At 52.0% G+C, this 53,437-nt stretch carries 68 protein-coding genes and 1 pseudogene; 51 read left to right on the plus strand and 18 right to left on the minus strand.

What is annotated here, in order from left to right:
* Positions 1-56: 56 nt before the first annotated feature.
* The 8 genes and pseudogenes from R7M72_RS22100 to R7M72_RS22140 all read right to left on the minus strand — a co-directional run.
* Positions 57-629 (minus strand): annotated as a pseudogene (locus R7M72_RS22100) (helix-turn-helix domain-containing protein); the annotation flags it as partial.
* 181 nt (positions 630-810) lie between these two features.
* Positions 811-1,800, minus strand: coding sequence for a DUF3330 domain-containing protein (locus tag R7M72_RS22110; protein ID WP_001276635.1), 990 nt, complete (start codon positions 1,798-1,800; stop codon positions 811-813).
* Positions 1,797-2,033: a broad-spectrum mercury transporter MerE gene (merE, locus tag R7M72_RS22115; protein ID WP_001087810.1), complete on the minus strand. Its 237-nt coding sequence runs from the start codon at positions 2,031-2,033 to the stop codon at positions 1,797-1,799. Before merE ends, R7M72_RS22110 begins: the two co-directional genes overlap by 4 nt.
* Entirely contained in the window at positions 2,030-2,395 is a 366-nt protein-coding gene (merD, locus tag R7M72_RS22120) for a mercury resistance co-regulator MerD (RefSeq protein ID WP_000995361.1), read from the minus strand. The genes merE and merD overlap by 4 nt, the downstream gene beginning before the upstream one ends.
* A gap of 111 nt (positions 2,396-2,506) precedes the next feature.
* Positions 2,507-3,145, minus strand: coding sequence for an organomercurial lyase MerB (merB, locus tag R7M72_RS22125; RefSeq protein ID WP_000761850.1), 639 nt, complete (start codon positions 3,143-3,145; stop codon positions 2,507-2,509).
* Between the two features lie 14 nt (positions 3,146-3,159).
* The gene (gene merA / locus R7M72_RS22130) at positions 3,160-4,845 is read right to left on the minus strand and encodes a mercury(II) reductase (protein ID WP_000149288.1); all 1,686 of its coding nucleotides are present in this window, start codon (positions 4,843-4,845) and stop codon (positions 3,160-3,162) included.
* A 71-nt stretch (positions 4,846-4,916) separates the two neighbouring features.
* Positions 4,917-5,192, minus strand: a complete 276-nt coding sequence (gene merP / locus R7M72_RS22135; RefSeq protein ID WP_000732290.1) for a mercury resistance system periplasmic binding protein MerP — start codon at positions 5,190-5,192, stop codon at positions 4,917-4,919.
* Between the two features lie 15 nt (positions 5,193-5,207).
* Positions 5,208-5,558: a mercuric transport protein MerT gene (locus tag R7M72_RS22140; protein WP_001294666.1), complete on the minus strand. Its 351-nt coding sequence runs from the start codon at positions 5,556-5,558 to the stop codon at positions 5,208-5,210.
* A 71-nt stretch (positions 5,559-5,629) separates the two neighbouring features.
* Between R7M72_RS22140 and R7M72_RS22145 the strand changes: the two genes are divergently transcribed.
* From R7M72_RS22145 to R7M72_RS26350, 9 genes are all read left to right on the plus strand, one after another.
* Positions 5,630-6,064, plus strand: a complete 435-nt coding sequence (locus R7M72_RS22145; protein WP_000414383.1) for a mercury resistance transcriptional regulator MerR — start codon at positions 5,630-5,632, stop codon at positions 6,062-6,064.
* A gap of 99 nt (positions 6,065-6,163) precedes the next feature.
* Complete coding sequence (locus tag R7M72_RS22150; RefSeq protein ID WP_000427623.1) at positions 6,164-7,168, plus strand: IS110-like element IS4321 family transposase; 1,005 nt, start codon at positions 6,164-6,166, stop codon at positions 7,166-7,168.
* A 642-nt stretch (positions 7,169-7,810) separates the two neighbouring features.
* Positions 7,811-8,185: a hypothetical protein gene (locus R7M72_RS22165; RefSeq protein WP_000868820.1), complete on the plus strand. Its 375-nt coding sequence runs from the start codon at positions 7,811-7,813 to the stop codon at positions 8,183-8,185.
* A 113-nt stretch (positions 8,186-8,298) separates the two neighbouring features.
* A complete protein-coding gene (locus R7M72_RS22170; protein ID WP_000988731.1) occupies positions 8,299-9,024 on the plus strand; it encodes a hypothetical protein in 726 nt (241 codons plus the stop codon).
* A 240-nt stretch (positions 9,025-9,264) separates the two neighbouring features.
* Positions 9,265-10,134 (plus strand): DUF6531 domain-containing protein, encoded by an 870-nt coding sequence (locus tag R7M72_RS26340; RefSeq protein ID WP_411913722.1) that lies wholly within the window; start codon positions 9,265-9,267, stop codon positions 10,132-10,134.
* Positions 10,059-13,409, plus strand: coding sequence for an RHS repeat-associated core domain-containing protein (locus R7M72_RS22175; protein WP_411913723.1), 3,351 nt, complete (start codon positions 10,059-10,061; stop codon positions 13,407-13,409). Before R7M72_RS26340 ends, R7M72_RS22175 begins: the two co-directional genes overlap by 76 nt.
* Entirely contained in the window at positions 13,399-13,821 is a 423-nt protein-coding gene (locus tag R7M72_RS22180) for a hypothetical protein (RefSeq protein ID WP_001165345.1), read from the plus strand. Before R7M72_RS22175 ends, R7M72_RS22180 begins: the two co-directional genes overlap by 11 nt.
* Positions 13,822-13,991: 170 nt before the next feature.
* Positions 13,992-14,141, plus strand: coding sequence for a hypothetical protein (locus R7M72_RS26345; RefSeq protein WP_001326395.1), 150 nt, complete (start codon positions 13,992-13,994; stop codon positions 14,139-14,141).
* A gap of 87 nt (positions 14,142-14,228) precedes the next feature.
* Entirely contained in the window at positions 14,229-14,444 is a 216-nt protein-coding gene (locus R7M72_RS26350) for a hypothetical protein (RefSeq protein ID WP_000254804.1), read from the plus strand.
* A 15-nt stretch (positions 14,445-14,459) separates the two neighbouring features.
* On the opposite strand, the gene R7M72_RS22190 is transcribed toward R7M72_RS26350, so the two are convergent.
* Positions 14,460-15,122, minus strand: coding sequence for a hypothetical protein (locus tag R7M72_RS22190; protein WP_015063586.1), 663 nt, complete (start codon positions 15,120-15,122; stop codon positions 14,460-14,462).
* Positions 15,123-15,323: 201 nt separating this feature from the next.
* Between R7M72_RS22190 and R7M72_RS22195 the strand changes: the two genes are divergently transcribed.
* The 12 genes from R7M72_RS22195 to R7M72_RS22250 all read left to right on the plus strand — a co-directional run bounded on the left by R7M72_RS22195 (position 15,324) and on the right by R7M72_RS22250 (position 29,230).
* Positions 15,324-15,605: a hypothetical protein gene (locus R7M72_RS22195; protein ID WP_000575657.1), complete on the plus strand. Its 282-nt coding sequence runs from the start codon at positions 15,324-15,326 to the stop codon at positions 15,603-15,605.
* Between the two features lie 298 nt (positions 15,606-15,903).
* The gene (locus tag R7M72_RS22200; RefSeq protein ID WP_000949433.1) at positions 15,904-16,440 is read left to right on the plus strand and encodes a hypothetical protein; all 537 of its coding nucleotides are present in this window, start codon (positions 15,904-15,906) and stop codon (positions 16,438-16,440) included.
* A 2-nt stretch (positions 16,441-16,442) separates the two neighbouring features.
* The gene (locus R7M72_RS22205) at positions 16,443-17,453 is read left to right on the plus strand and encodes a tyrosine-type recombinase/integrase (RefSeq protein ID WP_000543934.1); all 1,011 of its coding nucleotides are present in this window, start codon (positions 16,443-16,445) and stop codon (positions 17,451-17,453) included.
* A gap of 4 nt (positions 17,454-17,457) precedes the next feature.
* On the plus strand, positions 17,458-18,327 hold the full coding sequence (locus R7M72_RS22210; protein ID WP_000997323.1) for a 3'-5' exonuclease: 870 nt from the start codon (positions 17,458-17,460) through the stop codon (positions 18,325-18,327).
* Positions 18,324-18,815: a hypothetical protein gene (locus tag R7M72_RS22215; RefSeq protein WP_318056330.1), complete on the plus strand. Its 492-nt coding sequence runs from the start codon at positions 18,324-18,326 to the stop codon at positions 18,813-18,815. Before R7M72_RS22210 ends, R7M72_RS22215 begins: the two co-directional genes overlap by 4 nt.
* A 326-nt stretch (positions 18,816-19,141) precedes the next feature.
* A complete protein-coding gene (locus tag R7M72_RS22220; protein ID WP_001097010.1) occupies positions 19,142-20,017 on the plus strand; it encodes a DNA replication terminus site-binding protein in 876 nt (291 codons plus the stop codon).
* A 161-nt stretch (positions 20,018-20,178) separates the two neighbouring features.
* Entirely contained in the window at positions 20,179-21,219 is a 1,041-nt protein-coding gene (locus R7M72_RS22225; RefSeq protein WP_000101568.1) for a DNA-binding protein, read from the plus strand.
* A complete protein-coding gene (locus R7M72_RS22230) occupies positions 21,219-21,497 on the plus strand; it encodes a hypothetical protein (RefSeq protein ID WP_000101263.1) in 279 nt (92 codons plus the stop codon). Before R7M72_RS22225 ends, R7M72_RS22230 begins: the two co-directional genes overlap by 1 nt.
* An 8-nt stretch (positions 21,498-21,505) precedes the next feature.
* On the plus strand, positions 21,506-23,017 hold the full coding sequence (locus R7M72_RS22235) for a UvrD-helicase domain-containing protein (protein ID WP_000811656.1): 1,512 nt from the start codon (positions 21,506-21,508) through the stop codon (positions 23,015-23,017).
* A gap of 134 nt (positions 23,018-23,151) precedes the next feature.
* Entirely contained in the window at positions 23,152-24,168 is a 1,017-nt protein-coding gene (gene traF, locus R7M72_RS22240) for a conjugal transfer protein TraF (protein ID WP_000749520.1), read from the plus strand.
* A 1-nt stretch (position 24,169) separates the two neighbouring features.
* The gene (locus tag R7M72_RS22245; RefSeq protein WP_000256129.1) at positions 24,170-25,603 is read left to right on the plus strand and encodes a conjugal transfer protein TraH; all 1,434 of its coding nucleotides are present in this window, start codon (positions 24,170-24,172) and stop codon (positions 25,601-25,603) included.
* Positions 25,604-25,615: 12 nt separating this feature from the next.
* Entirely contained in the window at positions 25,616-29,230 is a 3,615-nt protein-coding gene (locus tag R7M72_RS22250) for a conjugal transfer protein TraG N-terminal domain-containing protein (protein ID WP_000534551.1), read from the plus strand.
* 37 nt (positions 29,231-29,267) lie between these two features.
* Here the strand turns inward: R7M72_RS22250 and R7M72_RS22255 are convergent, their stop codons facing one another.
* A complete protein-coding gene (locus tag R7M72_RS22255) occupies positions 29,268-29,630 on the minus strand; it encodes a hypothetical protein (protein WP_000683483.1) in 363 nt (120 codons plus the stop codon).
* Positions 29,631-30,345: 715 nt separating this feature from the next.
* Here R7M72_RS22255 and R7M72_RS22260 point away from each other — a divergent pair.
* From R7M72_RS22260 to R7M72_RS22275, 4 genes are read left to right on the plus strand one after another with little or no spacing between them, the layout of a single operon-like run.
* Positions 30,346-30,618 carry a transcriptional regulator gene (locus R7M72_RS22260; protein WP_000356489.1) on the plus strand — a complete coding sequence of 91 codons (273 nt, stop codon included), beginning with the start codon at positions 30,346-30,348 and terminating at the stop codon, positions 30,616-30,618.
* Positions 30,618-31,151 carry a transglycosylase SLT domain-containing protein gene (locus tag R7M72_RS22265; RefSeq protein ID WP_000790610.1) on the plus strand — a complete coding sequence of 178 codons (534 nt, stop codon included), beginning with the start codon at positions 30,618-30,620 and terminating at the stop codon, positions 31,149-31,151. Before R7M72_RS22260 ends, R7M72_RS22265 begins: the two co-directional genes overlap by 1 nt.
* Positions 31,105-31,770, plus strand: a complete 666-nt coding sequence (locus R7M72_RS22270; RefSeq protein ID WP_002210562.1) for a hypothetical protein — start codon at positions 31,105-31,107, stop codon at positions 31,768-31,770. The genes R7M72_RS22265 and R7M72_RS22270 overlap by 47 nt, the downstream gene beginning before the upstream one ends.
* Positions 31,767-32,318, plus strand: a complete 552-nt coding sequence (locus tag R7M72_RS22275; protein WP_001020646.1) for a FlhC family transcriptional regulator — start codon at positions 31,767-31,769, stop codon at positions 32,316-32,318. Before R7M72_RS22270 ends, R7M72_RS22275 begins: the two co-directional genes overlap by 4 nt.
* 59 nt (positions 32,319-32,377) lie before the next feature.
* Here R7M72_RS22275 and R7M72_RS22280 read toward each other — a convergent pair whose 3' ends face one another.
* Genes R7M72_RS22280 through R7M72_RS22290 form a run of 3 tightly spaced genes read right to left on the minus strand, consistent with a single transcriptional unit; the run spans position 32,378 to position 34,092 of the window.
* Positions 32,378-32,797 carry an H-NS family nucleoid-associated regulatory protein gene (locus R7M72_RS22280; RefSeq protein WP_000651490.1) on the minus strand — a complete coding sequence of 140 codons (420 nt, stop codon included), beginning with the start codon at positions 32,795-32,797 and terminating at the stop codon, positions 32,378-32,380.
* Between the two features lies 1 nt (position 32,798).
* The gene (locus R7M72_RS22285) at positions 32,799-33,092 is read right to left on the minus strand and encodes a hypothetical protein (protein WP_000919078.1); all 294 of its coding nucleotides are present in this window, start codon (positions 33,090-33,092) and stop codon (positions 32,799-32,801) included.
* A gap of 16 nt (positions 33,093-33,108) precedes the next feature.
* On the minus strand, positions 33,109-34,092 hold the full coding sequence (locus R7M72_RS22290) for a ParM/StbA family protein (RefSeq protein ID WP_000077458.1): 984 nt from the start codon (positions 34,090-34,092) through the stop codon (positions 33,109-33,111).
* Between the two features lie 498 nt (positions 34,093-34,590).
* Here R7M72_RS22290 and mobI point away from each other — a divergent pair, with 498 nt between their 5' ends.
* The 3 genes from mobI to R7M72_RS22305 are packed head-to-tail and all read left to right on the plus strand — an operon-like array spanning position 34,591 to position 36,507.
* Positions 34,591-35,130, plus strand: coding sequence for a conjugative transfer protein MobI(A/C) (gene mobI, locus R7M72_RS22295; protein ID WP_001447712.1), 540 nt, complete (start codon positions 34,591-34,593; stop codon positions 35,128-35,130).
* A gap of 4 nt (positions 35,131-35,134) precedes the next feature.
* Positions 35,135-35,422: a hypothetical protein gene (locus tag R7M72_RS22300; protein WP_000127321.1), complete on the plus strand. Its 288-nt coding sequence runs from the start codon at positions 35,135-35,137 to the stop codon at positions 35,420-35,422.
* Between the two features lie 20 nt (positions 35,423-35,442).
* Positions 35,443-36,507: a RepB family plasmid replication initiator protein gene (locus R7M72_RS22305; protein ID WP_000044787.1), complete on the plus strand. Its 1,065-nt coding sequence runs from the start codon at positions 35,443-35,445 to the stop codon at positions 36,505-36,507.
* A gap of 1,036 nt (positions 36,508-37,543) precedes the next feature.
* On the opposite strand, the gene R7M72_RS22310 is transcribed toward R7M72_RS22305, so the two are convergent.
* Together R7M72_RS22310 and R7M72_RS22315 are read right to left on the minus strand one after the other, a co-directional pair.
* Positions 37,544-37,978: a hypothetical protein gene (locus tag R7M72_RS22310; protein WP_000883925.1), complete on the minus strand. Its 435-nt coding sequence runs from the start codon at positions 37,976-37,978 to the stop codon at positions 37,544-37,546.
* Positions 37,979-37,995: 17 nt separating this feature from the next.
* Positions 37,996-39,111 carry a phosphoadenosine phosphosulfate reductase family protein gene (locus tag R7M72_RS22315; RefSeq protein WP_000946102.1) on the minus strand — a complete coding sequence of 372 codons (1,116 nt, stop codon included), beginning with the start codon at positions 39,109-39,111 and terminating at the stop codon, positions 37,996-37,998.
* A 268-nt stretch (positions 39,112-39,379) separates the two neighbouring features.
* On the opposite strand from R7M72_RS22315, the gene R7M72_RS22320 reads away from it, so the two are divergent.
* The 17 genes from R7M72_RS22320 to R7M72_RS22400 all read left to right on the plus strand — a co-directional run bounded on the left by R7M72_RS22320 (position 39,380) and on the right by R7M72_RS22400 (position 48,988).
* Positions 39,380-39,988, plus strand: coding sequence for a hypothetical protein (locus R7M72_RS22320; protein ID WP_000849071.1), 609 nt, complete (start codon positions 39,380-39,382; stop codon positions 39,986-39,988).
* 4 nt (positions 39,989-39,992) lie between these two features.
* Positions 39,993-40,514, plus strand: a complete 522-nt coding sequence (locus R7M72_RS22325) for a hypothetical protein (protein ID WP_000393785.1) — start codon at positions 39,993-39,995, stop codon at positions 40,512-40,514.
* 2 nt (positions 40,515-40,516) lie between these two features.
* On the plus strand, positions 40,517-41,038 hold the full coding sequence (locus tag R7M72_RS22330) for a hypothetical protein (protein ID WP_000805800.1): 522 nt from the start codon (positions 40,517-40,519) through the stop codon (positions 41,036-41,038).
* 96 nt (positions 41,039-41,134) lie between these two features.
* Positions 41,135-41,608 (plus strand): hypothetical protein, encoded by a 474-nt coding sequence (locus tag R7M72_RS22335; protein ID WP_000057877.1) that lies wholly within the window; start codon positions 41,135-41,137, stop codon positions 41,606-41,608.
* A gap of 10 nt (positions 41,609-41,618) precedes the next feature.
* Positions 41,619-41,912, plus strand: coding sequence for a hypothetical protein (locus tag R7M72_RS22340; RefSeq protein WP_001370730.1), 294 nt, complete (start codon positions 41,619-41,621; stop codon positions 41,910-41,912).
* 4 nt (positions 41,913-41,916) lie between these two features.
* Entirely contained in the window at positions 41,917-42,771 is an 855-nt protein-coding gene (locus tag R7M72_RS22345) for a hypothetical protein (protein ID WP_000539392.1), read from the plus strand.
* Entirely contained in the window at positions 42,771-43,730 is a 960-nt protein-coding gene (locus R7M72_RS22350) for a S49 family peptidase (RefSeq protein ID WP_000829616.1), read from the plus strand. The genes R7M72_RS22345 and R7M72_RS22350 overlap by 1 nt, the downstream gene beginning before the upstream one ends.
* Positions 43,731-43,745: 15 nt before the next feature.
* Positions 43,746-44,606 (plus strand): DsbA family protein, encoded by an 861-nt coding sequence (locus tag R7M72_RS22355; protein ID WP_000139698.1) that lies wholly within the window; start codon positions 43,746-43,748, stop codon positions 44,604-44,606.
* Positions 44,607-44,639: 33 nt separating this feature from the next.
* Entirely contained in the window at positions 44,640-45,068 is a 429-nt protein-coding gene (locus R7M72_RS22360) for a hypothetical protein (RefSeq protein ID WP_000591074.1), read from the plus strand.
* A 56-nt stretch (positions 45,069-45,124) separates the two neighbouring features.
* Positions 45,125-45,484: a hypothetical protein gene (locus R7M72_RS22365; protein ID WP_000422768.1), complete on the plus strand. Its 360-nt coding sequence runs from the start codon at positions 45,125-45,127 to the stop codon at positions 45,482-45,484.
* Positions 45,484-45,930, plus strand: a complete 447-nt coding sequence (locus tag R7M72_RS22370; protein WP_000919345.1) for a Fe3+-siderophore ABC transporter permease — start codon at positions 45,484-45,486, stop codon at positions 45,928-45,930. Before R7M72_RS22365 ends, R7M72_RS22370 begins: the two co-directional genes overlap by 1 nt.
* Positions 45,927-46,445, plus strand: a complete 519-nt coding sequence (locus tag R7M72_RS22375) for a nitrite reductase (protein ID WP_000210756.1) — start codon at positions 45,927-45,929, stop codon at positions 46,443-46,445. Before R7M72_RS22370 ends, R7M72_RS22375 begins: the two co-directional genes overlap by 4 nt.
* A gap of 2 nt (positions 46,446-46,447) precedes the next feature.
* Positions 46,448-46,675 carry a hypothetical protein gene (locus tag R7M72_RS22380; RefSeq protein WP_001447532.1) on the plus strand — a complete coding sequence of 76 codons (228 nt, stop codon included), beginning with the start codon at positions 46,448-46,450 and terminating at the stop codon, positions 46,673-46,675.
* A complete protein-coding gene (locus tag R7M72_RS22385; protein WP_001167032.1) occupies positions 46,662-47,519 on the plus strand; it encodes a hypothetical protein in 858 nt (285 codons plus the stop codon). The genes R7M72_RS22380 and R7M72_RS22385 overlap by 14 nt, the downstream gene beginning before the upstream one ends.
* A gap of 230 nt (positions 47,520-47,749) precedes the next feature.
* On the plus strand, positions 47,750-48,277 hold the full coding sequence (locus R7M72_RS22390; protein ID WP_001236377.1) for a thermonuclease family protein: 528 nt from the start codon (positions 47,750-47,752) through the stop codon (positions 48,275-48,277).
* A 57-nt stretch (positions 48,278-48,334) separates the two neighbouring features.
* Positions 48,335-48,607: an HU family DNA-binding protein gene (locus R7M72_RS22395; RefSeq protein WP_001043047.1), complete on the plus strand. Its 273-nt coding sequence runs from the start codon at positions 48,335-48,337 to the stop codon at positions 48,605-48,607.
* An 87-nt stretch (positions 48,608-48,694) separates the two neighbouring features.
* A complete protein-coding gene (locus R7M72_RS22400; protein ID WP_001239997.1) occupies positions 48,695-48,988 on the plus strand; it encodes a chromosome segregation protein ParM in 294 nt (97 codons plus the stop codon).
* Between the two features lie 26 nt (positions 48,989-49,014).
* On the opposite strand, the gene R7M72_RS22405 is transcribed toward R7M72_RS22400, so the two are convergent.
* The gene (locus tag R7M72_RS22405; RefSeq protein WP_000124640.1) at positions 49,015-49,317 is read right to left on the minus strand and encodes an XRE family transcriptional regulator; all 303 of its coding nucleotides are present in this window, start codon (positions 49,315-49,317) and stop codon (positions 49,015-49,017) included.
* Positions 49,318-49,321: 4 nt separating this feature from the next.
* Positions 49,322-49,672, minus strand: coding sequence for a type II toxin-antitoxin system RelE/ParE family toxin (locus R7M72_RS22410; RefSeq protein ID WP_000270043.1), 351 nt, complete (start codon positions 49,670-49,672; stop codon positions 49,322-49,324).
* Positions 49,673-49,834: 162 nt separating this feature from the next.
* Here R7M72_RS22410 and R7M72_RS22415 point away from each other — a divergent pair, with 162 nt between their 5' ends.
* The 4 genes from R7M72_RS22415 to R7M72_RS22430 all read left to right on the plus strand — a co-directional run bounded on the left by R7M72_RS22415 (position 49,835) and on the right by R7M72_RS22430 (position 51,763).
* On the plus strand, positions 49,835-50,383 hold the full coding sequence (locus R7M72_RS22415; protein ID WP_001061574.1) for a transcriptional regulator: 549 nt from the start codon (positions 49,835-49,837) through the stop codon (positions 50,381-50,383).
* A 340-nt stretch (positions 50,384-50,723) separates the two neighbouring features.
* Positions 50,724-50,918: a hypothetical protein gene (locus R7M72_RS22420; RefSeq protein ID WP_000343597.1), complete on the plus strand. Its 195-nt coding sequence runs from the start codon at positions 50,724-50,726 to the stop codon at positions 50,916-50,918.
* A gap of 10 nt (positions 50,919-50,928) precedes the next feature.
* On the plus strand, positions 50,929-51,300 hold the full coding sequence (locus tag R7M72_RS22425; RefSeq protein ID WP_000516916.1) for a hypothetical protein: 372 nt from the start codon (positions 50,929-50,931) through the stop codon (positions 51,298-51,300).
* Positions 51,293-51,763, plus strand: a complete 471-nt coding sequence (locus R7M72_RS22430) for a hypothetical protein (protein ID WP_001281821.1) — start codon at positions 51,293-51,295, stop codon at positions 51,761-51,763. The genes R7M72_RS22425 and R7M72_RS22430 overlap by 8 nt, the downstream gene beginning before the upstream one ends.
* 14 nt (positions 51,764-51,777) lie before the next feature.
* On the opposite strand, the gene R7M72_RS22435 is transcribed toward R7M72_RS22430, so the two are convergent.
* On the minus strand, positions 51,778-52,113 hold the full coding sequence (locus R7M72_RS22435) for a hypothetical protein (RefSeq protein ID WP_000683476.1): 336 nt from the start codon (positions 52,111-52,113) through the stop codon (positions 51,778-51,780).
* A gap of 96 nt (positions 52,114-52,209) precedes the next feature.
* Between R7M72_RS22435 and R7M72_RS22440 the strand changes: the two genes are divergently transcribed.
* A complete protein-coding gene (locus R7M72_RS22440; RefSeq protein ID WP_001273096.1) occupies positions 52,210-52,698 on the plus strand; it encodes a DUF1643 domain-containing protein in 489 nt (162 codons plus the stop codon).
* A 29-nt stretch (positions 52,699-52,727) separates the two neighbouring features.
* Entirely contained in the window at positions 52,728-53,198 is a 471-nt protein-coding gene (locus R7M72_RS22445) for a hypothetical protein (protein WP_347880240.1), read from the plus strand.
* Positions 53,199-53,437 lie beyond the last annotated feature (239 nt).

The following is a 53,437-nucleotide window of genomic DNA, read 5'->3' on the forward strand; positions in this document are numbered from 1 at the left end:
GAATGGGTTCATGTGCAGCTCCATCAGCAAAAGGGGATGATAAGTTTATCACCACCGACTATTTGCAACAGTGCCGTATGGTCTATCTGCACCTGCTCCAGCGGCGCGGTCACGGCAGGAGGCTCGCCGCCCACACCTTGTAGGTCACGAGCGGCATCCTGGCCTTCCCGCCGGCGGATGACCTTGCGCGGGTCAAGGCTAGCGATCCGTAAGGCCACGGTATTGCGCGCCGGCACTCGCAGTTTTTGAGCCTTGCACACCTGAGTGACTTCGCGGTGAAAGGCCGCTAGGCTGCGCTTCTGCTTGGTCAGGAACCGCTTTTGCAGTAGCTCGTGGATGACGCGCTCGACCGGTTCCGGCAAGCGCCCCTTACCTTTACCTCCACCGGACTGGCCGGGCACCAGATCCGTCACGAGGCCGCTGCCTTGCCGGGCACGCCGGATCAGAACGTATACCTGGCGCCGAGACAAGCCCAGCGCCTGAGCCGCCATATCGGCCGCTTCGTGCCCGACCGTCTCCGACTGCGCCAACGGACTGATGATCTCCGCACGACGGCGCGCACGCTCCCAAGCCTCATCAGGCAGAGTGGCCACGCCTTGTTCTGGAATCCGTGGGGTGTCCGTCGCCATGCTCACCTCGCTTTGGTGCACACGAGTATTGAGCATAGTCGAGATTGGTGCAGATCACTTCTGATATTGAACTGTCAGGAGCTGGCTGCACAACAGCCATTACGCCCAATCAACTGGTGCAGTCGTCTTCTGAAAATGACATCGTTTGCACATGGCATCTGACATCAAGTTAGGGTATGCCTCAGTCTGACAGTGATGAGTCGCAGGCGTTCGGATCGGCATCGGTTTCGCTCCCGGTCTTGGCGCGCGCCTGGAAGCGCTGATAGCACTCCAGCCCGCAGAAGTGCTCGACGTATTCCGCGCCTTCCGGGGTGAAGGCGGCATCGAGCGGGATTTCCTTGCAGCACACGCAGCAACTGGTGGCAGTCGGATCATTTGCATTCATGGTGGCACCCCTCCATTGACTGACGAAGACGGCGAATGCCGCCGCCGGCATCGGCTTGGCGAACAGGAAGCCTTGTCCTGTGTCGCAGTCCGCTTGTCGCAACAAATCAAGACTCGCCGATGTTTCCACGCCTTCGGCCACTACTTCCATGCCAAGCCCATGCGCAAGCTGAATCACGGTGCGCACGATGGTCTGGTCGCGGTGGTCGTTGGCGAGTCCGGCGACAAACGATTGGTCGATCTTGAGCGTGCTGATGGGGCAGCATTTCAGGTGTTGCAGGCAGGAATAGCCGGTGCCGAAGTCGTCGGCGGCGAAGCGCACACCGATCTGTCGCAAAGCTTCCAGGGCGGGGAAGATCGCCGGATCACCGAACGCAACCGATTCGGTCAGCTCAATTTCAAGATACGCGGCGGGCAACCCGGCATCGGCCAGCACGCCCTTTACCCACTTGTCGAAATCTGGCCCCACTTGGCTCGCCGAAACATTGACGGCCAGCCGGAACGGTTGCCATGCCAGCACCCGCCAGTCGCGCATTTGACGGCAGGCTGCGCCCAGCACCCATGCGCCGATTTCCGGCATCAGGCCGGACGATTCGATCACGGGCAGGAACTGGCCCGGCGGCAACAGTCCGAGCGTCGGATGACGCCAGCGCAACAGGGCTTCCGCGCCGACAATCTGCTCACTGCGCAAATCGACAATCGGCTGGTAGTGCAGCTCAAGCTGCCCGCGCTCGACCGCCTGCGCCAGTTGCGCCACTGTCCATTCAATTGGCTGGGAAGCGCTCATGATCGACCTCTGAAGGCCCGCAGCAGCCGCGTCACAGACAGGACAAACAAGCCGGTCAGCGTGAGGGCTGCAATACCCCAGTGCTCGCCGATGAACGCGCCGGCCGTCGTGCCGGCCAGCACAATGGCGAGAATCGGCAAATGACAGGGACAGGTGAGCACCGCCAGCGCACCCCACAGGTAGCCGGTGAACGGCTTGTGTGTCTCGGCCGGCATGCGCTCGGGGCTGTTCATGGCAAACTCTCCGCATGCTGTGCCGGCGCGGTCGGCATGGCGGCCAACTGCACTTCCAGATTGGCCAACGCTTCGCGCCGGCGTTCGACGAACTGACGCAGCACAGCAAGCTGCGCGGCAGTTTCATCGCAGTTCGCCGCATCCAGCGCCCGGCACAGCCGCGCCAATGCGCCGAGGCCGATGCCCGCCTCGAAGGCGGCCCGCACGAAGCACAGTCGCTGCAAGGCGGCGTCATCGAACAGGCCGTAGCCACCCGTGGTGCAGGCGACTGGCCGCAGCAATCCGCGCAGCAGGTAGTCGCGCACGATATGCACGCTCACCCCGGCATCAAGGGCCAGCCGGGACACCGTGTAGGCGTTCATCGAACACCTCCTTTTGGTCGGTTCACGGCAATGCATATACCGTTTCGCCGAGTTCAATCCGCGCGCTGCGAATCCGATGCCGGTGCCGTAGAACATTGGGTCGATATCCGATCACGGTGTCCTAGATGACATGGTCTGCAACAGATGTCGATTAAACTCCTGGCCCAAGCCGAAAGCCTCGTGGACACTGACGATCGCCAATCCTTCCAATCCTTGATGCTTGGAGGCCCAGTCTTCCGCCGTCGGGACAGATGCAAAGAAATGTACATGGCAACAGAAGGACTGACGAACGTCGGCTGCTTCCTGCGGCAATACCAAGGACACCGCCATGCCGGCAGGTTCGACAGCCTGTATCTCGCTGGGTGAAACCGTGAGTGAAACGGGTGCTCCGGTTGCAGCGCAATGCGATGAGACGCGAGCTGTACGGCCGATCAGCGCCGGAAATATCAAGGTGTCCAGCGCGCACCAGGCATACAGACGGCGGTCGTCAATTTCAAAGACATACGAAGTCTCGCGCAAGGTGAGGCCGTAGCCGATGATGTTCCCATCTTTGTCATATTCGGTACTGGTGGCCTGTTCGAGTACGGCGGCCACTCGCTCAGCGGGCCAGTCGAGAATCCCGGCAAGTGTCGTTCGTGAAACCGGACGCCCCTTGGCGAGTTCCCGCAGTAGCGGGACCAAGAGATCCGCAGTACCATTGGTACGATTGACCGAAGTGAGACGTTCTAAAATATATGGGGCGAGCTTCATGGTTCCATCTCCTTTCATCCTGCGCAGCAGGACAATTGTTTGACATCCTTGGTGAAGGTCTGCGCCGCGAGCTTCAGCCCCTCGACCATCGTCAGGTAGGGGAACAACTGGTCGGCCAGTTCCTGCACCGTCATGCGGTTGCGAATGGCGAGAACAGCCGTCTGGATCAATTCGCCGGCTTCCGGGGCGACGACCTGCACGCCGATGAGCCGTCCGCTACCTTCCTCGATGACCAGCTTGATAAAGCCGCGTGTGTCGAAGTTGGCAAGCGCACGCGGCACGTTGTCGAGCGTGAGCGTGCGACTGTCGGTTTCGATCCCGTCGTGATGCGCTTCCGCTTCGCTGTAGCCCACGGTTGCTACTTGCGGATCGGTGAACACCACGGCCGGCATCGCGGTTAGATTGATGGCAGCATCCCCTCCGGTCATGTTGATCGCGGCACGGGTGCCGGCCGCTGCCGCTACATAGACGAATTGTGGCTGGTCCGTGCAGTCGCCGGCCGCGTAAATGTGTGGCGTGCTGGTGCGCATGCCCTTGTCGATGACGATGGCACCCTGCGCATTGACGGTGACTCCCGCCGCGTCGAGTGCCAGGCTGCGCGTGTTCGGTGTCCGTCCGGTAGCGACCAGCAGCTTGTCGGCACGTACTTCACCGTGTCCCGTGGTCAGCACGAATTCGCCGTTCACATGCGCGACCTGGCTGGCTTGCGTGTGTTCCAGTACCTTGATCCCTTCGGCACGGAAGGCCGCTGTGACGGCCTCGCCGATGGACGGGTCGTCGCGGAAGAACAGCGTGTTGCGAGCTAGGATCGTGACCTGGCTGCCCAGCCGGGCGAAGGCTTGCGCCAGTTCCAGCGCGACCACCGACGAGCCGATCACGGCTAGGCGTTCGGGAATGGTGTCGCTGACCAAGGCCTCGGTCGAAGTCCAGTAGGGTGACTCTTTCAGGCCCGGAATCGGCGGCATGGCCGGACTGGCACCCGTGGCGACCAGGCAGCGGTCGAACATCACGACGCGCTCACCACCCTCGTTCAAACTAACGATAAGGCTCTGGTCGTCCTTGAAACGCGCTTCACCGTGCAGAACGGTGATGGCTGAATTGCCGTCCAGGATGCCTTCGTACTTGGCATGACGGAGTTCTTCGACACGGGCCTGCTGCTGGGCCAGCAGCCGCTCGCGCAAGATCGTCGGCGGTGTGGGTGGCATGCCGCCGTCGAATGGGCTTTCCCGGCGCAGATGGGCGATGTGGGCGGCGCGGATCATGATCTTGGACGGCACACAACCGACGTTGACGCAGGTGCCGCCGATGGTGCCGCGCTCAATCAGCGTGACCTGCGCGCCTTGCTCGACGGCCTTCAGTGCTGCCGCCATCGCGGCTCCACCGCTGCCGATCACGGCGACTTGCAACGGGCGCTCGCCGCCGCTGCCCTTGTCGGCGGCACCCATCCAGCCGCGCACCTTGTCGAACAGCCCAGTGCGGTTGTCGGTCGGCGGGGCATCGGCGAGCATCGCTTTGTAGCCCAGGCCAGCCACGGCGGCGGTCAGTGCGTCCGGCGCTGTGCCTGGATCAAGGGCGAGCTGGGCCGCGCCCTTGGCATAGGACACTATGGCAGATTGGACGCCGGGTACTTTTTCCAGCGCTTCCTTGACGTGCGCCGCGCACGAGTCGCAGGTCATGCCGGTGATTTTTAGATGGGTCATGCGACAGATCCTTTTTCGTTTGTGGTAGCAGACAAGGGCGTCAGATGTGCTGCGCTGCCGTTTTCAGTGCCTCACTTCTTGACGCTGGACGGATAGCCCGCGTCTTCGGTGGCCTTGGTCAGCTTCTGCACGCTGGTCTTGGCATCATCGAAGGTGACAACCGCTTCGCGTGTCTCGAAGGTCACGTTAACTTTGCTGACGCCTTCGACCTTGGAAATCGCCTTCTTAACGGTGATCGGACAAGCGGAGCAGGTCATGCCCGGTACGGACAGCGTGACGGTCTGGGTGGCGGCCCACACGGGGGCAACAACGGCAGCGATGGCGAGAGAGGCAAACAGTTTTTTCATGATGAACTCCTGTGATTAATAGAAAAATGGCATGACGTAGGGAAATCCGAGCGCGACCAGAACCAGCGCGGCCACGACCCAGAAAATGAGCTTGTAAGTAGCGCGCACTTGGGGAATCGCACACACATCCCCTGGTTTGCAGGCTTGCGCCGGTCGGTAGATGCGCCGCCAGGCGAAAAACAGCGCCACCAACGCCGCGCCGATGAAGATCGGGCGATAAGGTTCCAACACCGTCAAGTTGCCGATCCAAGCGCCGCTGAACCCCAGGGCGATCAGAACCAGCGGCCCCAGGCAGCAAGCCGAGGCGAGGATGGCGGCTAGCCCGCCAGTGAAGAGCGCCCCGCGCCCGTTTTGAGGTTCAGACATACGCTTGTCCTTTCAAATCTGGATTGGATAGCTTAAGCTTACTTCCGTACCAATGTACGGAGTCAAGCGATATGGAAAAAAATTTGGAGAATCTGACTATTGGCGTTTTCGCCAAGGCGGCCGGGGTCAACGTGGAAACAATCCGGTTCTATCAGCGCAAGGGCTTGTTGCCGGAGCCGGACAAGCCCTATGGCAGCATCCGCCGCTATGGCGAGGCGGATGTGACGCGGGTGCGCTTCGTGAAATCAGCCCAGCGGCTCGGATTCAGCCTCGACGAGATCGCAGAGCTGCTGAGGCTGGATGACGGCACCCACTGCGAGGAAGCCAGCAGCCTGGCCGAGCACAAGCTTCAGGACGTGCGCGAAAAAATGACCGACCTGGCGCGCATGGAAACCGTGCTATCCGAACTTGTGTTCGCCTGCCATGCGCGGCAAGGGAACGTTTCTTGCCCGCTGATTGCTTCGCTGCAAGGGGAGAAAGAGCCGCGTGGTGCCGACGCGGTGTAGCCGAGGGTAGTTACGCCTTAGCGTGCTTTATTTAATGAGATGGTCACTCCCTCCTTCCCGGTACTATGCTGAGGACAGGCTTTCATTCGGAGAACTATCATGGAAAACATTGCGCTCATTGGTATCGATCTGGGTAAAAACTCTTTCCATATTCATTGCCAGGATCGTCGCGGGAAGGCTGTTTACCGTAAAAAATTTACCCGGCCAAAGTTGATCGAATTTTTGGCGACATGCCCCGCTACAACCATCGCAATGGAAGCCTGTGGCGGTTCTCACTTTATGGCACGCAAGTTGGAAGAGTTGGGGCATTCCCCAAAGCTGATATCACCACAATTTGTCCGCCCGTTCGTTAAAAGCAATAAAAACGACTTTGTCGACGCCGAAGCTATTTGTGAAGCTGCATCGCGTCCGTCTATGCGTTTTGTGCAGCCCAGAACGGAATCTCAGCAGGCAATGCGGGCTCTGCATCGTGTCCGTGAATCCCTGGTTCAGGATAAGGTGAAAACAACCAATCAAATGCATGCTTTTCTGCTGGAATTTGGCATTAGCGTTCCCCGAGGAGCTGCCGTTATTAGCCGACTGAGTACCATTCTTGAGGATAATAGTTTGCCTCTTTACCTCAGCCAGTTATTGCTGAAATTACAACAGCATTATCACTATCTTGTTGAGCAGATTAAAGATCTGGAATCCCAGTTGAAACGAAAGTTGGACGAAGATGAGGTTGGACAGCGCTTGCTGAGCATTCCCTGCGTCGGAACACTGACAGCGAGTACTATTTCAACTGAGATTGGCGACGGGAAGCAGTACGCCAGCAGCCGTGACTTTGCGGCGGCAACAGGGCTTGTACCTCGGCAGTACAGCACGGGAGGTAGGACGACATTGCTGGGAATTAGTAAGCGAGGTAATAAAAAGATCCGAACTTTGTTGGTTCAGTGTGCCAGGGTATTCATACAAAAACTGGAACACCAGTCTGGCAAATTGGCCGATTGGGTCAGGGATTTACTGTGCCGGAAAAGCAACTTTGTCGTCACTTGTGCTCTGGCAAACAAGCTGGCCAGAATAGCCTGGGCCCTAACGGCACGACAGCAAACTTATGTAGCATAACGGCAGAAATACACCGGTTTAAAGAATTACTGATCTGGTTTTGCGAATACTGATATTGATGATACTAACGGCCCACCGGCCTGTTGAGGAACCTGTAAAACGGAAAGGCTCATTGAAGCCGTATATTTTCTGGAGGTTCATCAGGCGCGGAACTCATCGAGGCGCGGGAATAAAATCCCATTCAGACGCCGGATAGATTCAAGCAAGCCAACTTGTCGTCAAAATCGGTGTTGCAAAAACGGGAGTGACCATAGATTCCGTTTTCTGAGACGACCCCTTGTAGGATTGGCTGTATCTGGGGACACTATAACCGTCAAAGAAGCCGGTTTGGTGTTGGTCATTGGGGTTATCCTGTGGATCTATGGTATAATCTTAACCAAGGTCAGCAATTCCTAAGGGGGTCAAATGGACGCTTTCACATTAGGCATGTTGGGGTTGCTCATTTTTTTCACTGTCGTCACTGGCGGCAGTCTGTATCTCTACCATGAGAAACAGAAGGAAAAAAAGCATCACAACGCCTAAAGAGTAACTGCGACAATGAACGTAAAGGCCAGCAATAGCTGGCCTTTTTTTATACTTGCAGTTTGAGGTGTTACATGTCACGATAAGGTAAGTGTGACATGTAACGGAAAAGGTGATTTTTTGAAAGTATCCAATGAAGATGCTCAGGCTACGGCGATCTATCTCCTCAGAGCTGCTTCGCGCCCAGCTTTCTGGCGTGACGTCCCATTCGATAAGAAACTTGAAGCCGTGGACAGCCTGAACAGCATAGGGCGATCACCATCAGAACTCACTGAATGGATTAATAAATACCTGACAGCAGAGCAAATCAATAAACTCGGGACATCAATTAGGCAACGTCGCAGAAGGGGATATGGTGTTGGTAAAAGCATAACTATAAGCGATAAAGCCCACAGGATTTTGAAGCGGTTGTCAGAAGTCGATGGTTGCAGTTTGTCAGAAGTGATCGAGAAACGCCTAGCCCGAGCTTATAAAAATACATGGGACCATAAATAGAGTGACACTAGGGGTTGCATTTTTAAAACCCGTGATAGCATCTAAATGAACCCAAACGAATAGGGGGGCTGGCGGCGATGCCGACCATTATCCCGACAATGGAGAAATAGACCATGATGACATTGACTACCGTCTCGAAGAAAACTTCAAATAATTCAGCCCTTGTATTCTGGCGCGTTGGTACAAAACGGAAAGGCATCCTTGATGTCCATATTGATTTTGACCACGAAGAAGCGGATCTTTTGGCTGAGCTCGTAGCCATTCGCTATCTGGCGCTGGACAAACAGGTTTTTTGCAGAGAGCCAGGTGCTGGTGCTGGTTACAAGCTGGTGGTATCCAAAGGTGCAATCAAGAAGCTGGCGCTGGGCAAATCCACCAAGGCTTTTGCTTTCAAGTTTGCGGCTTGCCTCACTGGGCGTTTAAAGGGCGCTACTATTGAAGTCTCGCAGAGCATGGAGTTTATGGATGAGCCGGGAGAGGGCAACATTGAGCTCCTCGATGTGGACAAGCAAGCCTATACCCAGACCCATGACGAAATATCTACACCTGCCATTGGCCCCGTCCTGGTTACTCAACATGCCATCGATCAGTATCAGGCCCGGATAACCTCTGGAGACCCTAAAAAACCGTGGGCCTCACTTGTTGGCCGCCTCCAGCATCCAGAGTTACAGGTTCAGCCCTTTGACGAGAAAGTGGCTCGCCATAAAGCCAGAAAGTATGGCCGCGTAGATAACGTGGAAGTCTGGGGCCATAGAGATTCCAAGTTCAAGTACCTGATGGTGATCAACGACGACAACCAAAAACGTGTTCTTGTCACAGTGTTTGAGCGAAATGAGTAACCTGCTTCTCATTTGTTCTGAATACACAACCTCTCCAAATCACGTATTCATACCCTAAAAGGGCAATAACGCAGTCGTTGATAACGACTCTCCCACCTGAAAATAGCTCCAGCATAAAAACTGGAGCTGTAAATGAGATCGAGACCTTCCCTTTTACTGATGCGAAACCTGCGGTCATTGGCCGTTGTGGTGCTCGCAACTTTGCCATGCGTTGCTTTTGCACAATGGCGGGTTGTAGCCGTGAGCACCGAAGTAGACAAAATGCGCTTCAACACCATCATAGACGCGCATTCCTTCATGAAGAATTATCGCTCTGGTGAGGAGCAAGGGAAGGGAACGCCAGTTGGGGATGCGCTTTATCCGGTTGCCAGTTATGGTGATGGCCGTTATGTCTCCAGGATCTGTTTTAAGTATCTAGGTGCTACTGGCGATTATGACCCCACTACCTGCACTGGCGACCCAGCTACGGTCTACTGGCGCTCAACCTATGTTCTGCCGGGTGAGATGGATAAAACACCGTTCCTGGACAGGGATCTCGGCTTACCAACAACGACCATGTGTGTAGGGAACCCTATCCATCTTGGCACCGGCAACAAGTTCCAGGCTGAACTGGATTATCAAAGCGGAGGCTCCGACCCTTTCACATTCACCAGATACTACAATAGCCACCTTCCTGATGAAGAGCTCGGCGGCTGGCGGCATACCTACTCGCGGAGCGTCGAGGTCAACGCCTCGAAGTACGGTGAGAACATGGTTGTCCTGCACCGGCCAGAAGGGCAACAACTCGCGTTCTACAACTCGTCCTCTGTCTGGGTGCCAACATGGAAAACCGATGATACCTTGACGAAGGATGCTACCGGCTGGCGCTACACTCAATCTGACGGGGTAGTCGAGGCCTATGATGAAACCGGACGACTGACCGGCATCGAGAAGCCCAACGGCAATCACATCACCCTGAGCTATCTGAACGGAGAGCTATCCTCGATCACTGACGGCTTTGGCCGCACCATCCAGTTCCAGTATCAAGATGGCGCATGGTCAGTGTCACCGATCCTGCTGGTGGCAGTATTCAGTACCAGTACAACAGCGCTGGCAAGCTGGCGGAAGTGATCTACCAGGACAATACGAGCCGCAGCTATCTCTACGATGACCCGAATGCACCGGGTTTGCTCTCTGGGCTGGTGGACGAGAACGGCAACCGTTTCGCCACATGGGGATATGATACTCAGGGGAGAGCGGTTCTAAGCGAACACGCCGGGGGCGCAGAGAAAACTCAGGTAAGCTACAACGCTGACGGAAGCGTCTCTGTCACCAATGCCCTCGGCCACGTTCAGCGATACACCTACAGTCGCCACAATGGGATGCTCAAGCCTGATGTGGTTGAGGGTGCGCCGTGTACCGGCTTTGTGGGCGGCAAGGAAACCTACGTCTACGACAGCAAAGGCCTCGTCTCCAGCATTACTGACCGCGCTGGGCAGAAGCGCACGTTCACCCATAACGACCGGGGATTGGAAACCACCCAGATAGACCAGGACGGGGGTAAGGTTACGACCGACTGGCTTCCTTCCAAGTCGCTCCCGGCAAAAATCACAGAACCAACCAGGATCACTGAGCTCACCTACGACACTCATCTCCGGGTGATAAGCCGCAAGGTCACTGATCGCAGCTCGGGCGCTTCCCGGACATGGACCTACACCTATGCCCCTGTTGGTACAGGAAAGCCGAGCCTGTTGGCCTCGGTTGATGGTCCGCGCACCGACGTCAGCGATGTTACGACATTTGACTACGATGACCAGGGCAACCTGATCCGGACAACGAACGCGCTGGGGCAGGTGACGCAGTTTGGTGACTACGACGCGAACGGTCGCGCCGGGACCATTCAGGGTGTCAATGGTGTAACCCAAACCCTCACCTATGACGCCAGAGGAAGACTTGTCAGCTCCACTGGGCCAGAAGGAACCACGGTCTACAACTATGATGCTGTGGGCCTCCTGAGTTCGCTGACCAAGCCAAATGGTGCAACCGTCAGCTATGAGTACGACGCTGCACATCGGCTGGTGGCGGAAACAGATGCACAGGGCAACCGGCGCGAGCTTGAGCTCAATGACCTCGGGAACCCAGTAGAAGAGCGACTGCTCGATGCGCTGGGCCAGACCCGTTGGATAGAGCGCCGGATCTTCAACGAAATCGGCTGGCTCTCCAGTGTCTCCGACGCCTATAGCAATCAGTCATCGTTTTCCTACGATGTGGTGGCAAACCTGATACAGGAGACCAGTCCCTCTGGTAACACACACTCCTACAAGTACGACGGCTTCCATCACCGGACACAAACGACCGATCCCCTCGGGAAGGTCACGCAGGTGCTCTACAAGGATACCGGCGATGTTTACCGTGTCTCCGACCCTCGTTCGCGCCTGACCTACTACAGCTACAACGGCTTTGGCGAAGTGACCCAGGTCCGGAGCCCGGACACCGGCACCACCGACATTACCTATGACGAAGCCGGTAACGTGGCAACGCGCAAAACGGCCAAGGGGCAAACCACAAGCTACAGCTATGACGCGCTGAACCGGATCATCGAAACCTCCAGCGATGTCGCTGGCGAATCGCCAATTCTGTACGGGTACGACGAAGCAACCTCACCATACGGCATAGGCCGCTTGACCTCAGTCGATGATGGCAACGGTGTCCGGAGATTTGGCTACACCCCCGAAGGATGGCTGGCTTACGAAACCTGGGAAACCCACGGGCAGAGCCTGACTACCCAGTACCAATACGATGGTGCAGGCCTCGTCACGAAGATCACGTATCCCAGTGGCCGTGAGGTCTCCTACACCCGTGACTCAGCCGGTGACGTCATCGAGGTGACAACGACACAAGCAGGCACCACAACAAACCTGGCAAGCCAGATTGAGCGAGCGCCCTTTGGCCCCGTCACCAGTATGGTCAGAGGGAACGGCATTTCAGAAAGCCGCACTCTGGATCTCGATTACCGTGTCACCGGCATCGACGCTGCTAGGGTGCATTCGCTGGTCTATCGGTACACGCCAGACTCGTTGATTTCAGCCATAGACGACAATCTCAGCTCATCAGTCAATCAGTCACTCGGTTATGACGCGGTTGGCCGCATCACCTCTGCTGAGGGGATCTATGGCGTTTTGGGCTATGGCTATGACGCCACCGGCAACAGGACCTCGATCACGACCGATGGCCTGAGCCAAAGCTACACCATCAACTACATGAACAACTGGTTGGTGAAGGCCGGGCAAACCTCCAGAAGCTATGACGCCAATGGCAACCTGACGAAGCAGGGGGCGGATACCTTCACCTATGACAGCCAGAACCGGCTGGTGGCCGCAACGGTCGCGGGAGTGACTGTAAGCTACACATACAACCATCTGGATCAGCGTGTAACCAAGACCCTAAACGGGCATACCCGGCTGCTGGTTTACGACCTGGCAGGAAACCTCATCGAGGAGCTGGACGCGGCCACTGGAGACGTGCTGGCGGAGTACATCTGGCTCGATGGGACACCCTTGGGCTTTGTTCAGTCAGGACAGACCTACCAAGTCCACGTCGATCACCTGGGCACCCCGAAGGCACTGACCGACGTCAGCGGCCAAGTCGTTTGGAAGGCGAGCTACAGCCCGTTCGGTAAGGCCAGCATCATCATCCAGGGGCCAACCTTCAACCTGCGATTCCCAGGACAGTATTACGACGCGGAGACCGGGTTCCACTACAACTGGCGGCGTTACTACGACCCAGCGACCGGGCGGTACATTACCAGCGACCCTCTTGGCCTGATCGATGGAGTAAACACCTACGGGTATGTGCATGGAAACCCTATGTCCAATACCGACCCGACGGGTGAATTTGCGTTTGTTGGTGCAGGTATTGGAGCTGGGTTGGAGCTACTTAGCCAACTAATCGAAAATAATGGGAGTTGGAAATGTGTTAGTTGGTCAAAAGTTGGAATCGCCGGAGCGATTGGGGCTATAGGTGGCGGCTGGGCGTCAGGAGTTTTCAGACATGCCAGCTCCGGTAAATCGTGGTTCAAATTAAGCCAAAAATGGAGCAATGTCTCACCCAGAGTAAGGAAAGTTCAAGGGGTTCCACGAGGTAATGAGCTTCACCATTGGGCTATTCAGAGAAATGGCAAGTTTGGCAAATATGTTCCTGACTCAATAAAAAACCATCCTTGGAACTTGAAGTCCATTCCAAGAGATATTCACCAAAACATTCACGGCAATGGACCTACCCCATATAGCGCATTTGGTCGTTGGTGGCACGGGACGCCTGAATGGGCAAAAGTAGCTCAAGCCTCTCCTGTTAGTGGTGGTTTAGCTGATTCAATAAATGATGAGGGATGCGGTTGTGCAAATTGAATTTCCAGCGCTGCTTGTGAGCAGCAAGAAAAGGTCGCTCTTCGTAGTGGCATCAGAATCCGAGTTCGGGAAATGTACTATTCAGTCTTTGAGGAACGGTTATTTTGAGCTGATGGACATTTATGATTCGGAAGGTCGTCACTACAAAATAGACGAGGTTGCGAGCTACAAGCCGCTAAGTCCATTCTGGTACTGGCCTGTAGAAATTGTGATGTATGGTTCTCGACTGTTTAAGGCTAATTTCAATGCTGTTCTTATCTCTAATCTGGATTGCAAGGAGTTAAAATCTGAACTTTGTGATTTGGCTAAAAAGTACAGAAGTAATTTGGATTCCGGCGTCGGAATTGAAAAGATTATGGAGGAAATGGAGTCTGCCAGAACAATTAAAGAATTGATAAAGGTTTTTGGCTAGTTATTCATTGAATACGCTGGTGTTAGTCTAGCTAACCGACGCCAGCGGCCAAGTGTTTGGAAGGCGAGCCATCATAGAGTCAGTAGAGAGAGATACTTTTGGAAATCAATAGTATTATGATTGGTACAAATGAGTTGTAGCTCCATATTTTAAAGGGGGATTTCAGAGAAATGAAGAATAAGAAGGTAATAACTTTGATAATGGCCGCAGCCGCATCATGCTCGTCAGTCTACGCCGCGACATTACCGACCAGTGAGGTAGACGCATACATACTTGCGATGAACACCATGTCACCTATCACTGCAAAGTACACCATCTAGTACAAGCAAGCGGTTGAGCAGAAATGCAATACAGCCCTGAGCGTTGAGCAGCTCAACTCAAAGGCATTCACCAATGTTGTCCAGGCAATGGTGAGTAGTGAGACCGTCGATAGAATGGGGCTTGATGCTGCTGGTGGATCACTCCAGGATACCCTGTCTGTGATCGGCAAGAACGTCACATGCAGTGACCTGAACGCGCCATTTAAAGCACTCTTGGATGATAAGGACTTCACCAGAAAGCATCAGCACCTATCGAAGGTGCTGCATACTTGGAATGAAGTTGTTTCTCAAAGCAAACCCTGAGTAACAAAAAGGAGCCTAACTGGCTCCTTTTTTAATGGGGATGATGTTACGTTCGTGGACGTTATTTTCACTCGGGATATGTAACGTTGAAAAAGGCGTACCGACAAGAGAGTGGTCACATAGCTCTCCATAATAGATGAGCGACAAAATCTCTTGCTCGTTGATTTTTCCCACCTTAAAAAGGTAATTGATTATTGCTGTATCCAGTAGGTCGTGACACCCATTAAGCAGATCCACGATATTGGCCGCAGCTTCATTTTCCTCTCCGTCATCTCGACCGGCTAATACTGATTCAACCCAAGCCTCAAGGCTCGGATGTCCCTCAGCGAGCTCTATTTGACGGCACTCGTTCTCGATCAACCCTGTGATTGCTTCGTTGAGCGTTCCGCCATAAGTCGGCATGTTGAGAACAACTCCAAATCCGGGGATTTCTTTTTGGATTGGCTTCGCATCCTTGGGAGCTGATTTCAGCCACAGGAAAAACCAGATCCCAGAGCTTATGTCTTCCGGCTTGACCTGGTTGGCCGCAAGGAATTTGGAAACCTCGTTACAGATGATGCCATCTGGCGCTGCCATCTCGTAAATACCCGCCATCAGATCTTCAAGGCTCTTATACATATTATCTCTCGCACCTGTACATGATGTTTTCACTATCGTTGTTAAGCGTTTTTTCAGCAAGTATGTTCCAGCGAGACATCTTATACCATTCCATCTAAATCTGTAAAATTACCGTATTACCGTAATTATGATAATTACGGTAAATAAATTTAAGTTCTTCTTGCTGTTGTTCTACTTATTAAAATGTATCTTTGAAAAAGTAGAGTTTTTGGAATAGGATAGGTGGTGCTGAATGCCCACTTTTTACAAGGAGCGCGACCAGTGATTTTTGATGTAAGAGCGACCTTTGAAGTGGCACTCCAGACGGACACCCACCTGGTACTTATCGATCTGGATCAGGGAGCATCAGTTACGAACGATGCTGATGCAGTGATCGCCTGGTTGGCCGCAAACCTCGAAGGTGGAATTGGAAAACGTAAGGTGTACTACCGGGACACCGATGGACGCTTTGATGAGCTCAAGGTTAATGCCGGTGCTTTTGCCGGATTTGCACCTTGTAGCGAAGGCCAGCAGACCACCTTGGCTGGGATGCTCGGCCAGTAACTTTGTGTGGAGAACTCGATGTTAAACAAAAACAAATTTGAGAAAGTTTTAAAGAGAATCCTCGATAAGAACTTTGAGCGCTGCTCTATTTGCAGGAAACCATTCCCTGGACCGTGCCATACTTTTGCTGGTTTGGATTCGGACAATAAAGTTCAGAACGTAGGTTCTTGCTGTCGGACCAGTATTGTGGACTTGCGGCATGGAGGTGTGTATACGACCGCTCCTGTAGATACTCAAGAGGGGCAAAGTCAGGCGCGTGAGCTACTCGCAACACATCCTTGTAAGGGGATGATGGGACATGCTTAGCAAAAAAGTCTTTTTCATTAGTCAAGCGGAGGCCGAAAGACTGGAGCCGGTTCCCGGTGCGGCCATGATCTCCATAACTGACCCAGACAAGTCCCCTGCCGCTCTCGGACAGTGGGGGCAGTTGTACCGCGATAGCTTCTATGACGGCGGCTATTCTGAGAACACCATCCACACGATGAAGGCAGCGTTCCGGATGAATTACGCCTCTTACATTGACTCATCCCAGGCTGAAAAGCTGTCCACCTTCCTGGATGGATTGGTTGGTAGCGGTATCGATCAGATCTTCGTTCATTGCTATTACGGAGAATCCAGAAGTGGCGCGGTAGCGCTGTACCTCCAGAACAAACATGGATTCACTCCGAATAAGCCGATCACCAAGCCCAACCGAACAGTTTACGAATTGCTGTGCAATCCAACCAAGTTTGAACCACTGATGCAAAGCTACGAAACGCAACATATGGAGGAGGAACTACCTCTTCACCTCAAAATATGGGATTTTCTTCTCGTTGCGGTCGGGCTTAGGAGGTAACTTTGCACGACACAAACAATGACAAGGAAGAGCTAGTTTCACATGCGAAAGTAAATGTTCCGGCAGAACAAAGCATTCGCGGTGAACTGTTGCCGTCATCGAGCTCGCTCCGGAACATCCAGGACAACCCCGCCGTCGCCTATCTGGTGAGCCTCGGGTCAAAGCGAAGCAGGCAGACCATGAGCTCATTCCTCAACATTGTCGCCAAGATGATCGGGTTTCAGAACCTTCGTGACTGTGCATGGAGCTCAATGAGGCGGCACCACATATTGGCGGTGCTGGAAATGCTGGGGGATGCAGGGAAGGCTCCGGCAACGATCAACACCTACCTGTCAGCGCTCAAAGGGGTGGCTCTTGAAGCCTGGACGATGAAGCAAATTGATACGGATAGCTTCCAGCACATTAAGCAAGTCCGTTCAGTACGTGGATCTCGACTTCCTAAAGGGCGGGCACTTGAACGCCATGAGATTCGCAGCCTCTTTTTCACATGTGAAAGTGATTCAAGCGCCAAAGGGCTTCGGGATGCGGCCATTCTCGGGGTGCTCCTCGGGTGTGGCTTGCGCCGCTCGGAAATCGTTGCGCTGGACATGGGAAGCATGATCTACAAGGACCGCGCTCTCAAGGTTCTTGGCAAGGGCAACAAAGAGAGAATGGCGTATGTGCCTGGTGGCGCATGGAAAAGACTGGATAAGTGGGTTGAAGAGGTTCGAGGAACGCATGAAGGGCCTTTATTCCCGAGGATCAGGCGGTTTGATGATGTGACTGGAGAGCGGATGTCGGATCAGGCCATCTACCACATCTTGGAGACCAGAAGAGTTGAAGCCGGTCTGGAGATGTTTGCGCCCCATGACCTGCGACGCACCTTTGCCTCCTCGATGCTGGATAACGGTGAGGATATTGTGACCGTGAAGGACGCAATGGGCCACTCAAGCATTGCAACTACCCAGAAATATGACAGACGCGGCGATGAGCGTTTGAAGAGAGCGAGCCAACGCCTCGATATAGCGGATTAACAGCATGAATGATGAAGAACTCGAACTTGCCAGAGCCGAAGCCATGAAAGCCGATAGGTGCTTTTCAAAAGGACGGCTCAGGGACGAATTTAGGATGAAGCCTAAGCCAGGAGTAGAGCCAGTTTCGTTCTACAAAAACGGGTATGGTGGCCAATTTGGAGTGTACCGGATAGCAGATTGCCAACCAATGCGGAGAAGGGGTTGTTCACCGGCATCACAAAAGCAAATAAGGGCGCAATCCATCCTTTCGGTCAAGGCAAGAATGCGTAGCAACCTGGCAAAGGCCTCTGTCATGGCACAAAGGTGGGTCGCTCTGGAACCTCTGGTTCTCGATACCGAGACGACCGGACTTGGTGAAAGAGACCAGGTGATCGAGCTGGCTGTTACTGACATCAGAGGCGCGGTTCTCCTCTGCACCAGATTACGGCCAACCGTGGAAATAGACCCTCAGGCAATGGGTGTTCATGGCATCACCGAGACTGAGCTGTCGAATGAGCCTACGTGGACTCAAGTTGCGCCAGCTCTCGCCCGGCTTTTGTCGGGCCGTCATCTGGTGATATTTAACTCCAGTTTCGACAGTAGGATGTTGAGGCAAACAGCCAGTGCATTTGGAGACCAACTCTCTTGGTGGCAAGAGCAGAACTGTCTGTGCGCGATGAAGCTGGCGGCTGATGCCTTTGGCTCAACCAACCGGCACGGCACAATCTCACTTGCGGATGCCACCTGCGAGGCAGGTGTGAGCTGGAAAGGTCGAGCCCATTCAGCAGCGACCGACGCTATTGCCACCGCCGACTTGGTGACAGAGATAGCCAAAGTCCAACGTGACCTCGTGGTCCAGCTCCAGGAGCTTCAAAGCAAAGGTAATTTGGAATGACAGAACAATCCTACGGCGAAAGTCTCAAATTTTTCTCAGACTGGCAGAAGGACCCCGCGAAACGCCCCGGCCTGAATGTGCAACACACGCTAACCAGAGGTGAATATCCTACGGTCAGCATCGAGATTGCGCCGATCAGGGCATCGGGGTCCAGCCCAGACTGGAAAAGCAAGATCACGGTGCAGCTCACTCGCGGCGAACTGACGGCGTTTTGCAGCGTTCTCTTTGGTTTGCGTAGCAAGGCTGAGGGTTCCTATCACGGCGACGCGAAGAATAAGAGCTTTGCGGTTTACAACAACGGCAAGGCCGGTGTTGCGATCATCCTTAGTGAGCGAGGAAACCAGCTCCAGAATTTCATCAATGATGACGACCGAATGGAGCTCGCAGTCTTCGCAGTTCGCCAGCTTTCCAACGCATGGAAAGTTACCCCTTCTGATGCCATCGCGCTGCTACGCCAATCAGCGTGGATGGACCGAAATTTGTCCTAATCGAGCAAATCTAGGCACTCTAAAAGTCGTCCTATAACCACAAAGTTAGACCATCATGCAAAGTGGGGTATAGAGGGTGCCAGCCCCACCCCAGCAGTCCCCCTCAGCCACATTTCTGGCTTGCCCCGCGCTTTTCTTCTTTCTCTCTTTTTCTCTCTTTTTCTCTCTCTTTCTCAATCTAATCTCACACACGAAGGTCAAACAGGGCACCCGCCGACGCGAAGCGGAGGCGTATTCTTGCCCCTCCCCCTCGTTGCATGATGGTCTAAATCTGTCTACTATGTAACCAATGAACTGTTAGAACAAACCCACACATAGGCGGCAGCATGGCTAAAAACTTCATATCAGAACAATTCTCGGCCATGTGCCGCGACTTAACGAACCTGTCCTCTCTTATCAAACGACTACCGCCACGGTACGCAAAAGTTGCGGCCATCCCTCCTACCGGAAAAGGAATGGAGAACGAGCCCGTCAACAAGATTGTCGTAACTGAACAAACTGGGCGCGAAGCTCTTGAGCTGGCAGCGCACAGCTACAGAGATCTTCACATCAACCCAGACTATTCGCAGAAGTCTGCCAGGCGCACCGTGGGGGTACTCTGGTTCTCCCCTTCCAGGATTGGTGTAGCTGACGAAATTGCGGCGACGGTTGAACGCATCAACGCGGCCAAAGCTGGTATCGAGGAGTTCATTATCTCGACGTACCCCACCAGGCAAGAGAGGTTTGAAGCACTTCGAGCGGACTGCCCTGGTGTCATGACTCTCCACCTTTACAGACAAATTCGGTGCTATACCAATGGCGACATCGACTCTATCCGCTTCACCTGGCAACGGAAGGACTCCTTGAAGAAGCCCGTAAAAGAGGAGCTTTTGCAACGCATCAGAGAGGAGCTGGAGCGATCTGGGCCAGACTATCAACTTCCCCTGGAGCAGCTTATCCAGAAGATCGCCAGCACCCCGGAGCCTTATCTCCGGGAGCGAAGGGAAGTAAAGGTTCAACCGGTGGCAAACGTCATGGCCGCAGGGGTACTCAAAACCGTTACCGCGCCAATGCCCCTGATCGTGCTCCAGGATAAGGATGTTCAGCTCAAATTGCTTCGTAACTTTGACGCCTCAGAACAACGCAAAACTCGATCTGATAAAGCGGCATCGGAAATCCTTGGCACCTTCGGTGGAGTCACTATCGAATCCTTCCCTGGATGAATCAGCGTGACCGCGTAACAAGGCTTTTCCGCAGCCGGAAGGGCTTTGTCCCACACAAACAATTCCAATCGACAGCAGCATGATATATAATTATGATAATTACCGTATTATCGTAATTATCGTAATTATCGTAAACATTACAAATTAAAAGGAACGTTCTCATGGCAAGAAAATTGGTTGAGTTTGACGATGTAGCGGCTGCGGCCCAAAAGCTCAAGGACGCCGGTAAACGCCCAACGGTCATCGCTATCAGAGACATCATTGGCAAGGGGAGCTTTACCACCATTTCAACGTATCTCAAACAGTGGTCAGAGGAACACTCCCTCGATGAAGAGCTGGTAGAGGTAGTCCTTCCAGAATCGGTTATGAGCGATGCTGAGCTCTTCCTACAGAAGATCTATACGGTAGCCAAAGCAAGCGCCGATGAACAGCTTGAGCGCGAGCGTGAACTGCTACGACAGAAAGAAATTGAGTACCAGGAAGATATGCAGCAAGCCGTGGACATGGCAAATGATGCCACCGAACGGGCTGAGCTACTGGAGGAACAACTTGAAGCTCTCACCAACAAAAAATCAGAGCTCGATGCGGCCCTTGGTAAGGCAGAAAACTCGCTATCCCTCAAGTCTGCGGAGCTAGAACGCTCACTGGCTGACATTGATAAGCTGGAAAAGCGGATCGTTGAGTTGGAGGGCAAGCTGGAGGCGAAAGCCGCAGATCTGACCCGAGCACAGGATCACCTGGAGCAAGCTAAAAGCGAAAATCGCTCTTTGAGCCAAAAATTGGCAACTACAGAGGGTGAGTTGGAGGAGCAAAAAGGCAAGAGTATAGAGCAGACAGAAAAGCTCCGGGCCGCTCAGGAACAAAAAACATCGTTGAAAGAGCAGCTCGAAAATGTACAGGCCAAACTGGCCCAATCACAGGACTCCCTTGCCACAGCCAAAGCTCATGGCGAATCCGCTGAACGAGAGTGCCAGCGCCTATCTGGAGAGGTAGAAAAGCTGGACGCCAAATTATCCAGCGCCGAAGCAGAAGCTCGCGCTCTTGTTCAAGACAAAGGCATGATGGCTGGTCAGTTGCAGGAAAAAGACCAGCAGGCCAAGAGCCTCGAACAAAGACTCAATGATGCACTGACCAAAATTTCTGGGTTGGAGCAAGAGCTCGCTAAAGCTGGTAAGGGAGGGAAAAAGAAAGAGGAAAACTGATGGCGCGAAAGGCTAAATATTCAGAAGAGTGGCGACACAGAGCTGCGGCTCTTCAAACCAAGATTGAGGAGGCTATGACACTAGCCACCTCATCTATTGGCGACTATCGCTGGTTACACCGTCTCCATAGTTGGGTTACGGAGGTGGCTCAAGGTAAAGCCCCAGACTGGTGGACAGATCTGGATTGTGAAGTATCCCTCCCCCGAGAAGAAAAGCGGATCAGTACGTTCCTCTCGACACAAAAGAAGCGCATCACTCTCCAGATGTGTTTGTCGTAGGGGGCCTCATGAAACAACTTCCTCCTGACACACCAGAACAATCACTGATCACTCAGTACAAAGGGCCTCGCCTTGTCGTTAAGGCCTACGCTGGAACGGGTAAAACCACGACACTGGTGAAGTACGCCCACAACAACCTCGATTCACGTATCCTCTACTTGGCATACAACAGGGCTATCCGCGACGAGGCAAGAGAAAAGTTTCCTGCAAACGTAGACTGCAAAACGTCCCACCAGCTTGCCTACGCCACTATAGGAAGGGGCTACCAGCACAAACTCTCCGGCAACCTAAGGCTCACCGATATTGCCCAAGCGGTGAATACCAAGAACTGGACGTTTGCCAAAGATATTCTCGATACGCTCAACGCCTTTATGTGTAGTGCAGACATGCGGATTCTTTATACGCATTTTGCTCGCGCCGATACGGGTAAAGTGCTTACGTCCAAACAGGAGAGATACCAAATCCAGGTGGTCGAAGGTGCTGAGCTCATATGGAAACGGATGACAAACGTTCAAGATCCGTTCCCGACCGTACACGATTGCTACCTCAAACAGTATCAGCTCGGGATGCCGAATCTGTCTCGCCGGTACACCACCATTCTTTTTGATGAAGCACAAGACGCTAACCCCGTAACAAGTAGCATCGTCCTACAGCAGAACTGCAAGGTAATCCTGGTTGGAGATCGCCACCAGCAGATCTATAGGTTCAGAGGCGCAAACAACGCCCTTGATAGCAAAGAGCTCATGAACGCCGACCAACTCTATCTCACTCATAGCTTCCGCTTTGGCCCCAACGTTTCGCTGGTGGCAAACGCCCTTCTTGAACTCAAAGGTGAAACACGACCTGTTGTTGGCCGGGGACCAGCAGATCAGGTACTCATGTTTTTACCAGGTGACGTGGGCCACCGCGCAATACTTCACCGAACCGTCATGGGGGTTATAGAGACGGCGCTCTCTGCGACCGAATCCGGAGCGCAGGTATTCTGGGTCGGTGGAATCGACGCTTACCAGATCAATGAGCTCCAGGATTTGTACTGGTTTTCGATGGCAGAGCCAGACCGGGTAAAGAATAAGAAACTGCTTGATGAGTATGAAGACTACTTCGAGTATCAAGAAGTAGCGAAGGCGACCAAAGACCCTGAGATGATGAGGGCTGTCAAGATCATCAACAGCTACGATGAAATCCCTGAACGACTCACCACTCTACGACGCAATACAGTCAAAGAAGAGTTTGGGGCTGACATTACGGTCTCAACAGCTCATCGGTGCAAAGGGTTGGAGTGGGACTTTGTTCAGCTCTATGACGACTTTCCGGATGTCCTGGACCCAGAGCTCGACCCAATGGCCCGTGACGATGAAATAAACCTGCTCTACGTTGCATCCACCAGAGCGATGCGAATCCTTGCGTTGAACAGCGCTGTCGAGATGGTTATCCGCTACATCACCCAAAAACGCATGGTCGAGAAGCAGATGAAGATGGCCGCAGAAGCGACAGAAGTTGAAGAGGACACGACCAAATAGTTTGGTCAATTCTTTCACATGTGAAAGTTGACAAATAAAACGCTCTAAGCGCCCTAAATGGGCGCTTACACCTGCCTAATTTCACGCCTCCCACCTCTACCATATCGAGCATGGGAAAATACGTGCGTGAGACTATGAAAAAATCACCTTTGAATTTACTGCTCCTTGCAGCGCTCACGCTGGGGGCATCACACCAGGCTTGGGCTCAAGATGGCACAAGACCTGGTTTTTATGAGCGAAAGGAAGAGGGTTGGTTCTGGTACAAGGAAGAGCCCAAAGAACCAGAGAAAAAACCCGAAAAGCCCAAACCAAAGCCTGTGGCAGAAGCGAAGCCTACACAGCCTAAGCCTGCTGCTCCGCTTCCGAGCGGCCCAGAAATGTTCTCAGCGGAATGGTTCCGGGAAAACTTACCCAAGTACAAAGACCTTGCTTGGAACAATCCTACCGTTGAAAACGTCAGGACGTTTCTCTACTTGCAACGATTTGCGATAGATCGCTCTGAACAATTTTCCGATGCTACAGAGCTGGCGGTCGTAGGTGATCCTTTCTTGGATGAAATTACTCGACGTCCTGCTGCCACGTTTGCCTCACAACAAGTTGATCGTGACGCTGGTAACGCCAAAAACATGCTACTCAAAAGCGTAGCCGAACGCGTAGGGATATTCTTCTTCTACAAGTCCGACGATGACTACAGTGACTTGCAAGCACCGCTCATCAAGATGTTGGAACAAGGAGAAGGATTCTCGATCATTCCTGTATCTATGGACGGCAAACCACTCCCCAGTGGGCTTTTCCCCCATTACAAAACCGATGAAGGCCATGCCAAACAACTTGGTATCGTAACTTTCCCTGCTGTTTACCTCGCATCTCCAGACGGTCAGTTCGCTCCTATAGGACAAGGGCCAATGTCTCTTCCTGAGCTGAATCACAGGATTTTGGTCGCAGCAAAACGCAATGGTTGGGTCACAGACGAAGAGTTTAACCGTACACGTCCGGTACTCAACCTGGAAAACAACATAGCCGAACGCTTGGCCTCACCAGAGCTGGGCTCTGACCTCAAACAGCTATCTCAAGCGAGCGGTGATAAAGACAACTTTGTGCCACCGGAACAACTCATGAAGTACATCCGGGACAAATTACAGGAGAACTAAGATGGTCACGCACAAGACATTAAAAAGGAGCCTGCTTGCCCTGAGTGTGGCGGCCAGTCTCGTCATGGCACCGACAGGGGCGATAGCCGCTAACGGCCTCCAATCACAGATGGACAAACTCTTCAATGAAATGAGCAACACAACACCACCTGGGGTTTATGAAAGCCAACGACGTGGCGTTTTAGCTGGTGGCCGGTTCACTGCAAAGACACGAATCTTCGACGAGAACCTGGTGAGCTTTGCCCCTCCATCATGGAAAGCTGGTTGCGGTGGTGTAGATCTGTTCGGCGGTTCGCTTTCCTTCATTAACGCGGATCAAATTGTCCAACTCCTTCGGGCTGTAGCAGCCAACGCCAAGGGCTATGCCTTCCAGCTTGCGCTCGATAACGTTTTCCCGGACGGAGCGAAGTGGATAGAGAACTTCCAGAAGAAAGTGCAAGCGCTCAACCAACATCTGGGCAACTCCTGCCAGCTCGCTCAAGGTTTCGTGAACGACCTAACCAGCGGCATGGACCTTAAACACAAAACTGATGCTTCTATAACCGCGACAACTTCCGGCCTGTATGAAGACTTCTTCGGGTCCAAGCAGGAAACCAGCGGCAAGAGTCCTCTGGAAGAACTGAAAGCCAACAAACCTGACGAATACAACAAGATGATTGGCAACATCGTCTGGAAGCAACTCAAGAGCAACAACGCCAACACCTGGTTCCAGTACGGGGATAACACCCTTCTTGAAGCGATCATGTCTTTAACCGGCACAGTCATCATTGGTGATCTGGTAAACGACCCGAACTCAACCGGCACTGGTGCGAAAACAACCCCTCTGACGACCCTACCAGGTAACAAGATCACCTTGTCAGACCTGATTTCAGGCGGTTCTGTTGAGATCTATTCCTGTGATTCTGATACGACCAACTGCCTGAGTGCTGGCTCCAGCAATAAAACTGTCGTGCTCAAAGGTATCAAGAACCAGATCACCGATATGCTGTTAGGAACAAGCTCTACACCTGGTGTGATCTACAAATACGCAACGAACTCTGGAACCTTAACCGACCCAGAAAAGGCCTTTGTTTCTAACCTCCCCGGAGGGATTGGCACCATTGTTCGTAACTTGTCTGTCCTTTCACAGGACGGCGCTAACCTGTTCGCAACAGAGTCATCAGGAGCGATAGCCCTGACCATGATGTATAGCTTCTCGGAAGAGTTCTTCCGCGCAGCTCGCATTGCGATGGCTAACAGCAAATCACCCTACAAGAAAGAGGCACTAGAGCTTCTCGCGCAATCGCAACAGCAAATCCGTGCTGAATACACAATCCTGTCCTCTCAATACGGCGATCTGGCAAGCCAAATTGAGAAATACAACAACCTACTGGACAACATCCGCAAGCAAAAATACATGCTGGCAACTTTGTCCAATCCTCCTAGCACGAACTAAGGAGCTATTGGAATGGGATCTTTTTCAATCCACTCTATCGGTGACTCTGCTTTTCTGGAGCAAATCCTGATTGCAGTATCAATGATCACCGGCACCGGGGATTTCGAGAAGATGGTCAGTATTGGCCTGCTTCTTGGGGTCTTGATGATCTGTATTCAGTCCGTCTTTCAGGGCGCAAAGCAAATCAACCTCCAGCAAGTGCTGGTAGGTTGGATTCTATATGCCTGTTTCTTCGGCCCAACCACAACTGTGACTATCGAGGACGCTTATACAGGGCAGGTTCGAGTCGTCGCCAATGTCCCTATTGGGGTAGGCTTTGCTGGAGGTGTCATATCCAACGTGGGATACACCATCACCAATTTGTTTGAAACTGGATATGGGGTAATCGTACCCAATGTCACGGAAAGCCACTTTTCCGAAACACTGAAACTGTTGAATGACGTCAGACGGCGAGCCTATGACACAGGAGTTTTTACTGCGCTTAACTCAGCAAATGGAGGCGGCTATGTTGACGTGAGGCGTTCCTGGAACAATTACATTCGGGAATGCACGTTAACCAAAGTCGATCTCAACCTAATGTCCCTTGATGAGTTGATGAACCGTTCAACTGACTCAGCTTTGCGATTCAACTCACAGCTCTACGGAACTAGGTTGTATTTGTCTACAGCAAACCCTGACGGCGCTGACTACACATGTACTGACGGATGGGTGGCTATTAGCACTGCAACCGCCAACCTAAGCAGCCCGGTTGTTGTTGATGCTCTTAACAGCCTACTGGGTATTGACACGTCAACTGGAGACAACGCTCTAACGAAGCTGACCGATTCGCTTCAAGCGATGGGTGCCACAACTACGTCATCAATCGACTATCTGAAAGCCGCCGTTCTGGAGCCCCTCTATTATGAAGCCGCAGCAGGACGTTATCAGGACCTCCAGGATTATGGCTCTGCATTGATGGTCAACCAGGCTATTCAGCAACGGAACACACAGTGGGCCGCAGAGCAGTCGATGTTCATGACCGTCGTCCGACCAATGCTGACGTTCTTTGAAGGCTTTATTTATGCTATAACCCCGATCATTGCTTTTATTATCGTGATGGGCAGCTTCGGCCTCCAGTTAGCCGGGAAATATGTACAAACCATCCTCTGGATTCAGCTATGGATGCCAGTCCTCTCAATTATAAACCTGTTTGTTCATACCGCCGCGTCAAATGAGATGTCTAGCCTCAGTGCTGGTGGTCTCAACTCCATGTACGCTCTTTCCTCAACTGGAGATGTTCTGCAACACTGGATTGCAACCGGCGGCATGTTGGCTGCGGCCACTCCGGTGATTTCCCTGTTTATCGTCACAGGTAGCACCTACGCCTTCACCAGCTTGGCATCGAGAATAAGTGGTTCTGACCACGTTGACGAAAAGATGCAAACGCCAGATCTACTCAAGCAAGGTCCGGTTATGCAAAGTCAGCCAGCGTACAATCACAACCAGTTCAGTGGTGCGATTGCAAACGGCGCAGAAAGCATGATCAGTACCTTCTCGCTTGGCTCCACCTTGGCATCAGGCGTGAGCTCCGCACAGGCATTACAAAGTCAGAAATCGGAGGCTTTCCAAAGCACTCTTGGTCGAGGTTTTTCTGATGGAGTAAGTCAGGATCAAGCCTATTCAAGACTCTCCAATGTCGGGCGCAACGTTTCGTCGCAAAACACAGCTCAAAGCCAATTGATCAACCAGCAAGCCAAGAACTTCATGGATAAGTTCCAGGTGGATGATAGCCACTCTGATGCTGTCAAAGGTGCTTTTGCCATGCAGGCTATGGGCACACTCGATGTTGACGAAGCTGCGTCCATGCTTATGCCTATGGTTGGCAAGGCCAGGGCAGCAATGAAGGCCGCTGCTGGTGTGAAATCAAACAGTACAGCCCTAGTTCCTGCTGGTGGTAATGGCGAATCAGGCGGCGGCAGTGATGTCCTGGACATCAAAGCGCAAGCGAAGGGAGCAACAGAGTCATCAACTCAAGACTCTTCAAGCTGGTCAGCGAGTGATGTGTCCCAGTTCATGAAGGGTGTGAGCTATTCGCAAACCGATAGCCAGGCGTTGACAAATCAATTAGCGCAGGGTTTCAGCCGTTCTGGAAGCGAGTCATTCAAGCAAACCTGGGGCGATAGCTTATCCCAGAACCTATCCAAGTCCGCTTCTGAACTGGTGTCTGCATCGGACACCTTCACAACAATGAGTCAGCTCCAAAACCAAATGGGCTCCATGACTAATACCGACTTTAAAACTCTCGGTGGTGCAGTAGCACAAACCCCTGCGGCCATGAACCAACTGAATGACTATTTCCGAAATGCCGCGCCGCAATCGGTTAAAGACGAGGCGGCTTCACTACAGCAAAGATACCAAGCCTACGGAATGTCTCCTCAAGTGGCCCAGGCAGCAGCGCGAATGACAGCAATGACCAACTCCAAAAATTACGAACAGGGTAAGGAGCTTGGCGGGTATCAAGCCGCACTACAGGCGATCAATACCGCGTCCGGTCGCAACGGAGCATTTAGTGGTGATGCTTACGGAAATAACGGCATTGAAGGCCCGAATGTTCAAGGCCTACCAGGTCAGGTTCAAGGGGCTGTAGGCAGTGGACCTAACATCCCAACCGGATTCCGGGAGAATGTGGCTGGGATGGCTGGAACTAATCCGGCATCAGAAGCTGGGCAGTTACCAACGAATAGCCCCCTTGTTCAAAATGAACATGCAGCCGGTACGTCAGCTCTTCATAACCAAGCACAGCAAACAGAGCGAAATGTATCTGCTCCTGAACTGAAAAAAGCCCAAGATAACCTTATGAACTCGCTTCCGGAAATGTCTTGGAGCGCTTCGGCGTGGGGAGCGTGGGACAACTCCAGTGATTGGATGGGCCGCAGAGCTGAACAAGCAGGTGGAGCTCTCATTGCTGGTGGTCAAGCTGGCGCTGATGCGTTCTCAAGAGCGATGGATCAAATGAGAACGATGACACCTGAACAACGCGACCAATTCATCGCGGCCACTCAACGCGGCGACCAGGCCGTGCAAGAGGAGTTTGGCTGGGCCGGTGATGCGATGGTCGGTATGGCTAAACTTGGCCGCAACGTCATGGGAGCTGCTGCAAGCGGCTATGATGCAGCGAAGGAGTGGTTAACTGGTAAATCTGATCTATCGGAAGCCGCTAAAGGGATGAGCATTGAGGAACGCGGCGCGTTCTATGCAGCAGCGCTATCCTCTGCCGCAGAAGCTGGTGGTGGAGCCGCGCAGCAGTTTATGAACCAGTACGGTGATGAGTTCAAAGAAACGATGCAGTCTATCGCTCAAAGCCGTTATGGGCTGACTGAATCCCAAGCCGCTGTTTATGCCGAATCGTTTGACACAAACGAAGGTCGCATGAACCAGGCTGTTCAGAATCTGAAAATGGAGTATGCAGAACGTAACCCGGATGGCTCACCGATGATGCAAGGAGGTCAGCCTGTTCTTTCTCAGCAAAACGAAGAGTTTACGGACAAGCTGGTAAACGTATTGCAGAACTCGACGGAAGCTGGAGACCGTTCAGGTAGCTATTTGACTGCCGTCAGGGGGTACAACATAGCAAATCAAAGGTTCTAAAAGACCAACCAAATAATAAGGGGGCCAGCAGGCCCCCTTATTCGTCTCCAGCTCCAATATGGAAGCGCTGGTCAAAATCATAGGAATCTTGAAACCCACCAGTTTGTTTTTTTCTGCGCCGGGTAGGTGGTGCCTCTTTATATGCTGACCGCGCAACGCGGATAAAGCACGTTAGTCCAAACAGAGCCCCGACAACCAAAGCAACTTGCCACTGGAAGTAAGCGATCCCTCCCCAAAAGATAACAGCAGCCCAAAGGCTTTTGTGAACCAGAAATAGGAAACGAGCACCCCAAACGCCGAAGGGAGCCAGCGCCACACCAAGTCCCCAAGGTGTGTCAGCCATCATGGCTATTCCCAGAAGCACCATTCCCAGCAGAAGAATATTGACCACATGTTTCATATCAACCCCCTTACTCTTTACCTCCAGTTTACCACGGCATCAAAAAATGCAACTGTGAAAGTTTGACTATTTTTTGCTAAACAACCATTCCATTGGCAACTTCTTCGATTAGAATTTGCCCTCAAACTTTCACATGTGAAAGTTTGCCCTTACGGAACAAGGCGTTTATTGACAAAGCATTACATAGTTGAACATGTCAAACAAATCGCATACACTATGGAATAGGCCATTGCTAACGCTTTGGTCCCCATCTGCAACACCGCAGAGTTCTCTTTCTCAAATATCTCTTTCTGTAAACACCATCATCCTTGTGTGGTCGGGATGCGCCTTTGCCTTCCCTGCCCTCCTCAGCTCCTGCTGTATTCGCAATTTCAGCCCTCGCTGTATCCCTAAAATCACTTATACCTAAACGCTATTTAATATCACAAAATACCGCACTCCCCGTGCGCTATTTCCGCCATTCTTTTGGCGCACTTTCCATTACTATCGCAAAAATATCCGTATCCCATTGATTACTAAAAGTATTGTAACTTTGTTCCGTCGGTACAAAGTTAAGTGTATGTTTTTAAAGGTTTTTTATTGTTGACAGCATCATTATTTGGGCTTGTAAAGGCGCAAAATGTGTCAGTTTGTGACAATAGAAGAACTCTAAAAGCGTTCATCGAATAACGCACTTTTTGTATGGCTAACAACGCAGTTTAAAGGGTGGCAAACAATGGATAAATGCCAATTGATAGACATCCCAAGCGACCCAGAGAAGAAACGTGAGTGGATCAAGTACAAACTCAAGATCCAGGGGCTTTCTCTGGCCGCATTGGGCAGAAAACACAAAACATCTCGGCAGGTGGTGTCTACGGCACTCTATAAGCCCAGTCCACGCTGGGAACATGAGATAGCTACAGCTTTGGGTGTGAAGCCGTCTGAGATTTGGCCGGAGCGGTACGACGAAGAACACGAAATACCCCTCAGACATAAGGAGGCAAGCTGATGAAGAACAAAGCCAAGGCGCTAGTTCTGTCTGCGGCTCTCCTTTCATCAACAGCGAATGCTATTGACCTGAGCGGAACCATCTTCGACAAAGCAGCGAAAGCATATAACCTCGACCCTCTTCTAGTGTATTCGGTCGCATTGGCCGAATCTGCATCAGGGAGAGGTAATGGCTCTATAAGTCCTTGGCCTTGGACGCTTCGCGTTCCTGGGCTTCCTTTCTATGCTAAGTCGGAAGATCAGGCAAAGGCTAAGCTCGCTGAGTTTCAGCAGCAGTACGGTCGTGCCATTGATGTCGGGTTTATGCAAGTGAGCATCCGGTGGAATGGTCATAGAGTTTCTTCTCCAGCAGATCTTCTCGACCCAGAGACCAACGTCATGGTTGGGGCAGAGGTGCTATCAGAAGCCATTCAGTCATCTCCAAATGACTTGGAGCTTGGCGTTGGCCGCTATCACGCCTGGGAAGACGAAATCCGAGCCAGAAACTATGGTAGCCGAGTCTTGGCTATCTATCGCAACCTTCGTGATTTGTGAGGGGGGCGGAATGTTGGAACTGGATATTATTGGTGCGTGGGATGCAAGAGCCGTCAACCTCGATCAAGAAGAAGCTGATAGAAACGTCTACGAGTTCGATCTGACATTGTGGAACCTGCTATCCACTCTGGCAAAAGAACGTCCAGATGATGCGGCCTCACAATTTTCTTTGGGCATGGACACCGTTCAAAAGCTGTCACTGGCAACACCTTCCCAATTGGAAGCTCTGGCCTCTGGCGTGTTGATCTCTTTCAAACTCGAAACAGCAGAGCAGAACATCATCACGCGACTCTCTGGCGACTACGACCCTGTAGTTTTTATCAACCATAGTGTTGATGAATTTGATGCTGCCTACTGGTTGCTATTTAACCGCGTCGCATCGAGAGACCCGGAGATGGCAAAGGAAGTTTTCGGGGTTTCGAGAGAGCTTGCGGAGCTGGTGGCTAAGGCAACAGACAGCCAGTTGCGCCACATGTCTGGAACAACGGTTACGCATTTTACGCTTCGTTTTGCTCCGAGCATCATTGAAGAAATTCTCGATGACAGCCGGGAAGAGTTAACACACCCGGTATTGAAAAAACTGCAACAGTCTCTACAGGGACGTGGGAGGTGGAGATGAACATTGGCAACTCTGGTACATTGGGTCGCTGGGTTACAGCTCGACACATGGCCCTTGCTGGGTACATCACAAAAATCATCATGATCGAGACTGGTCTGACCTACAAACAGGTCAGACGGCTTTACCAGGATCTGGAGAGGGACGGATATACTCTGGAACGAAAATCCAGAACTTTCCGGGGTGGTGCGACACTGATTCATAGTCACACATCCAAGATACAGGCCTCTCTTCTAATGCAGCTCTACTTCAACATTGGTGGAGAAGCCGTGTTGCGGTCTGTGAACATCAAAGCCTTGAACAAGGCATTTAGAATGTATCACGCAATCCGCAAAGAAGTGCCCGGAATGAAAGGTGCTCGGTGGGCTCCGTTTGATATTACTGATGCCTGGTGTCTTGCTTCGGAGCTGAGAAGTGGGGACGCAATGCTGGAGGTGTGCGACAACTGCAAGTGTACGTACTTCACCTCTGTTAATCAAAGAACCTGCGTTGAATGTCCGTTCTGCAAAGAACAAGGAAGGCATGGTGGTGGGGAGAAAGAGTGTGCTTGAGTAGACTATGACATTTCGGACCAGAAGATGAGCGCCCAAACTTTGCGGCGCTCATTTTTTTACTTCTTCTGTGGGATACGGTAGCGCTCCAGCTCGACAGCTCCCAACCCCTTGAAAGCATCCGGGCGACGTCCTTGCCCACTCCACGAAACTCCGTCTTTTGAATATTTAGCATTATCAGGTTCTGATCTGCTCGTGAACATTTCGTTGAGCAAGCCGATGTCCACACCGCAGGATTCCATGTCGCTCATTATTCGCTCAGCCTGAGCTCGCTTTTCTTTTTCTTCTTCTTCTCGCTTTTTGTACTCTTCCTCCAGTTCATTGAGAACGCCCTTCATTCTGTCAATGATCTCCCGAACTTCATCTAACGGGAGTCCTCGCAACAGGGTGCGAATGCGGCTTTTACGCTTTAACTCTGCGATTATTAACTCTCTACGTTCAGCCGCTGATAGCGTAGAGAACTCCTCGTGGTCTTTCATGTCATACGGAGCCCATCAGTTTTCCTTTAAGTGAATCACGTTGAGAGTTCAGTTTTGCGTCAGTCTGCACTGGCGAATTTTGATGCTGTGCAGGTTGACTCTCTGAACTCTGTTGCTCAAAAGACCCAATGTTGCCAGAAAATCGAAGAGAATAAAGACCCAATAGAGCAAGGGCGCGGAGCCGATCACTACGCGCCTTATGCTGCATCTGGGACAGTTCACGATAGAGCTCCGGAAAGGCTTGCTCCGATATGTTCAGATTAGATATTTTTCCATCCCATTTGCTACCAGCCACAACGACCTCCTATCTATCAGCCGCAGAACCAGAAGCCCCTGGCATTGGATGCCACGGATTCGTTGGGCAGTACGATCCTGCTCTTAGGGAAAAGCTCCTTGGCCGCATCTTGGTAAGCCTCGGCACCGCCGCCAGCCAGCAGAACTACGTCAGCATCCATCCCGTCCTCACGCATTGACTTCCGCATAGGGATCAAGGCGTTTTGAGCGACTTTGGTTGAGGCTTTCTTGAAGTAGTCTTTGATCGATACCTTTTCACCGTAGAGGAAGATTTCGGCCTTACCGGCACGAATAGCTTTCTCGATCTTTTCGATGCCAGGGGCACCGCCGTGGTCTTCCTGAATTAGCCGGTCCGTTTCCTGTAGCAACACCGACATCGCCTTGAGGCTGGTGCCAGATGAGTGATAGCGGACCTCTCCCTCTTCAAGAGCTACCCAGTCTACAGAAAAGAACCCAGGGTCAATTACAACGGTTTTTCCTCCCTGGATAATCTCCAGGAGGTCTTCATCTTTGGTTGAACTTACAACATCCATGTAAGCACCGGCAGGTTGAGGTACAACCACGACAGACTTAACCGCTACCGATCGTTTTGGCGTGATCTGGTGTTCACCCTCAAGCCGAGATTTCAACGCCTCTCTGCGCTCTACGTCCATGTACTGACTAACAGGCAGGCCAGTCACCAGCACATCGATCTCCTTCTGCTCGGACATCAGGAGTGCAGCGTAGAAAAGAGCCTTGTATGGATTGGTCGAAGGATAGTCGCCGTGAAGCTCACGCTCCCATCCTTGCAATCGGTCAGGCTCGACGCCTGCAACCCATTTCTCTCCATCAATCACAACCTGAATGCAGGTCCCTGCACCGCCAGTTAACTGTTGTGGCATCAGTTCCAATGGACCTGCCCCCACCGGCATGACGACTGTGCGAGCTTCCTCACCTTTATACCCCATTGCCATTTTCAGGTTGGAGTAACCAATATCCAAACCCAGAACAAATTGACTCATGAAATCCTCCAAAGATTGCTTTTAGATTGCTTTTCGATTGCTTGCCGCGTGTTGGATAGAGAATAAGGCTAAAAGCGGGGACAGATGGCCTGTGTAATTGCCCAAAAGGGGCATATAGGTTGCTTTTCGGTGGCTTTTTGATCGTTGAGTAAGGGAACCTATGGGAACGCTGCACGGATAGGCTCAGATAAACAGACCTTACCCTCGCATCGAGAACCGCTTGCCCTCCAGCATCGAGAGACGGTGGTAAAGAGGCATTTGGAATCTTTGATGCCATATCCAATATATCTGGAATCTTTAAATATAGATTCATATGTAAAGAGGCTGTGAAAGAATAAGAGCATCAAGATTCCAGATAGATAGAGGGAAATTTGACAAATTCCAAAGATGGGTTAGCCTAGTGACAGAACTAGATTCCAGTATTGGAATAATCAGCTTTAAATTCCAGATAGATAGTTATGTGGATAGGAATTGGATAGGAATTGGGAGGGTATTGAGGTGAGTCTACCAACAGAGCGATGGCTAGATCTGCTAGATCCGAAGCTCGAAGAAGAACGATCCGAGATAACAGAGGATCTGCTAGAGGCAGAGGGACGAGAGTTTGTTGCAGAGGTACGGAGCAAACTGGATCACGCCTTAGCGGTTCTTGCTGTCGAGGCGCAGCAGGAAGCGGACATGTACTGGAACGCGCACAAATCAGCGCGTGAAGAAGCGTCAGAGGACGAACAAGGGCGTGTCGGTACACGGGTTCGCATTCTAGGCGTATCACTCGTTGCAGAGTGGTATCGCAACAGATTTGTCGAACAAGTTCCCGGACAAAAGAAAAGGGTTCTATCGACACATATCAAGAAGGGTCGCGGTCATGCCTACAGCATGTCGCACTTCAAGAAAGAGCCTGTCTGGGCACAAGAGTTGATCCAGCAAGTTGAAACCAGGTATGCCGTGTTAAGACAACGCGCCACTGCCTTAGCAAAAATTCGCCGGGCGCTAAACGAGTACGAGCGCCAGCTAAACAAGACACATAGCGACGAGGTGTGACAACATGACAGCATCTGTAGCGGCCACTGAATTGGCGAAACTGGGGAAATGTGAAGCGATGATCAAGAAAGTCGCCAGCCATCCTCGCCCTGCCCTGTCAAAGCGCCCACAATCGCCACAGGGGACAGATAGCACCCTTCGGGGTGAGTTCGCTCATTTCCGATATGAAGCGGCAGCCCTGCGTTTTATGAGCGGCACTGCGGGGGCTAAGCGTCGCATCTACCAGCTAGTGTTTTCAGCGACGGTAGCAGCGGGAGCATTGACAATGCTGGCGGCATGGACCACCAGCTAGAAAGTATCGACGGAACAATCATGAGCAAGAGAACCAAAGACAAAGACCTGGAGAAACTCGACGTAATCAAAGACTCACCGCAAATGAGCCTGTTTGAGATCATTGAATCTCCGGCCAAGAAAGACGACTACTCCAACACCATCGAGATCTACGATGCGCTGCCGAAGTACATTTGGGACCAAAAGCGTGAGCATGAAGATTTATCCAACGCTGTAGTGACACGACAATGCACCATCAGAGGCCAGCATTTCACGGTGAAGGTGAAGCCAGCCATCATCGAGAAGGATGACGGAAGAACCGTGCTGATCTACGCGGGACAGCGAGAGGAAATCCTTGAGGATGCTCTACGCAAGCTCGCAGTGAACGGGAAAGGCCATATCATCGAGGGCAAGGCTGGAGTCATGTTCACTCTGTACGAACTCCAGAAAGAGCTCTCGAAGATGGGTCACGGGTACAACCTGAACGAAATCAAGGAAGCAATCCAGGTTTGTCGTGGCGCAACACTCGAATGTATCAGTGATGACGGTGAAGCCTTCATCAGCTCCAGCTTCTTCCCGATGGTGGGACTGACCACCAGAGGTGAGTTTCGCAAGAAAGGCGGGAACGCCAGGTGCTATGTGCAGTTCAACCCGCTGGTAAACGAATCGATCATGAATCTGTCGTTTCGTCAGTACAACTACAAAATCGGAATGCAAATCCGCTCCCCTCTTGCACGGTACATCTACAAGCGAATGAGCCACTACTGGACTCAAGCATCACCAGATTCGCCGTACACGCCATCGCTTATCAGCTTCCTGACCCAGAGCCCTCGTGAATTGAGCCCACGGATGCCGGAGAACGTCAGAGCCATGAAGCTCGCTCTGGAGGCCCTCATCAAACAAGAGGTCATAAGCGACTACGACGCGAACCAGATCAAGGATGGCCGCAGAGTCATCGACGTGCGGTACGTCATAAGGCCTCATGAGAACTTCGTGAAGCAGGTGATGGCGTCCAACAAGCGTAAGCAGCAGACAGAGCTACGGGCCATCAAGCACGGCATGATCGACCACGACATCATTGATGAACCCCAACGTAAGGGGAGATAGCCACCAGAATCTCCCACCCCCCAGGGAAAAGAAAGATAGGCGCGTCAGCGCCTTTTTTTATGCCAGAAGAAAGCGCACAAGGTACGCCCACCAGGCAGGACCGGAAACGGAATGCCTCCGCATATGGGGGAGCTGCACGGATAGAGCGAACGTGACCCCAGATGCAGCGTGGGCTGGGGCTCTATATATGGGATCGCTGCACGGTAGTCGCAAGCTGAGTCTCAGTATCGTGCAAGCGTAAGCCACGACGAAGGATAAGTGCCATGCTGCTCCAGTGGTTCCCGTAGAGTGGTTCCCGTAAGGTATTGATAGTTAAAGGGTGAGGATGTGGGGGACCTGCACGTTATGAGATTTGATATGTGGGTACGTTGCACGAAAGCAGGTCCTGAACCTCTCGATATATGGGAACTCTGCACGATTGACGAAGCAGAACAAAGATTGACAGATCAGGACAAACCTAAAAAAGCAGTCAAAATGACTCTAATAGTCCATAAAGTGATCACGCGCACACAAAAAGAGGCCAAAAGTTATCCACATTTCCTGTGCATAAACGGGGTTTTGGTATATGGGAACGCTGCACGATCATATGTGGGTACGCTGCACGGTGCAAAAAACGACCAAAATTGACATGTGGGTACGTTGCACGTTCAGAAAATTGTATATGGGGCGACTGCACGTATGACCTTAGACATGTGGGAATACTGCACGAACACCAGATCTGATATGTGGGAACGCTGCACGAAAGCTCTGTTTTGTAAGGATTTTGTGGAAAAAAGAGGGGTTCCGTGTGGATAACAGTGGATAAGATCCAAGGGTATGTGGGGACGTTGCACGGCAACCTATGGGAACGCTGCACGGCAACCTATGGGTTTGTTGCACGGAATAAATATGAAAACACCAGTAATATCAATGTGTTGAGTGGTGATTTAGAACGCCTAACCTGTCTTTAACCGTTTTTAATCCTTTATACAAAGATCTAAAGATCTTTATATTTATCCTTTTGATCACTGAACAAAAAATAATCAACACTGTTTTTTTAGAAAAAAGTCTCGTATGCAAGGCCGAACAGGACGAGTATCACCAACAAGATAAGCATCGACAGCACAAAGTAACCAGACTCGTACATCACAGCTTTGATCACAGAAACGACGCTGATCGATCTTCCAGAGATCCTCCCGATGATCCACTGAAACGCAACGAACGAACCAAGCCCACAGATCAGAACCACCGCTACGGAGACAAGTGCATGTTCCCTCAGGACAGACTCACTCAGGAAACCATACTGCATCCCCATCAATACAAGCCTGCCAATGCCAAAACCCAGGCCCAATGCAACAGCTCCACGAACCAGCACGACCTTCAACGACTGGAGCCATGTCAGCTCAAGATCCATCCCCTTACGGGAAGACCGACGCACCAGCACCGTAGATATGCCCAACCCCAAAAACACCAAAAAAACAAAATCCAACATTGCCACCTCTGCACAAATCAATCAGAACCACAGGCCTCTCGGCCAAATGCGCCACCAGGGAGAACCCACTTCTGCCCCTCCGGCACAAAAATCGGGAGCGTGTAATCTTCTCTGGATACCTGCTCCAATGCCTCAACATCACTAATCTGTATCGGCGCAACAGCAGAACCTAAATCTATTACGTCGATTTTTTTTCTTGATACCGTCACACCAAAGGTTTGTTCATACTGAGCAATTTTCCCAGCTCGTTCAGGCCAGTAGTGACGGATCGTGGACCAGATACGCTGTGAGTTGTAGATGCAGGTCATACACGACGACCGGCTCCAGCCAAGGCGATAAGGGACTGGGGCCAGGATGCGGTGACGCTCGATTACTTCCCATACCTCCTCCTCAGTCCAATGAAGAACGGGCCTCCAGGCATCAACTAACCGTGCAGTCTTCCCATATCTTCTGTCACAGGCATGAGCCTCAAGCTGGTTGTACTTGGATCTGTTTGCACTTTCCTCCCGGCGCTCACCAGTGATGAAAAGGATCTTCTTCCCCTTGAAGCGCTCCTGGTTATTAAGAGCTCTGCGGCCAACATCGATCTTCAAGGCTGATGAGCACCACCTTGTTTGGAGTGATGGCGATTGCTGAGGGAAACGAAGGCGCGTACCAGGCTTAGAGCGCTTATGGTCTCTAGGCAGCACCAGAAGCCCCTCAGGCGTCTCTACACGATGGGGGTGGCTATAGGCATTGTCTTTGAGCATTTCGCCCTCAAAGCCGCCCTCAAGCCACGAGAAGTACATTGGGATACCCAGTTCTTCCCCGAGCTGACGACAGTAATCACGCATGAAGGCCCAATCCATCAACGAACTGCCTTCCTGACCATCAACATCATGGTGCCAGAACTCCACCTTTGACTTATCAACACCCATGTCCACCAGCCGCAAGTACGCAGCAATCGAGTCTTTGCCTCCAGACAGGCAAACAATGATGTGATCGTACAAACTCAGGTCCACATCCGGAGCGGAGAAGTACGTTGTTCTATCGTCACAACGCTGACTGGAAGATATGCCGGTAAGAACCGACTCCAGTGATGGCAACACCACCTGGTCATCGAACAAATCTCCTTGGTTTTCTCGTCTCAACATAAGTCGCTCTTTTTTCTTTACTGGGTTGTTTTTATGATTTACAGTATTATAAAATGATACTGTGAAAAGTAAAGTTTTCAGAACGACTAATCACTCAGGAGAACTTGATAAGCACCAGAAAGCAATCTAAAGGTGGTTTTTCGGTGAGGTTAGTTCAGGGGCAACCTGCCGCTGCTGATTGGAAATCATCAAGAAGTGGCTTTTTGGTGGGGTTACGGTTTGAAGGGGTGAGTATGTGGGAACGTTGCACGGTTAAAGGGGGCCGCACATGAAAACGATAAAGCGGTTCATCGTATGGGTGAATTACGGTCTTGAGGGTTGGAGCATTTTCGGATCGAGCGATGACTGGGATGAAGCGGTATCCATCCGTTCGGAAGCGATAGACGAATGCAATATTGACGAGGAAGACATCATCTTGGCAGAAAACAAAAACGAGCTGGTGGTAAAACCTGCGGCCAAGCAAATGACGGAGTGGCACCGGGAACTGGAAGCCGTCCTTATGACCTTGGATGACTGCCAGATGGAATGTGACGGTATGACATGGGCAGTAAGCCACCTACTCAATGAAGCGGGTGTACCTCATGACTGCATGTATGGCTTTGTGCGAAACGAACAGACCAAGGACATCGTGACACCGCATTTCTGGGTTGTCCTGGATGATGGGTGGCTGGTGGATCTGAGGCTACGCATGTGGCTGGGCGATCACGACAACATTCCTCACGGGGTATTCCATCCCGATAACGAGCCAGGACTTTTCTACAAGGGAGACCCGGTTCAAAACCATAAAGGGATGAGACTGGGCAAAGCCGTCCTGGACATCATGACCGACGGAAAACTTTCACATGTGAAAGTTCCTGAACGACAAGACGGAGAGTAATAGCGTGGAATTTGATTACGACAAGTCAGTATCAAACGCACATCTTGAGGCCGCAGGCTGGGGTATGGATGCCTTTAACCACTCCAACCCATTTGAGAGTCATGTCATCTATGTGCGTGACTACCGCAACGATCACATCCGCCTGTTCACCATCAAGCAGGCTGACTTCGACACGATAAAGCTGCCGCTTCACCTTACCTCCGACATGCTGGCTTCGGTGATCGCTGAGTTCGTATCGAAGGCAGCAAAAGGGAAGTTGAATACGAAGGAGTCCGACACGCTGGCTCCTGCCTTGGTTGGCTATGCCAAATCAACAGAAACCTACCGGAGCTGGCGGAGAGTTTCTGGAGCAACAGAGCGATTGCATATGGTCATCAATATCTATGCGGGTTCTGAATTGCTGAGACCTTTCATCGCTCGGGCTCCTGAGACCGTCCTGACGACCCAAGAGCTACTGGTCTTCTCATCACAGGTTAAGAGCATGGATGTATCCAATCATCCAGAGTGGTTTAGGGGCCGGAGGTAGTCATGAAGCCAGTTCTCTGGATATTCGTCCTGATCATCGCCCCTTTCGTCATTGCGAAAGTGGACCAATGGCGCAAACGCGGCATTGGAGACACCTGGGCGTGGTGGAAATCAGAGAACATGCCTTATGAGCTGCGCTCGGCCACTCTGTTTTTGTCCGAACAGGACATATCAACCACACAGCCGGTGCCCATGCACGGCAGGGTTGATCAGGTGTACCAAACCAAGAATGGGGTTCTCATTCCCTTGGACACCAAGCTGCGCCAGGTAAACCACATCTATGAGTCGGACATTATCCAGCTCTCGGTTTACCGGGTAATTCTGTCACACAAGTACAAGGCACCCGTTGCCAAGTACGGCTATGTCCGAACCGTTGTTGAGACAGCGGACGGGGATAGAGTCCGTTACATCAAGACAAACCTTCTCAGCGAAAAAGAAGTGGTCAAGCTGTGGCACCGCTATCAATCCATCCGTTCTGGTCAGGTAAAAACCTCCTGTTCCTGTGGCGGAAAGTTTCACATGTGAAAGTTCTGGATTGAATCAGGGTTGCCCGAATTGGGCAGCTAGGCGGGGTTGCATTTTTGAAAAGTCCTGTACGCTGGTTGGTATAGGAGGTGAATAGTGGCCCAGCTTAAACATAACCGCTTCGTCATGTTGGGGTCCTTGGTAGCGACGGTCGTAGCTGCCGCCAATGGCTTGAGTTTTCTCACCCTTATGGCTGGTGGAATGACCCTTCTCCAGTTCATGGCTTGGAAGCAACAAGATGCTGTCCGGAGCCGGTTTAAAGCTGCGAAGGATGCGTTTGAAGCGTTGAACGTCATTGCGTTCGACAAGCACTGGGTAGGTTCAACCGCGACGGTCGCCAAAGTGTCGAACATGATCACTCCGCCCGAACGACTGGATAAGCCCTGGGCGGTGCAAGTTCTGGCCGTGACCAAAGGTGGGACGTGGTTCGCGGTGGATCTGCAAGTGACCGGCACTGACAAGGTTCAGATGCTTAGCCTCCACCAGCTTAGTGAAAAGGCGGCAAAGACCATGCTGGCCTTCGACCTCGAAGTGTATGAGAAATTTTTCGGAAAACCTGATGTTGCATGAGGACAATGTGATGGAAAAAGTCAAAAGCGTAGATGCCGTGGAGTTCACGGCAGCAGATAAGAAGGCGATGACCCATGCGGCATACGCCCAGTGTTTCTTCATTCTGGCCCAAGTGATGGCATTCCCTTCCCTGGGGGTGGCTGGCGCTATGGTTGCTGCTCTGTGCGGCATGATGCCGTGGTTGACCAAGTTCGCCAAAGAGGCTCCATCGAAAGCCTTTGGCATGGTGATGGCTTCACTCTGCCTTGCTCCTGTGTACGGGAAACTCTGTGAGCTGGTGGTCCACGCGATTCAGGGAGCTTGAGCTTATGGGGGTAGTACGAGTTCCCTACCTCTTGGCTGAGCTGAAAGAACGCGGATGTGCTGATGAATCTGCTCTGGCGCAGGTTATGCAGCCTGGATGCCGAATTGGAGAGGAAGACCTGCGGAAGTTGGCCGCAAATTTAGGGCTTGAAGTGTCCGAGCTGGCACCAGCGCCAGAGAACGCGGCCAACACCCGGTTCAAAGCAAAGCTGAGAGGAGGTTTGGCCTCCTTTCTTTTTGAGTACGACGGCTGTTTCCGACATGCAGAAGGCTCCAGCCATGCAGAAATGTTGGGTATCGAGCAAGAAGACGACATAGGTCTTCCGAGTCGAGCTGCTGACGCCATGCTCCTGGAGAAGACGCTTTACCAGGTAATCGCTCGGGCTAAGTACATGCTCGGCAAAATCGACAGCAAGTTTGTCAGGTCAGAACAAGCAATCGAGTTCCGTGAGCAACTTGCTCCTGGGATCTTCAAACCAGGTTACAGAGGTTTCCGATTCAAGGAGGCTGCCGCTGGTGATTTGCCTACTGTCATGATTGACGGTCGGAAGTTCAACTGCGTTGCCAGCATAGCCAGAGCACATGGACTTGATCCGGTAACGGTGCGTAGGCGCATTGCGGACACCGGGAAGGCCGCAGACAAACTCTCCAATGATGAGTGGAAGCTCATCCTCGCCAAGAAAAAAGGTAAAGGGAAACCCTTCACCTATCTGGACAGGACCTACAGCAACATTGCTCAGTTCTGTCGTGAGCATCAGCTCAACACCAACCTTGTTTACCAGAAAGTCAAAGACCGGGCTGATAGCGCTGATGAAGAGTTCTGGGGACTGATAATCGAAACATGCAAAAGGAAAAACTAATGGCAGAAAACAAAGAGATCCCCTGGGAGAAAGAACTCATTGAGAAGTACATGTTCACCCTGCATAAAGAGCAGGTGAAAGACCGGCGCTGGCGGACCATGTTGCGTGTGCTTCGCGCATCTGGTTTCGTGCTTCTCATGATCGGCTTCATCATTTTGGCATCTAATCCGGGTGGGATGCCGTGGCAAAGCGCCAAGGCAGGAGCCCCTCACACCGCGTATATCAACATCCGTGGTGAAATTGCTGCTGGCACTCTGGCCGATGCTGATCACCTTATCCCGTCCATCCAAGCTGCATTCGACAACCCGAACTCACAAGCTATCGTGCTTCGCATAAACAGCCCTGGCGGTAGCCCGGTTCAAGCAGGACGGATTTATGACGAAGTGAAGGCGCAGCGAGCCCTTCATCCGGAGAAAAAGGTCTACGCCATCATTGATGACATCGGTGCCTCTGGCGGTTACTACATCGCCTCTGCTGCGGATGAAATCTATGCTGACCGCGCCAGCCTTGTCGGTTCTATCGGCGTCATCAGCTCGGGGTTTGGATTCACCGGCTTGATGGACAAGCTCGGCATCGAGCGCCGGGCTATCACTTCCGGAGAGCACAAAGCGCTTCTCGACCCATTCTCCCCTCTTACCTCTGACATGAAGAAATTCTGGGAGGGCGTTCTATCGAAAACCCACCAGCAGTTCATCGAACGAGTGAAGGCTGGGCGGGGTGATCGACTGAAAGACGACCCAGAGGTGTTTTCTGGATTGCTCTGGAACGGGGAGCAGGCCAAAGACATTGGGCTGATTGATGGCCTGGGTAGTTTGAACTCCGTGGCGCGAGACGTCATCCACCAGAGCAACTTGGTGGACTACACACCAACCGAAGACATCATCCGGCGACTGACCCAACGAGCGAAGCTCGAAGCCAGTTCCTTCGTGCAAGAACTCAGCGCTGTGAAAGTTTACTGATAGGAGCAGTTTGATATGACAGAACAAAGTACCAAATCACTACGTCTCGGGGTTGTTGCCGCCATTCTTTTGGGGCTCGTAGGAACCGGGTTCGGGATCTACCAGTTCGTGAAAGAGAAGGATCTGGCGCAAGAGATCGCCAACGTGAAGTCTACGGTCAACCAGGTGAAGGATGCCGAAGGCGTCACCTTCAAAAGCAAGGCAGAGTTTGAAGCTGCTGTGGCCGAAAGCATCAACAAGTTTGTCGCGCAGAAACAACAAGCCGACATCGATCAGAAGTATGCCCAGTTCGAGGCAGCACCTGAGAAGGTCGAAGAAGGCAAACACATCTACGGGGACCTTGGTGCTCGGTTCACGCTGGTGGAGTTCTCCGATATGGAGTGCCCATTCTGCAAGCGATTCCACGACACACCCAAACAAATTGTGGATGCCAGCAAAGGCAATGTGAATTGGCAGTGGAAGCACATGCCTCTCGATTTCCATAACCCGGCAGCTCACAAGGAAGCTCTGGCCGCTGAATGTATTGCTGAGCAGAAGGGCAACCGTGGCTTCTGGGTCTTCGTTAACGACATTTTCCACCATACCCAGGGGAATGGTGGCGGTGTTGCTGACCTGGCCTCTGTTGTCACTGGTGTTGGTGCTGATCTGGATGCGTTCCGGGAGTGCCTCGGCTCAGGAAAGTACGAAGACAAGGTTGAAGCTGACATCCAGAAAGCCAAGAGCTATGGCGTCAACGGGACACCAGCCACTTTTGTAGTGGACAACCATACCGGCAAGAGCCAGCTTCTCGGCGGCGCTCAACCGGCGCAAGCCATCATGGCCGTGATGCGAAAAATGATGATTGAGTCGCAACAAGACGACTCCGCGAACCAATAAAAACTTTCACATGTGAAAGTGGAGTGAGAACTGATGATCAAGATTACAACTAAATTGGGATGCCTTCTGGCGGGGCTGCTTGTCCTGTCGGCTTGCTCAAGCGTCCCTCAGCCAAACAACGAATACGCGAAGGCCTTGGATGATACCAAACAGGTATGCGCTGCCTGTGCCCTGGTTGGTAATGACCTGCTGGTTGCCCTCAACAAGTCATGCGACACCCCAATGACCCCCGAGACTCTTACAAGCGTCATGAACAGTAACCCGATGTTTGCCGCCATGATGGCAATTAACTCCATAGGTGGAACCGACTTCTATCAGGTTTACCGTGATGCGGCCATAGACACCCTGCGGTGCAATGAAATGGACAGTTGGCCTGATCGGACCAAGGTGCGTTTCCAGCAGCCCGACATGCAAAAGGCGCTGGCCTTGAGGGTTTCTGCCAGACAGCAGAAGGCAAATTAACTTTCACATGTGAAAGTCAGGCTCTCCGGGGCCTGATTTCACTATGAGGTGAATCTATGGAGTTACAAGAAGCAAAAGAGGCTCTCGATAGCCTTCATCCACACAAGGCCTCAGCGCCTTTGAGGCTTGTCATCCACCAGCCAGGTGGGATTGGTGGAACCCCTACAGTGGGGGTGAAAGCTATTCACGCAGGCTTTGACTGGGACAGCAACACCATCCTGATCTATCCGGAAGAGCAGCTCACCCGGTTGACGCCGGATGAGGTCGCCGCCATCACGAAGTCAGTATCGAAAGGACAGTCCTGGCATTCATATCAGCAGTTCAAGAAGTATCGGGAGCAGTTGGCCGAAGCCACGGAAGAAATTAATAGGCTCAGAGCTGAGCTGGGCAGGTATCAGAATAACGGGAGGGGGTAATGCTAAAACGCGGAATTATCAATCTCGCTGCTAGTTACATCATTGTTGATGCCCTACTCCGGAATGCAGCAATTTGGATCTTTGGCTTGTCCTTCTCCGTTGGTGGCACTTACGTCACTGGCGAGGCCAGTACATGGGTCGTTTACCTAGCCACTTCTGGTGCCATGACACTCTGTTCTGTCGTAACAGCCTACCTGCTCGTGACCTATCACCGCTGGGGGCTGATGACGGCCAGGGTCTGGTTGCTATTGAGTGCCTGCCTAAACGGCTATGCCGTCTATTTGAGTAGCCACAACATCCAGTTGGTGGTGGCACTGCTTTCCAGCCTGTTTATTGCTTTGTGGATGCTCAAGACCCTTGAGCAACCAGCAGTGAAGGGGACGTACAAGGTAATCGCTGATCTTCACCGTCAGCTATGGGGAATGTTGAAGGGGCAAACACAATGACGACGAATACTCAAAACGCGAACGCCAACCAGGTTCGGTCTTTACGCGACATGCTTGTCCCCGCCCTGTTGTTCTATGTGGTGATGACGGCCATGTTTGTGGGTCTTGACGCATTCATGGATAAACCCACCAGCATGAACCTGCCATTTATGCCGTTCCTTGTCTCGATGGTGAGTTTTACCAGTGACGCACGTCGAGCGTGGGACTGGCGAAACGGGACCAAGGTTGTAGCTGTATTGACTGCGGTAGCCATGCTGTTGGCATTCATCTATCAGCTCGCGGTCGGAGAGATGAATCTCTTAGGGGTTGGTATATACCCGGCCACAGCCATCCTTCTGTTGGCAATCTCCTGGGTGATTCGCGCTATCGGAAAGACAGCACCTTTCCAGTTCCTGGGGAGACACCTGGCGCGGTTTGGTGCATCGAAGTGGGTCCAGCGTACCGCCGCAGTCATTGTGCTCGCGGGAGGCCTTGCCATCACTATCTATGCCTACTGGCTTAACCACGGGAGCTGATGATGATCATTGCAACGAAGAACGGCTTTCTGGTGGCCGCAGAACTAATCAGGGAAGAGGCCGGGTACTGGCTACTACAGCCTCGTGACCAAAAGACGCCGGTCAGGGTGAATAAGCAGGATAACAATAAACGCGCTTTCACGCATATGGGAGACGCCCTTCGCTGGGCCGGTGATCCTGAGCTTGCAAAGCAATTCGATGCCGAGGGGGAAGAACATGCAAATTCGTGACTACATGACAAAGTTGTTTGACGCATTTGGTGATGTGGAGGAAGTCACCCGAGAAATGCTTCTGGAGCAGGCGGAGCTCATTCATACGATCAGCGATAAGTGTCAGAGCACAGGCCTGTTTCTGGATAGTCAGGTTCGTTTCAACCAGTTCGTTCAAGAGATTGAGGCTGACGACAAGGTAGAGGATCGGTTGCTTCATGCTTGGTGCTGGGTAATGGACCGAATAGTGAAGGCTCCAACATCCTTTCACATGGATGGGGCTGTGATTTTGACAATGCCTCTGGTCGCCAGATACCTGCCACCGGTTGAACAGGAGCCGGAAACCATCGTGGTGAATCTCGATGAGGACTACAAGGCTCCTGTAGGCAACCAAACGCTCTGCGAGCTCGTTATGGAACGGAGGCATTGGCCGCAAGGTGCAACCTGTGCGACCCAAGAAGCGGACGGGGGAGTCCTCTACTGGGACGCCCCGGTTGATGTGGTAGAGGAAGGCAGAAAGGTCGCCGGTAAGCACGGCATGATGGCCGAGATCGGATTGAAACATCAGGTTGATGCCTGGTATGCAGATATGGACGAAACACGGCTCGCAACCGATTGGAACACCGCCGTCATTACGCCTCACTGCTTGCTGCTTTCCTATCTGGATGTGCTTCAAAAGAACAAAGTTCCCTTTGATGAAGGTGTGCAGCTCGCTGCCGAATGGGTGAAGCAACTTGGCGGGGAATTTCGTGAAGACACTGAGGAAGCGCCGGAAGCTGAGGCTTCAGTGCTTTCCCTGGGGAGAGCCACGGCTCATTGCTTTAAACCCTATCCGGACACAAAAAATTTCTATTACGAGGCCTAAGCCTCACCCAAACAGGAGGATCAACATGCGATACCAGGTATTTAAAACGAAGGAAGGGGGCCAGCCGGTGTTTACGGCACCGTGGTACTGGTTGGCCTCTGCCATTGCTCACTGGTCATCTCTTAACTGGGATGCCTGTCGAATCGTAGACAGCAAGGTGGATGAAACAAGGCTCTGTTGGGCCAAGGCTCTACCGGCTGGGAAAAAAAAGTAATTTGGATGGAGTGATTATGAGGTTAGGTTTTGTGAAAAATACGGGGGTTTCAGCGTTCCTGGTAGCCATGCTGGTGGTGGCCCCTCAGGTATGGGCAGAAACCTTTACTGCGAAGGTTGTGGGGGTGTCTGACGGTGATACGGTCAAGGTCCTGACTGAACAAAGCTGTGACTCCGGGAAAGATTGCCGGAGCGGCAAAATCCAGTACCGGGTAAGGCTGGCGGAAATCGACACCCCAGAGAAGAAACAACCCTACGGCTCAAAGGCGAAACAGGCGTTGTCCGATCTGGTGTTTGGTCGAATGATTAAAGTCGAGCAAATCGACAAAGACCGTTATGGCCGTCTGGTCGCCAACCTTTATGTCGATGGCAAATGGGTCAATGCCGAAATGGTCCGTTCTGGGAGTGCGTGGGTGTACCGGCAGTACGCCAAAACACCGGAGCTGTTCAAGCTGGAGGCCGAAGCCAAAGCCGATAAGCGAGGTCTCTGGGCATTACCGGAATCGGAGAGAACTCCCCCTTGGGAGTGGCGAAGAAAGCACTAACCACACCCCAGAGTATGCAGGTGTAAACAGTAACCAAGAAAACAAACAGGAATAACGATGAACAAAAGTGAACTGATTATGAAAGTGGCCGAAGACGCTGACATTAGCAAAGCAAAGGCCGAAGCTGCGGTAAATGCGCTGATCAACTCAGTGACAGAGGAGCTTAAAGCGGGTGGGACAGTAGCGCTCACTGGGTTTGGTACTTTCCACGTTAAGGAACGCGCAGCGCGAACCGGGCGGAATCCCCAGACTGGAGAGAACATCCAGATCGCGGCGGCCAACATTCCTGGGTTCAAAGCTGGTAAGGGGTTGAAAGACTCCGTGAACTAGATCTTAATCATGTGACACATGAATAAGGTTTACATAAGGCTCCTTCGTGGGAGCCTTATTCATATCAGACATGAATAAGGGGAAGGGATGAGATTGTCGTCAACTCAAAAAGACGTTTTGTTCATTCTATACGCAATTGAGGCCGGTGGAAAAGCCGAGCCTGTACCAGGTGTAAAAATACTGGAGATGATCAATTCAGCTCGCCAGAGCGGTATTCATGGAACGAACTTCCGAACGTCATGCCACACGCTGGTGGAGAACGGCCTGTTGAACAAGTACCGGAATGCTTCTCTAAAGCTGGCCTTTAGGCTGACCGACGATGGCAGGGAACGTGCAGGAGAGATATACCGAAAACGGCTGGAAGAAGAGCAAGAGAAGTAATACGCCCCATAACGGGGCGTATCGAGTTAAACGGCAAAGCCGTAGTGGGTGCCGTCCGGAAGTTCAACATCGAGGCGTAGCTTGCCACCGGAGGCCTCAACGTACCGCTTAATGGACGACAGCTTGAGATCTCGTCCAGGTTTTTCCATCTCGGAGACTGTCGGCTGTCTTACACCCAGAGATGCAGCAATTTCCCCCTGGGTAAGGTTCATGCGATCACGAAGCTCTGCCAAGTGGATGTTCAGTAACATCTCAGTGGCCGCTTTCTGTGCTTTGGCAACAACCTCAGGCTTTTCTGTTGCCAGCATTTGGTCAAGAGTTCTTGCCATAACGTCACTCCTTCTTCAATTTATCCAAGTGCGCCGCAAACTCACGGTCTGCAATTGGGATCATTACTTCATAAAACCTTTTCTCGTCCCCGGTCTTGTTACCGGCGCAGAGAAGAATCCCCTTACGCTTTGGATCGAACGCAAAGAACGCTCTGATAGGATCTCCTTTGCTTTGGACCCGAAGCTCTTTCATGTTGCTGTAGGATGAACCGTTAACAGTATCCGCGTATGGCCTCGACAGCATGGGGCCTCTATCTCGCAGCACCATCATCGAAGCCAGCACGTTTGCTCTATCGGTATCATCCAGAGCATCGAACCACTCATCAAAGGTGTCGGTTGTCTCGATGACCCACATGATTTCTCCTTACTTAATATAGGTGCAATCCTATATAGATTCAAACCTATAATCAAGAAAAATCGGCGGCGATGGGGGCCGAAATGTCAGTAAGTAGTCATGTGACTAAAATAGGGGGTAGAATAAGCCTCGATATAGTCATGTGACTAAAAGGTGTCCTGAATGAACAACCTACCCCTACTGCTCGATGCAAGAGAAGCCATTGACTACTACCACCAGCATCCAGGCATGACTGATGCAGAAAAGGCCTATGTGGTCGCGTTCCTAAGCGGAGAGGGGCGTTCAAACAGTCAGATCAGAGAGGATCTGGGTATTGAGAAGGTCTATACGGTTACACACCTGAAACGCGCCGGTACGCTATCGGAGGAAGAGCTAACACTCTGGCTCAGAAATCCACGCAAGATCACCCTGGGGCATGTGAGGGCCGTGGCTAAGTTACCTTTCAGCAAGAGAGAAAAGCTCCTGAGGGATCTCCTGCATACCAGGACACCGGTTCATAAATTTGAGGCGATAGCGAAGGGCAAAGAAGTGGACAGGGATGCAGACATTAAGCGCCTGGAGACCCTGATGAGCGATGCTACGGGTAGGCCTATCAAAGTTCGCTATAACCCCGCGAAGCGCTCCGGGGAACTGACGCTGGGATTCTTCACGCTCGATGACCTGGATGACGTGTGCAAGGCTTTGGGGTTTGATCCAAGCGAGCAGATGTAAACCAGAAAACTTTCACATGTGAAAGTCTTGCAAGGTGTCTTTTTATTGTTTACAGTATCATAAAATGAATCTGTAAAGGTGCGCGATGAATGTGCTTCCAACGAAAAGCTGGCCTTGGGCGTTATAACTCAACCAGACCTGAGTGGCTGGCGGCGTACCGAAACGCAAGATGTATGAGAAGCTCAGGTAAAGAACCTGATGCTTCTCTTTCCGGGATAGCTTGGAAGGCGCAACTCATTGTTGCCCATGAAAGAGGCAGAATTGACAGCCTGGCTGTCCCTTTGGATGCCAGATTGATAGCAAAGAACCTCATCGACGAGATCCTTGCTGAGGAGAACTGATGGACGAAAAAATTACCTACGAAGAAATGCTTGAACAACTCGACCAGAAAGGCATCCGCGTCACCAACGGGGCGAGACGGCTTTATGTCGCGTTGAACAACGGAGTCAAAGCTGAGGTGCTGGGTAACTGCGGTCCCGCCACAATCAGCTTGGTTGACGGGATGATTGTTGTGGAAGAGCAGACTCTCCACTAAGGGCAGCAGCATGGGCAAAAAAGTACACATCATTTGTGGAAAGTGCGGCAGTGACGAGATGAACTTTGTCATCAATGAACACTGTCCAGACGATCCCCAGAATGTTGCCAGTATGTCCTGCTCAAATTGTTGCGAACTGACAGGCATAGCCGAGTGGTCGGAATTTAATGGACGTGAGCTGAAAGGTGAAGCCGTCGCCCTATCAACACCGGCAAACGTGAATGCTCTTCTAGGATTGCTTCGCCAGGCGATGGACAGCGTTGAGTATCGCCTCTATGGCGGGGACATGTCATTGAGCGGTAATGATGCTGCCGAACTCATAGACCTCCAGGAGCGAGCTGAGAAGGTCTTGTCTGTTCTTCGGAGTGATCAGCATGAGTGATTTATACGAACCGCTTGAGTTTGTGTTCTGCGGCTTTAGGAAAGGGGACGCTGGGCTATTTATCTCGGTAGCCACTTTGCGCGATGGTGTTTTAGGCCGTGAGATGTATTTCTCAAAGGGAAAAAGCAAAAGGCGCTGGGTTGTCGGTGGCATTTACTCAGGGGCCTCGTTTTCGGACAACGGAGCAAAAGGTCTGGATGATGCTCATTACGTTAAAGCATGGGAAGTGCAAGGCGACAAGATAGAGTGGCAAGCAAAAAGCGAGCAAGCCGAAGCCTTGGCGCGAAGCGAGAAACTTGAAGCCGACGATAGGAAGCGCAATGAACTCGAAGAGCTGATGCTACCCATCAGGAAGCAATATGGGGCATTAACAAAGCGACGTGATAGGGCAGGGGCCGCAGCTCTTGAAGAAGCTGTCCTGAGAGCGCTGAGAGCGCCCATCAGGAAGGCTGAGGAGAAATAACCGTGGAGCCAGTCTTAGCTAAAGCATTCGCCGGTTTTAAAGTCGTAGCTGTAAGTGCCCATCAGATTGGCTTTTCGGCTTTTCTTGCCATTGGTGTTTGCTGGCGCTTTAGGGGTCGCAAGTACGCCATAGAACAGGATACCAACAAGTGCCGCTTGCCACGCGAAAACAGCAACCAGAATCCAAAAAGCAGCAGCCAGAACCGGCAGTTTGTGCAGAAGGTTGAGCACCGACTTGGCCCAAATCACTGCCGGGATAGCCAGCACTGCGTAACCCCAGTTGGTGGCCTCAAGCATAGCCAGGCCAAGAATAACAACAGCCATCAGCGCGATATTCAGTACATGTTTCATGGTCATCTCTCCTTTTCAACTTACACTTTTATCCTATCACAGCATTAAAAAATGCAACTGTGAAAGGGCATTTTTCATTCAAAAAGAGGTGACACTTTGAGTGCAATTATCAGCAAGTGCGGCATGTACAGATACCGTCTGGAAAGGGATGTGCAACCCGAAGGCCTTGTGTTCGGTTATTTTGGTGTAAACGGCTCTACGGCCACGGCCACCGAGGACGATCACACGGTCAGAAAGTGGATAGGGTTTACCAAGGTCAACGGAGGGAGGCGATTCATAGTCGGTAATGCTTTTGCTTTTCGGGCGACCGACGTTCGAGAGCTGGCTACGGCGGTTGATCCTGTCGGGCCTGAAAATGAAATCCACTTGGAAAGGATTATTCGGGATGCTGATGTCTTGGTGCCCTGCTGGGGGAGCCGAACTAAGCTGCCTAAGTCTTTGCATGTTCATTTGGACAGGCTTTTAGAGCAGCTCGTTGCATCTGGGAAGCCGGTATTGGCATTTGGCGTGACTGGTTCGGGGGACCCGAAGCACCCACTAATGCTTGGATATTCGACAAAACTTGTGCCCTGGGGAGGAAAATAATTATGTCGATGCTTGAAGCACGTTACTTCGTGGCAAAGATAAGCGATGCACAGGCCGTGCTCTGCGATGAGGAGCTGGCGACACTGGAAAGGCTGATCCGGAAGGTTGATGATGGCCGCAGAGCAAATGGCAAGAGCTCGCTTACTTGCGTTGTTGTCGAAGAAGATTGGCCGAACTGGCAGCAAACGGTTGACTCTGTACTTTCACTTGCTGACGGGAAAGACAACGATTGGACCAATGCCACACCAGAACAAATCAAGGCCTTTTGGGTCGATGACTCAGTTTGGAAAACTCTGGATGGCCGGGATAAATGGATTGAAGATCTCGACCTGCTGGTGGACGGTTCCCCGGTGGCTTCTGAGTGGGAACCTTTTGGCTTGGAATCAGGGCAGTCTGTCGTCATACGAGGCGGATGGATAGAAGGGAATGCCTTGAGTGATGATGGCGTACCGCTAGTGCAGGCATTCGTCGCTTGGAAACAGGGCCAAGACAACCACTAAAGGAAAATTACTTCGGAAGGGCGGCTATGGCCGCTTTCTTTTTAATATTTACAGAATCACATAATGATACTATGATGTTGTTAATTTACTTGGGGAGGCGCTTATGCTCACTGCTAAATGTATAGGGTGCGGATGCACCGATGATCACGCTTGTGTTGAAAAGGCACTGTTGCAAAGTTAGCGATGAGGCAGCCTTTTGTCTTATTCAAAGGCCTTACATTTCAAAAACTCTGCTTACC

Source organism: Vibrio sp. YT-18, from assembly GCF_033337345.1.
Lineage (GTDB): Bacteria > Pseudomonadota > Gammaproteobacteria > Enterobacterales > Vibrionaceae > Vibrio > Vibrio alginolyticus.

Coding starts and splice junctions, on each gene's coding strand:
- R7M72_RS22280 (WP_000651490.1), bottom strand. CDS start 32,797: ATGAAAGACCACGAGGAGTTCTCTACGCTATCAGCGGCTGAACGTAGA.
- merA (WP_000149288.1), bottom strand. CDS start 4,845: ATGACCCATCTAAAAATCACCGGCATGACCTGCGACTCGTGCGCGGCG.
- R7M72_RS22150 (WP_000427623.1), top strand. CDS start 6,164: ATGGAAAACATTGCGCTCATTGGTATCGATCTGGGTAAAAACTCTTTC.
- R7M72_RS22250 (WP_000534551.1), top strand. CDS start 25,616: ATGGGATCTTTTTCAATCCACTCTATCGGTGACTCTGCTTTTCTGGAG.
- merD (WP_000995361.1), bottom strand. CDS start 2,395: ATGAACGCCTACACGGTGTCCCGGCTGGCCCTTGATGCCGGGGTGAGC.
- R7M72_RS22360 (WP_000591074.1), top strand. CDS start 44,640: ATGATCAAGATTACAACTAAATTGGGATGCCTTCTGGCGGGGCTGCTT.
- R7M72_RS22390 (WP_001236377.1), top strand. CDS start 47,750: ATGAGGTTAGGTTTTGTGAAAAATACGGGGGTTTCAGCGTTCCTGGTA.
- R7M72_RS22210 (WP_000997323.1), top strand. CDS start 17,458: ATGAATGATGAAGAACTCGAACTTGCCAGAGCCGAAGCCATGAAAGCC.
- R7M72_RS22420 (WP_000343597.1), top strand. CDS start 50,724: ATGGACGAAAAAATTACCTACGAAGAAATGCTTGAACAACTCGACCAG.
- R7M72_RS22200 (WP_000949433.1), top strand. CDS start 15,904: ATGCTTAGCAAAAAAGTCTTTTTCATTAGTCAAGCGGAGGCCGAAAGA.
- R7M72_RS22315 (WP_000946102.1), bottom strand. CDS start 39,111: ATGTTGAGACGAGAAAACCAAGGAGATTTGTTCGATGACCAGGTGGTG.
- R7M72_RS22305 (WP_000044787.1), top strand. CDS start 35,443: ATGAGCAAGAGAACCAAAGACAAAGACCTGGAGAAACTCGACGTAATC.
- R7M72_RS22435 (WP_000683476.1), bottom strand. CDS start 52,113: ATGAAACATGTACTGAATATCGCGCTGATGGCTGTTGTTATTCTTGGC.
- R7M72_RS22235 (WP_000811656.1), top strand. CDS start 21,506: ATGAAACAACTTCCTCCTGACACACCAGAACAATCACTGATCACTCAG.
- R7M72_RS22320 (WP_000849071.1), top strand. CDS start 39,380: ATGAAAACGATAAAGCGGTTCATCGTATGGGTGAATTACGGTCTTGAG.
- R7M72_RS22380 (WP_001447532.1), top strand. CDS start 46,448: ATGATCATTGCAACGAAGAACGGCTTTCTGGTGGCCGCAGAACTAATC.
- R7M72_RS22425 (WP_000516916.1), top strand. CDS start 50,929: ATGGGCAAAAAAGTACACATCATTTGTGGAAAGTGCGGCAGTGACGAG.
- R7M72_RS22270 (WP_002210562.1), top strand. CDS start 31,105: ATGGTAGCCGAGTCTTGGCTATCTATCGCAACCTTCGTGATTTGTGAG.
- R7M72_RS22375 (WP_000210756.1), top strand. CDS start 45,927: ATGACGACGAATACTCAAAACGCGAACGCCAACCAGGTTCGGTCTTTA.
- R7M72_RS22405 (WP_000124640.1), bottom strand. CDS start 49,317: ATGGCAAGAACTCTTGACCAAATGCTGGCAACAGAAAAGCCTGAGGTT.
- R7M72_RS22330 (WP_000805800.1), top strand. CDS start 40,517: ATGAAGCCAGTTCTCTGGATATTCGTCCTGATCATCGCCCCTTTCGTC.
- R7M72_RS22260 (WP_000356489.1), top strand. CDS start 30,346: ATGGATAAATGCCAATTGATAGACATCCCAAGCGACCCAGAGAAGAAA.
- R7M72_RS22395 (WP_001043047.1), top strand. CDS start 48,335: ATGAACAAAAGTGAACTGATTATGAAAGTGGCCGAAGACGCTGACATT.
- merE (WP_001087810.1), bottom strand. CDS start 2,033: ATGAACAGCCCCGAGCGCATGCCGGCCGAGACACACAAGCCGTTCACC.
- merP (WP_000732290.1), bottom strand. CDS start 5,192: ATGAAAAAACTGTTTGCCTCTCTCGCCATCGCTGCCGTTGTTGCCCCC.
- R7M72_RS22350 (WP_000829616.1), top strand. CDS start 42,771: ATGGCAGAAAACAAAGAGATCCCCTGGGAGAAAGAACTCATTGAGAAG.
- R7M72_RS22245 (WP_000256129.1), top strand. CDS start 24,170: ATGGTCACGCACAAGACATTAAAAAGGAGCCTGCTTGCCCTGAGTGTG.
- merB (WP_000761850.1), bottom strand. CDS start 3,145: ATGAAGCTCGCCCCATATATTTTAGAACGTCTCACTTCGGTCAATCGT.
- R7M72_RS22370 (WP_000919345.1), top strand. CDS start 45,484: ATGCTAAAACGCGGAATTATCAATCTCGCTGCTAGTTACATCATTGTT.
- R7M72_RS22220 (WP_001097010.1), top strand. CDS start 19,142: ATGGCTAAAAACTTCATATCAGAACAATTCTCGGCCATGTGCCGCGAC.
- R7M72_RS22275 (WP_001020646.1), top strand. CDS start 31,767: ATGAACATTGGCAACTCTGGTACATTGGGTCGCTGGGTTACAGCTCGA.
- R7M72_RS22230 (WP_000101263.1), top strand. CDS start 21,219: ATGGCGCGAAAGGCTAAATATTCAGAAGAGTGGCGACACAGAGCTGCG.
- R7M72_RS22265 (WP_000790610.1), top strand. CDS start 30,618: ATGAAGAACAAAGCCAAGGCGCTAGTTCTGTCTGCGGCTCTCCTTTCA.
- R7M72_RS22415 (WP_001061574.1), top strand. CDS start 49,835: ATGAACAACCTACCCCTACTGCTCGATGCAAGAGAAGCCATTGACTAC.
- R7M72_RS26350 (WP_000254804.1), top strand. CDS start 14,229: ATGGTGAGTAGTGAGACCGTCGATAGAATGGGGCTTGATGCTGCTGGT.
- R7M72_RS22170 (WP_000988731.1), top strand. CDS start 8,299: ATGATGACATTGACTACCGTCTCGAAGAAAACTTCAAATAATTCAGCC.
- R7M72_RS22225 (WP_000101568.1), top strand. CDS start 20,179: ATGGCAAGAAAATTGGTTGAGTTTGACGATGTAGCGGCTGCGGCCCAA.
- R7M72_RS22175 (WP_411913723.1), top strand. CDS start 10,059: ATGGTCAGTGTCACCGATCCTGCTGGTGGCAGTATTCAGTACCAGTAC.
- R7M72_RS22255 (WP_000683483.1), bottom strand. CDS start 29,630: ATGAAACATGTGGTCAATATTCTTCTGCTGGGAATGGTGCTTCTGGGA.
- R7M72_RS22365 (WP_000422768.1), top strand. CDS start 45,125: ATGGAGTTACAAGAAGCAAAAGAGGCTCTCGATAGCCTTCATCCACAC.
- R7M72_RS22145 (WP_000414383.1), top strand. CDS start 5,630: ATGGAAAAAAATTTGGAGAATCTGACTATTGGCGTTTTCGCCAAGGCG.
- R7M72_RS22345 (WP_000539392.1), top strand. CDS start 41,917: ATGGGGGTAGTACGAGTTCCCTACCTCTTGGCTGAGCTGAAAGAACGC.
- R7M72_RS22430 (WP_001281821.1), top strand. CDS start 51,293: ATGAGTGATTTATACGAACCGCTTGAGTTTGTGTTCTGCGGCTTTAGG.
- R7M72_RS22110 (WP_001276635.1), bottom strand. CDS start 1,800: ATGAGCGCTTCCCAGCCAATTGAATGGACAGTGGCGCAACTGGCGCAG.
- R7M72_RS22400 (WP_001239997.1), top strand. CDS start 48,695: ATGAGATTGTCGTCAACTCAAAAAGACGTTTTGTTCATTCTATACGCA.
- R7M72_RS26345 (WP_001326395.1), top strand. CDS start 13,992: ATGAAGAATAAGAAGGTAATAACTTTGATAATGGCCGCAGCCGCATCA.
- R7M72_RS22300 (WP_000127321.1), top strand. CDS start 35,135: ATGACAGCATCTGTAGCGGCCACTGAATTGGCGAAACTGGGGAAATGT.
- R7M72_RS22410 (WP_000270043.1), bottom strand. CDS start 49,672: ATGTGGGTCATCGAGACAACCGACACCTTTGATGAGTGGTTCGATGCT.
- traF (WP_000749520.1), top strand. CDS start 23,152: ATGAAAAAATCACCTTTGAATTTACTGCTCCTTGCAGCGCTCACGCTG.
- R7M72_RS22215 (WP_318056330.1), top strand. CDS start 18,324: ATGACAGAACAATCCTACGGCGAAAGTCTCAAATTTTTCTCAGACTGG.
- R7M72_RS22385 (WP_001167032.1), top strand. CDS start 46,662: ATGCAAATTCGTGACTACATGACAAAGTTGTTTGACGCATTTGGTGAT.
- R7M72_RS22290 (WP_000077458.1), bottom strand. CDS start 34,092: ATGAGTCAATTTGTTCTGGGTTTGGATATTGGTTACTCCAACCTGAAA.
- R7M72_RS22310 (WP_000883925.1), bottom strand. CDS start 37,978: ATGTTGGATTTTGTTTTTTTGGTGTTTTTGGGGTTGGGCATATCTACG.
- R7M72_RS22355 (WP_000139698.1), top strand. CDS start 43,746: ATGACAGAACAAAGTACCAAATCACTACGTCTCGGGGTTGTTGCCGCC.
- R7M72_RS22340 (WP_001370730.1), top strand. CDS start 41,619: ATGGAAAAAGTCAAAAGCGTAGATGCCGTGGAGTTCACGGCAGCAGAT.
- R7M72_RS22140 (WP_001294666.1), bottom strand. CDS start 5,558: ATGTCTGAACCTCAAAACGGGCGCGGGGCGCTCTTCACTGGCGGGCTA.